Annotated in this window: 45 protein-coding genes and 1 tRNA gene (1 of these 46 running past the window's edge); 26 read left to right on the top strand and 20 right to left on the bottom strand. The window is 36.3% G+C overall.

Features of this window, described 5'->3' with window-relative positions; translation table 11 throughout:
• The 9 genes from Q0W25_RS00230 to hisB all read left to right on the top strand — a co-directional run.
• Positions 1 to 256 carry the 3' end of a MotA/TolQ/ExbB proton channel family protein gene (locus Q0W25_RS00230; RefSeq protein ID WP_298517406.1) on the top strand. It extends 389 nt beyond the left edge of the window, so the window shows 256 of its 645 coding nt (coding positions 390-645); its start codon lies off the left edge, out of view; it ends in the stop codon at positions 254 to 256.
• Between the two features lie 9 nt (positions 257 to 265).
• Positions 266 to 598: a DUF2149 domain-containing protein gene (locus tag Q0W25_RS00225; protein ID WP_298517403.1), complete on the top strand. Its 333-nt coding sequence runs from the start codon at positions 266 to 268 to the stop codon at positions 596 to 598.
• A gap of 238 nt (positions 599 to 836) precedes the next feature.
• Positions 837 to 8,387 carry a DUF3344 domain-containing protein gene (locus Q0W25_RS00220; RefSeq protein ID WP_298517401.1) on the top strand — a complete coding sequence of 2,517 codons (7,551 nt, stop codon included), beginning with the start codon at positions 837 to 839 and terminating at the stop codon, positions 8,385 to 8,387.
• A 94-nt stretch (positions 8,388 to 8,481) separates the two neighbouring features.
• Positions 8,482 to 12,339: a DUF3344 domain-containing protein gene (locus Q0W25_RS00215; RefSeq protein ID WP_298517398.1), complete on the top strand. Its 3,858-nt coding sequence runs from the start codon at positions 8,482 to 8,484 to the stop codon at positions 12,337 to 12,339.
• Between the two features lie 80 nt (positions 12,340 to 12,419).
• On the top strand, positions 12,420 to 13,004 hold the full coding sequence (locus tag Q0W25_RS00210; protein ID WP_298517395.1) for a flavodoxin family protein: 585 nt from the start codon (positions 12,420 to 12,422) through the stop codon (positions 13,002 to 13,004).
• 49 nt (positions 13,005 to 13,053) lie between these two features.
• Positions 13,054 to 14,616: a flippase gene (locus Q0W25_RS00205; protein WP_298517393.1), complete on the top strand. Its 1,563-nt coding sequence runs from the start codon at positions 13,054 to 13,056 to the stop codon at positions 14,614 to 14,616.
• A 62-nt stretch (positions 14,617 to 14,678) separates the two neighbouring features.
• Complete coding sequence (locus Q0W25_RS00200; RefSeq protein WP_297827840.1) at positions 14,679 to 15,371, top strand: TOBE domain-containing protein; 693 nt, start codon at positions 14,679 to 14,681, stop codon at positions 15,369 to 15,371.
• A gap of 15 nt (positions 15,372 to 15,386) precedes the next feature.
• Entirely contained in the window at positions 15,387 to 15,587 is a 201-nt protein-coding gene (locus tag Q0W25_RS00195; protein ID WP_297827838.1) for a 4Fe-4S binding protein, read from the top strand.
• Positions 15,588 to 15,626: 39 nt separating this feature from the next.
• A complete protein-coding gene (gene hisB / locus Q0W25_RS00190; protein ID WP_298517389.1) occupies positions 15,627 to 16,205 on the top strand; it encodes an imidazoleglycerol-phosphate dehydratase HisB in 579 nt (192 codons plus the stop codon).
• Positions 16,206 to 16,323: 118 nt separating this feature from the next.
• Here the strand turns inward: hisB and Q0W25_RS00185 are convergent, their stop codons facing one another.
• Together Q0W25_RS00185 and Q0W25_RS00180 are read right to left on the bottom strand one after the other, a co-directional pair.
• Positions 16,324 to 17,154 carry a F420-dependent methylenetetrahydromethanopterin dehydrogenase gene (locus Q0W25_RS00185; protein ID WP_292821056.1) on the bottom strand — a complete coding sequence of 277 codons (831 nt, stop codon included), beginning with the start codon at positions 17,152 to 17,154 and terminating at the stop codon, positions 16,324 to 16,326.
• Positions 17,155 to 17,422: 268 nt separating this feature from the next.
• A tRNA-Val gene (locus tag Q0W25_RS00180) sits at positions 17,423 to 17,494 on the bottom strand.
• A gap of 121 nt (positions 17,495 to 17,615) precedes the next feature.
• Here Q0W25_RS00180 and Q0W25_RS00175 point away from each other — a divergent pair.
• Both Q0W25_RS00175 and uppP read left to right on the top strand, forming a co-directional pair.
• Positions 17,616 to 18,539 carry a branched-chain amino acid transaminase gene (locus Q0W25_RS00175; protein WP_298517386.1) on the top strand — a complete coding sequence of 308 codons (924 nt, stop codon included), beginning with the start codon at positions 17,616 to 17,618 and terminating at the stop codon, positions 18,537 to 18,539.
• A gap of 11 nt (positions 18,540 to 18,550) precedes the next feature.
• A complete protein-coding gene (gene uppP, locus Q0W25_RS00170; RefSeq protein WP_298517383.1) occupies positions 18,551 to 19,384 on the top strand; it encodes an undecaprenyl-diphosphatase UppP in 834 nt (277 codons plus the stop codon).
• A 28-nt stretch (positions 19,385 to 19,412) separates the two neighbouring features.
• Here uppP and cobT read toward each other — a convergent pair whose 3' ends face one another.
• Positions 19,413 to 20,480, bottom strand: a complete 1,068-nt coding sequence (gene cobT / locus Q0W25_RS00165; protein WP_298517380.1) for a nicotinate mononucleotide-dependent phosphoribosyltransferase CobT — start codon at positions 20,478 to 20,480, stop codon at positions 19,413 to 19,415.
• A gap of 9 nt (positions 20,481 to 20,489) precedes the next feature.
• Positions 20,490 to 20,975, bottom strand: coding sequence for a hypothetical protein (locus Q0W25_RS00160; protein WP_298517376.1), 486 nt, complete (start codon positions 20,973 to 20,975; stop codon positions 20,490 to 20,492).
• An 80-nt stretch (positions 20,976 to 21,055) separates the two neighbouring features.
• On the opposite strand from Q0W25_RS00160, the gene Q0W25_RS00155 reads away from it, so the two are divergent.
• The 8 genes from Q0W25_RS00155 (at position 21,056) to Q0W25_RS00120 (ending at position 31,617) form a co-directional block, all read left to right on the top strand.
• Positions 21,056 to 22,657 (top strand): bifunctional N(6)-L-threonylcarbamoyladenine synthase/serine/threonine protein kinase, encoded by a 1,602-nt coding sequence (locus Q0W25_RS00155; RefSeq protein WP_298517373.1) that lies wholly within the window; start codon positions 21,056 to 21,058, stop codon positions 22,655 to 22,657.
• A 35-nt stretch (positions 22,658 to 22,692) separates the two neighbouring features.
• Positions 22,693 to 23,244 (top strand): XTP/dITP diphosphatase, encoded by a 552-nt coding sequence (locus Q0W25_RS00150; protein ID WP_298517370.1) that lies wholly within the window; start codon positions 22,693 to 22,695, stop codon positions 23,242 to 23,244.
• Between the two features lie 71 nt (positions 23,245 to 23,315).
• Complete coding sequence (locus Q0W25_RS00145; protein WP_298517368.1) at positions 23,316 to 23,714, top strand: 30S ribosomal protein S15; 399 nt, start codon at positions 23,316 to 23,318, stop codon at positions 23,712 to 23,714.
• The gene (locus Q0W25_RS00140) at positions 23,704 to 25,038 is read left to right on the top strand and encodes a DHH family phosphoesterase (RefSeq protein WP_298517482.1); all 1,335 of its coding nucleotides are present in this window, start codon (positions 23,704 to 23,706) and stop codon (positions 25,036 to 25,038) included. Before Q0W25_RS00145 ends, Q0W25_RS00140 begins: the two co-directional genes overlap by 11 nt.
• A 1-nt stretch (position 25,039) precedes the next feature.
• Positions 25,040 to 26,227 (top strand): aconitase X catalytic domain-containing protein, encoded by a 1,188-nt coding sequence (locus Q0W25_RS00135; RefSeq protein ID WP_298517365.1) that lies wholly within the window; start codon positions 25,040 to 25,042, stop codon positions 26,225 to 26,227.
• Between the two features lie 94 nt (positions 26,228 to 26,321).
• The gene (locus tag Q0W25_RS00130) at positions 26,322 to 27,707 is read left to right on the top strand and encodes a Mur ligase family protein (RefSeq protein ID WP_298517362.1); all 1,386 of its coding nucleotides are present in this window, start codon (positions 26,322 to 26,324) and stop codon (positions 27,705 to 27,707) included.
• Positions 27,700 to 29,223, top strand: a complete 1,524-nt coding sequence (locus Q0W25_RS00125) for a Mur ligase family protein (RefSeq protein WP_298517359.1) — start codon at positions 27,700 to 27,702, stop codon at positions 29,221 to 29,223. The genes Q0W25_RS00130 and Q0W25_RS00125 overlap by 8 nt, the downstream gene beginning before the upstream one ends.
• Positions 29,224 to 29,295: 72 nt before the next feature.
• Positions 29,296 to 31,617: a DEAD/DEAH box helicase gene (locus Q0W25_RS00120; protein WP_297827618.1), complete on the top strand. Its 2,322-nt coding sequence runs from the start codon at positions 29,296 to 29,298 to the stop codon at positions 31,615 to 31,617.
• Here the strand turns inward: Q0W25_RS00120 and Q0W25_RS00115 are convergent.
• From Q0W25_RS00115 to hisS, 4 genes are read right to left on the bottom strand one after another with little or no spacing between them, the layout of a single operon-like run.
• Positions 31,614 to 32,360 (bottom strand): sugar phosphate isomerase/epimerase, encoded by a 747-nt coding sequence (locus Q0W25_RS00115; RefSeq protein ID WP_298517356.1) that lies wholly within the window; start codon positions 32,358 to 32,360, stop codon positions 31,614 to 31,616. The genes Q0W25_RS00120 and Q0W25_RS00115 overlap by 4 nt on opposite strands.
• 4 nt (positions 32,361 to 32,364) lie before the next feature.
• Complete coding sequence (locus Q0W25_RS00110) at positions 32,365 to 34,206, bottom strand: PINc/VapC family ATPase (RefSeq protein ID WP_298517353.1); 1,842 nt, start codon at positions 34,204 to 34,206, stop codon at positions 32,365 to 32,367.
• Position 34,207: 1 nt separating this feature from the next.
• Positions 34,208 to 34,612 (bottom strand): phosphoribosyl-AMP cyclohydrolase, encoded by a 405-nt coding sequence (gene hisI, locus Q0W25_RS00105; RefSeq protein ID WP_297827627.1) that lies wholly within the window; start codon positions 34,610 to 34,612, stop codon positions 34,208 to 34,210.
• A 2-nt stretch (positions 34,613 to 34,614) separates the two neighbouring features.
• Positions 34,615 to 35,910: a histidine--tRNA ligase gene (gene hisS / locus Q0W25_RS00100; protein ID WP_298517350.1), complete on the bottom strand. Its 1,296-nt coding sequence runs from the start codon at positions 35,908 to 35,910 to the stop codon at positions 34,615 to 34,617.
• Positions 35,911 to 35,995: 85 nt separating this feature from the next.
• On the opposite strand from hisS, the gene Q0W25_RS00095 reads away from it, so the two are divergent.
• Positions 35,996 to 36,847: a shikimate dehydrogenase gene (locus Q0W25_RS00095; protein WP_298517347.1), complete on the top strand. Its 852-nt coding sequence runs from the start codon at positions 35,996 to 35,998 to the stop codon at positions 36,845 to 36,847.
• Positions 36,848 to 36,860: 13 nt separating this feature from the next.
• Positions 36,861 to 37,541, top strand: a complete 681-nt coding sequence (locus Q0W25_RS00090) for an ATPase (RefSeq protein ID WP_367270512.1) — start codon at positions 36,861 to 36,863, stop codon at positions 37,539 to 37,541.
• On the opposite strand, the gene Q0W25_RS00085 is transcribed toward Q0W25_RS00090, so the two are convergent.
• Positions 37,524 to 39,032: a replication factor C large subunit gene (locus Q0W25_RS00085; protein WP_298517341.1), complete on the bottom strand. Its 1,509-nt coding sequence runs from the start codon at positions 39,030 to 39,032 to the stop codon at positions 37,524 to 37,526. The two genes, Q0W25_RS00090 and Q0W25_RS00085, sit on opposite strands and share 18 nt — an antisense overlap.
• A 9-nt stretch (positions 39,033 to 39,041) precedes the next feature.
• The gene (locus tag Q0W25_RS00080) at positions 39,042 to 39,989 is read right to left on the bottom strand and encodes a replication factor C small subunit (protein WP_298517338.1); all 948 of its coding nucleotides are present in this window, start codon (positions 39,987 to 39,989) and stop codon (positions 39,042 to 39,044) included.
• Positions 39,990 to 40,139: 150 nt separating this feature from the next.
• Between Q0W25_RS00080 and Q0W25_RS00075 the strand changes: the two genes are divergently transcribed.
• Positions 40,140 to 41,099, top strand: coding sequence for a zinc metalloprotease HtpX (locus Q0W25_RS00075; RefSeq protein ID WP_298517479.1), 960 nt, complete (start codon positions 40,140 to 40,142; stop codon positions 41,097 to 41,099).
• A 9-nt stretch (positions 41,100 to 41,108) separates the two neighbouring features.
• Positions 41,109 to 41,840, top strand: a complete 732-nt coding sequence (locus Q0W25_RS00070) for a tRNA (adenine-N1)-methyltransferase (RefSeq protein ID WP_298517336.1) — start codon at positions 41,109 to 41,111, stop codon at positions 41,838 to 41,840.
• Between the two features lie 122 nt (positions 41,841 to 41,962).
• Here Q0W25_RS00070 and Q0W25_RS00065 read toward each other — a convergent pair whose 3' ends face one another.
• Complete coding sequence (locus Q0W25_RS00065; protein WP_297825823.1) at positions 41,963 to 42,394, bottom strand: hypothetical protein; 432 nt, start codon at positions 42,392 to 42,394, stop codon at positions 41,963 to 41,965.
• Positions 42,395 to 42,627: 233 nt separating this feature from the next.
• The gene (locus Q0W25_RS00060; RefSeq protein WP_297825820.1) at positions 42,628 to 43,113 is read right to left on the bottom strand and encodes a hypothetical protein; all 486 of its coding nucleotides are present in this window, start codon (positions 43,111 to 43,113) and stop codon (positions 42,628 to 42,630) included.
• A 437-nt stretch (positions 43,114 to 43,550) separates the two neighbouring features.
• Here Q0W25_RS00060 and Q0W25_RS00055 point away from each other — a divergent pair, with 437 nt between their 5' ends.
• On the top strand, positions 43,551 to 47,159 hold the full coding sequence (locus Q0W25_RS00055) for a C1 family peptidase (RefSeq protein ID WP_298517334.1): 3,609 nt from the start codon (positions 43,551 to 43,553) through the stop codon (positions 47,157 to 47,159).
• A gap of 63 nt (positions 47,160 to 47,222) precedes the next feature.
• Here Q0W25_RS00055 and Q0W25_RS00050 read toward each other — a convergent pair whose 3' ends face one another.
• The 5 genes from Q0W25_RS00050 to Q0W25_RS00030 form a co-directional block, all read right to left on the bottom strand.
• Positions 47,223 to 48,050, bottom strand: coding sequence for a transporter substrate-binding domain-containing protein (locus tag Q0W25_RS00050; protein ID WP_298517331.1), 828 nt, complete (start codon positions 48,048 to 48,050; stop codon positions 47,223 to 47,225).
• A 207-nt stretch (positions 48,051 to 48,257) separates the two neighbouring features.
• Positions 48,258 to 51,113, bottom strand: a complete 2,856-nt coding sequence (leuS, locus tag Q0W25_RS00045; RefSeq protein WP_298517328.1) for a leucine--tRNA ligase — start codon at positions 51,111 to 51,113, stop codon at positions 48,258 to 48,260.
• 10 nt (positions 51,114 to 51,123) lie between these two features.
• Complete coding sequence (locus Q0W25_RS00040) at positions 51,124 to 51,888, bottom strand: NAD+ synthase (protein ID WP_298517475.1); 765 nt, start codon at positions 51,886 to 51,888, stop codon at positions 51,124 to 51,126.
• A gap of 263 nt (positions 51,889 to 52,151) precedes the next feature.
• The gene (locus Q0W25_RS00035; protein WP_298517325.1) at positions 52,152 to 53,750 is read right to left on the bottom strand and encodes an AarF/ABC1/UbiB kinase family protein; all 1,599 of its coding nucleotides are present in this window, start codon (positions 53,748 to 53,750) and stop codon (positions 52,152 to 52,154) included.
• Between the two features lie 16 nt (positions 53,751 to 53,766).
• Entirely contained in the window at positions 53,767 to 54,264 is a 498-nt protein-coding gene (locus tag Q0W25_RS00030) for a DUF308 domain-containing protein (protein ID WP_297825809.1), read from the bottom strand.
• 383 nt (positions 54,265 to 54,647) lie between these two features.
• Here Q0W25_RS00030 and Q0W25_RS00025 point away from each other — a divergent pair, with 383 nt between their 5' ends.
• Positions 54,648 to 55,250 (top strand): DUF389 domain-containing protein, encoded by a 603-nt coding sequence (locus Q0W25_RS00025; RefSeq protein WP_298517321.1) that lies wholly within the window; start codon positions 54,648 to 54,650, stop codon positions 55,248 to 55,250.
• Here the strand turns inward: Q0W25_RS00025 and Q0W25_RS00020 are convergent.
• Genes Q0W25_RS00020 through Q0W25_RS00010 form a run of 3 tightly spaced genes read right to left on the bottom strand, consistent with a single transcriptional unit; the run spans position 55,201 to position 56,499 of the window.
• The gene (locus Q0W25_RS00020) at positions 55,201 to 55,569 is read right to left on the bottom strand and encodes a hypothetical protein (RefSeq protein WP_298517318.1); all 369 of its coding nucleotides are present in this window, start codon (positions 55,567 to 55,569) and stop codon (positions 55,201 to 55,203) included. The genes Q0W25_RS00025 and Q0W25_RS00020 overlap by 50 nt on opposite strands.
• Positions 55,566 to 55,790 carry a hypothetical protein gene (locus tag Q0W25_RS00015; RefSeq protein WP_298517315.1) on the bottom strand — a complete coding sequence of 75 codons (225 nt, stop codon included), beginning with the start codon at positions 55,788 to 55,790 and terminating at the stop codon, positions 55,566 to 55,568. Before Q0W25_RS00015 ends, Q0W25_RS00020 begins: the two co-directional genes overlap by 4 nt.
• A gap of 4 nt (positions 55,791 to 55,794) precedes the next feature.
• Positions 55,795 to 56,499 (bottom strand): ABC transporter ATP-binding protein, encoded by a 705-nt coding sequence (locus tag Q0W25_RS00010; RefSeq protein WP_298517312.1) that lies wholly within the window; start codon positions 56,497 to 56,499, stop codon positions 55,795 to 55,797.
• A 247-nt stretch (positions 56,500 to 56,746) separates the two neighbouring features.
• Here Q0W25_RS00010 and Q0W25_RS00005 point away from each other — a divergent pair.
• The coding region (locus Q0W25_RS00005; protein WP_298517309.1) for a TRC40/GET3/ArsA family transport-energizing ATPase at positions 56,747 to 57,671 on the top strand (925 nt) is incomplete at its 3' end.

Below are 57,671 nucleotides of genomic sequence, written 5' to 3'. Positions count from 1 at the left end.
CGTAACCCGTATCGGTCCGACATTAGGGTTGATGGGAACTTTAATACCGATGGGTCCTGGTCTTGCGGCATTGGGCGCAGGTGATGTCAATACATTGGCAAATGCAATTATAGTGGCATTTGACACCACTGTTGTTGGTATCGGTTCTGGTGCAGTCGCATACTTTGTATCTAAAGTAAGACGCAGATGGTATGAAGAATATTTGTCTGATTTGGACGCATTGACTGATGTCATATTGGATAAATTGAAAAATTAGGGTGTTTAAATGGTTAGAGAGAAAAATAAGAAGAGATTTGCAGAAGGGGAAGAAGACCCGATGGCTGGAACAACAAATCTTGTTGATGCAATGCTTGTTATTGCAGTAGGGCTGTTGATTTTTGTTGTAATCAGTTGGAATATGCAAAGTGTAGTGTTCCAGGATAATTCCCAAAGCCAAAACCAGGCCATTCAAGACTCACAGCAAGTCACTGAAGTTAGTGAAGGGCAAGTCTTAAACGAAACACCTGATACAACTGACAGTTCTGGACAGGGATATATGGAAATGGGAAAAGTCTATAAAGATCCTTCCACGGGAAAATTAATCATGGTTGAAGGATGATTTTGCTTTAAAACCCTTTTATTTTCTTTTTTTTAAATATCTTATTTTTTTTACATTATTTGAGTATTATTATTTCCTTAAATTTCTCCATTTAGTAATAATATGATTAATTATAAATATTGTATTAACGTAAATAATAATTATATGCATATTTTTATTAACATATGTATTATTAGTGAATAATTTTTTATTAATATTTATTAATTCACTTTGTTTATTAATTGAAAGGAGGAATTTTTTGCAAAAAAAGATTAAAGATTCGTTATTATTATTGACCTTAATCTTTGTGTTAGTAATATCTGTTTCTTCGATTTATGCTGAAGATCTGGATAATTCGACTAATGATTTGGCTGTTTATAATGATGATGATTCTATTTCAATTGAAAATCAAGATGACGGATACGGCGATGTATCCGTTATAAGTGATGAGAATGAAAGCAGTTATGCTAATAGGGGTATAGCTGCTGAAAGTAACGATGATACGTTGGGATATGAGACCTCTACTTCTTCAGCTTATATAGACTTTGATCAAGATGATTTTACTATTAATGAGGGAGAAAGTGTAACAATCACCGGTTTTTTAGTAGACAGCAGCGGCAGCGATCCTGGGGGACCGGATTTTCCTTTAACTGTCTATATAAATGGGGGTTTTACTGCATATAAAGATTTAAATAACCATAGATTAACCTATACTGTTGATTCTTCAAAATTATCTGCTAGCGATACACCTTATAAGATTTTATTCAGGGCTGAAGAAGGTCCGGAATATTCAGGTGAATATCTTGATGGGTATGGTGGCCCTGAAGTTGTTGATTCATGGGTTTTCATCACCGTCAATTCCAACACACCGGAACCTCAAACCTTAACTGAAGCATACGTTGATTATGCTAACGGGGACGATGCTAATGATGGTGTCACTGCAGAAACAGCATTCAAAACTATTGGTCATGCGTTAACAGCTGTTGAAGACAATGCTATTATTTACATTGCTGATGGTGTAAATTACTTGGATGATGCTGATGTTAATGGATTAGAAGTTCTTAAAAACGTTACCATTATAGGTATGGGTAACAATGTTGTAATCGATGCCAGAAATGCCGGAAGAATATTCAAAATCCAAGCAGAAAATGTATTATTGTCCAATTTGATATTCATAAATGGTGACGTATCAAACGCTTCCGATAAACGTGGCGCAGCCATATGGGCTAACAAAACTACTTTAACAATTGACAACTGCCAATTCATCAACAACACTGCAGGTTCAACCGGCAGTACATATGGAGCGGCTGTCAACTTGAAAGCAACAACCACAACAATTAAAAATTCATATTTCGAAGGAAATTCCGCAGTATACAGCGGCGCTGTCAATGCTGAAAAAGGAAACATCTTATTAAACGTTTCAAATTCAGTATTCACAAACAACCAAGTTTACAACACCGGTAACTATGCTGTCGGCGGAGGAATCTGCGCATACGGCCAAACAATAGTCGACCGTTCAAAATTCTACGGCAACAAAGTAACCAAAGACAACAACGGCAGATCCATCAAACAATACGACGGCTATCTGACCTTAACCAATTCCATCATTCTAGACGGTCTCGGAGCGGTCAACATTAAAGCACCGGCAAACGCTACCTTAGAAAACAACTGGTGGGGTCAAAACGACACAACAAAAGACCTAACTCCTACAGAATTAAACTTAACAAACGCAGAACAAGCAGGTTCATACGCATACCTTAGCTTATCAACTGCAGCTACAACCTTTGAAACAGGCAAACCTATTACTATTGATGTTAAATTGGTTTCTCAGGATGCTGCTTGTTTAATTGATGTTCCTGCAACAGTTTCATCAGATGACGGAACCTTTGATGAATATACTTTAACACTTGTAAACGGTAAAGGTGATGTTGCATTCACAAGCACAAAAGAAGGTTTAAATTCAATATCCGTAAATGTTTTAGGCATTACAGATAAACTCGAATTAACATTTGAAGAGGCTTACCCTGTAGGCCAACTTGTAGATAAGATGGTTGAAATCGACAGCGGTGTTGTTTCAGGTAATGTGGAATATGTTGCCGTCAATCCATGGGCCGCTACCAGCCAGCTTGTTTATGTTATTCCTGAAAATGTTACAAACATCAAATCTGTAATAGTCATCATTAATGATTATTCCGGAAGCGGCGCTCAGACATATGGTCTTTACTCCAATGTAACCCTTAATACTACAAATGGTTTTGAAGTACTGGCATTCGATACCTTGAGAATGGACGGTTTCCCATCCTTCACTAACGACCCTAATGTATATGGTTTCAATCGCCACACAACCAGACAATATTCAGATTACCAGATGGTGTTTGACATTACCGATAAAGTCAGTAACCTAAACCCTGGAGATACAATAAATATTGGAGTTAAAAATACAAAAATTTCAGATTTACAATTTGACGGAAGAATTAAATTAATCAGTTTATTATTTGCATATGATGACGGTGATGATGATAATTACACCTACTGGTTGAATGCAGGTCAGTTGTGGACACAAGGCAGCGAAAGTTTCAACATAGATACCAGCGGCTATTCAGGTAAAGATAACAATATTACCATAACAAGCGTTGGTCTGTCTTCACAAATCGGTGCATTCAAGATTAACAATGTAAATGCCCAACCTACTTCTGTTGTTGGCGGGGATTACTATTTATTTATGAACTGGGATAATATTGCTCCTTTATTCAATAAAGGACAGGATACCAGTTTCTTCTTCACATGTTCCGATGTAGGATTATATACTCCGTCATATAAAGCCAATGTGGTTTTATTGGTTGCAACCGAGCTTGCCAATGAGCCTGTTTTAACTGAAGTTTATGTTGATTATGCCAAAGGTTCAGACGATTACCTTGGTACTACCGCATCCGCTCCTTTCAAAACCATTGCTCATGCATTAAGTGTAGTTGATGATAATGCCATTATTCACATTGCTGACGGTGTCAATTATTTGGATAATGTTGATGTTGACGGTTTAAACGTTCTTAAAAACGTCACTATCATGGGTATGGGTAACAATGTTGTAATCGATGCCAGAAACGCTGGAAGAATATTCAAAATCCAAGCAGAAAATGTATTATTGTCCAATTTGATATTCATAAATGGTGACGTATCAAACGCTTCCGATAAACGTGGCGCAGCCATATGGGCTAACAAAACTACTTTAACAATTGACAACTGCCAATTCATCAACAACACTGCAGGTTCAACCGGCAGTACATATGGAGCGGCTGTCAACTTGAAAGCAACAACCACAACAATTAAAAATTCATATTTCGAAGGAAATTCCGCAGTATACAGCGGCGCTGTCAATGCTGAAAAAGGAAACATCTTATTAAACGTTTCAAATTCAGTATTCACAAACAACCAAGTTTACAACACCGGTAACTATGCTGTCGGCGGAGGAATCTGCGCATACGGCCAAACAATAGTCGACCGTTCAAAATTCTACGGCAACAAAGTAACCAAAGACAACAACGGCAGATCCATCAAACAATACGACGGCTATCTGACCTTAACCAATTCCATCATTCTAGACGGTCTCGGAGCGGTCAACATTAAAGCACCGGCAAACGCTACCTTAGAAAACAACTGGTGGGGTCAAAACGACACAACAAAAGACCTAACTCCTACAGAATTAAACTTAACAAACGCAGAACAAGCAGGTTCATATCTATACCTCAACCTGACAATGTATGCCAAAGGTCTTGAAGTAGGAGATGTCGCTACAGTTAATATTAACTTATTCACTAATGAAGGCGGAAATACAAATGTAATAGACCTTCCAGTGACTTTTGTTCCAGTAAACGGAACATTAAATAAAGATTCCATAACCCTTGTAAACGGCCGTGACGGTGAAGTCGAATATACAATCACAGGTGTTGGCAACAATTCCGTTACAGTTGACATTTTAGGAATTAAAGAAACAATTTCCCTAACTCCTGAAAGCGTGATTTCAACCGAAGTCGTTTATGTAGATTATGAACACGGTTCAAACAGTAATTCCGGTACTAGCTGGGACAGTGCTGTTAAAACTATTGAAAAAGCAGTTAAAATTGTTGACAATAATGGTATTATCTATGTAGCCAATGGAGTAGTTTATTTGGATGATTCAACACCTGCAACAGGTATTGCCGTCACTAAAAACATCAAAATCATTGGTCAAAGCATAGAGGCTGTTATTTCAGGTAACAATGCAAAAAGAATATTCAATGTAAATAACGGATTCACTTTAACCATTTGCAATTTAACATTAACTGAAGGTTACAGCACAGCTCAGGGTGGAGCTATTTTCGTAGCCAACGGCGGAGCTGTTAACATTTCCGATTCTGTAATTTCAAACTCCCGCGCCAACAGCGCCGGCGGAGCGATAGGTTCAACTCAAGGTTACATTAACAACATCAATAATGTTACCTTCATCAATAACTACGCAGGCAATATGGGTGGAGCTATCGGATTAAGTTCCGGTACAGCTGCCAACTCAGGAATAACCATTGGAAACAACAATAAATTCATCAATAACAGCGCATCCCATGTAGGTTCTGCAATAGGTTCATCAAACCCTCCTATAGTCATTGGTAAGAATAATCTATTTGATTCCAATAGAGGACTCACATCCAATGGTAGAGGTACTGTTGGAAGTAATAAGATCACTCTCGGAACAGGAAATGTATTTATAAATAACTATGCAACCCAAGGTGGAGCATTGTTCGGCAATTTAAACAGCGGATCTGCAACAGGCAGCTACTGTTTCTTCATAAACAATACTGATGCCAACGGATATGCTTTACGCCAGTACGGTAATAAGGCAAATGTATTCACACTGGAAAACTGTTATTGGGGAACAAACACTCCTGATTTCAATACTATTTATAACAAGGCATTTTATCATAATGCTTATCTTGTATTAGATGTCAGCGCCGATAAGGAAGAGGTTCCATTAGGGGATTCAGCAGTAATCACAATTGACATAACCAAAAATCAGAATGGTGCACAAGTTGATGTCGATTCACTTCCGGCAAATGTTCCTTTAACATTCACCGTAATCAACGGTAATGTCACTCCGGAAAGTACTGTGCTCGTAAAAGGAATTGCTTCAACAACATACGCTCCAGAAAGCTTTGGTGACGGTTCAGTTACCGTTAACTTATATTCAGTAGCTGAAACAGTGAACTTCACAGCCCCACGTCCTGATGTGGTAATTAGTAGTGTTACAACACAATGGTCTAATGGTATTTTTGCTGGAGTTAATAATACATTCACTGTTAAATTAACAAACAACGGTGGAAGTGATGTTGAAGATTTAGTTTTAGAAGTGTATTCTAATGAAACTGGTGAATTGTTAGCAAATTACACTATTGATTCATTAGCCACAGGCGCCACTTCAATTGCATTGACTGATCCTACTGTACGTCCAATAACTGAAGAAACCGTATGGCCTGAGGCTCAAAACCACAAGATTAAATTCACCTTCAATTTAAAATACGCTGGCGAAATAATTTCAACAGTATCTGCTGATAAAATACTTGCATATGACGGTTATTTCAACAAAAGCTATGCTTACGGTGGTCATGATAATATTATTAATAGAAATTACACTATTAATGGTGATATTATTGTCGCTACTCACGATGCAAGTTACTATGCAGACCAATTCATAAGATTTAGAAACGAGACTTGGAACATTGAAACACCGGAAGGTGCTGAAATTGTAAAAGTCTTATTATATTTCGCATATAATTGGGATACTTCTTATTATCCAAATGGTTGGAACTTAACATTTAATGATCGTGACATTTTAAATCAAAATATCAGCTATGAAATGGACAGGGGTAATTTAGGATACTACGGCCCATATAATTACGGTCTTGTAGTGTTTGATGTAACTGAACTTTACAATGTCAATGATGTTAACTCTTTTGTTATAAACAAAACAGGCAATTGCGCATTATATCCTTCCACATTATTTGTATTATATAATATGACTGATAGCGATTCAATTACAGATGTATACTTCAGTGACGTATGTGATGTATTCTATCCATATTATAATAAGCTAGGATATGACGAATTGCTCAAAACAGTTATCAACTTCAACGACATTGACTTAACTAATTTAGATAGTGCAACATTATACGCATTCGGTGGATCGGGTGGTTATAATGATGCTGATTTAAGCTTCAACGATTTGTATGTTTCAGATGCATACCCATCTTCTTCAGATAAGGAATGCTGTCCATACATCTTCAATGTAACTAGCGGAATTTCACAAAACAATGTTGCAATGTTTATAACTAGTCCAAGTTCATCAACTGTTGTTGCATATCAACAAGTTTTAGTTGTAAGTAAAAAATTAACACCTACAGCTATTTCAACCGATATTGTTAATGGCAGTGAAATCTTTGTTGGAGATAATTTGGATGTTGCTGTCAGTGTTGATCCTGATGTTAATGGTACTTACAGTCTTTGGATTGATGGTGTTTTAATAACCGATTATGGTGTTTTAACTGTTGTTGATGGTGAAGGTAGTTTCATTATCCTTGCTGAGGATTTAACTATCGGAGACCATAATATTACTGTTCAATTTGATGGTAATGGATATTATAAAGCATCAGAAAATGCAACTTATGCAATCACTGTATCCAAAGTAACCAACTATGAAATGTTGCTTGATGCAGGAAATTCCACACCATTAGGCAGTGCGGTTAATATCACAGTAACTTTACCTACCGATGCCAATGGGGGTATTGTATTTGTAAGTATTGATGGTGTTAATTACACTGCAACTGTTGTTGACGGTAGTGCGGTCATTGTTGGTCCAGACAATTTAGCTAGTGGCAATTACACTTTCACCGTTACTTACACAGGTGATGAAAAATATGCTTCTATCGATAATATTACAACAGTAAGCATTGCAGAATCTGCAGAAGTAGTAATTGGTGCTAATTATACTGTCTGTGCTTTAGATGATGGTTTTGCTGTTCATATTATTATTAATACAGACCCAGCGATTACTGGTAATTTAACTGTTAAATTCAATGGTAATGAATATCCTGTTGAAGTAGTAAATGGTACTGCTAACTTCACATCCATGAAAGTATACTCCAATAACTACACAACAGATATCATATACGCAGGTTCTGAAATCTATAAAAACAGTTCAACCACTATTAATGCTGTAGTTAAAGCTAGCAAAGTAAGCAGAGTCAATGACTTTAATTTCTACTACTACAACAATGATATGGGATCTGATTCCGAAAAAGGAATATCCCTAATCAAAGTTGTTGATACTGATGGTAACCCAATCAAGAAAGCTACTGTAACCATCACTATCATGGACAGGTACAAATTGAAAGTTAAAACCGATGCTAATGGTATTGCTAAATTTACAAAAGCATACAAACCAGGAACATACACTGTAACTGCTACACACGACAATAAAGTAACCAAACTTGGCAACTTAGTGCTTAAGAGTGTTGTCAATGTCCCTAAAGTCACTACAGTCAAAAAATCCGCTAAATCCACTACCCTTAAAATCACATTGAAAGGTACTGGACCAATCAAAGGAAAAACTGTAGTCGTTAACTTCATGAAGAAAAACTACAGGGTCACAACCAACAGCAATGGTGTTGCTTTATTCAAATTCACTCCAGACATGGTTGCAAAACTTGGTGTAGGAAAAACCTACAAAGTCAGAGTAACCTACAGGATGGACAGTGTAGCACAAAGCGTTAAAATAGCAAAATAAACAATATGATGGAGAAAAATGATTAAATGAGTCAAATCATTTTTTCATTTTAAACACTCCATTACTTTTTTATTTTTAAATTGGGAGATGAATTATGAAATATAAAAACATTTTTTTGACATTATTTTTAGTTTTATTAATTTGTCTGACAATTGGTTCAATTTCTGCTGAAAACATTACTGATGATTCCTTTAATAATGAGTTAATGGAAATCAATTCTAGTTCAGATGATTTTGACATGGAATTGGAAACAGCTGACGATGCCGAAGATTTATCTTCATGTGTAAATCAGGAAGTTTTTTCTGCAACAAATAGTGACCCGCTGCCAAATATTGAGACAGGTTCAGTTTCCGGTGGTGTTGATTTTACTAGTGTTCATCCATGGGGAAAAAGCGATTCTGTAAATGGTAATAAGGGGAATATCAGTTATGACATTCCATCTACTGCAAATATCAAATCCGCTTATGTTTATGTAAATATTTACTCAGGAAGTGGTGGAACTAACTATGGATCATATGCAAATACAAGTATAATGACCGCAAATGGAATACAGCTACTTGGCAGCGAATATTTATGGACTTCCACATCTTCAACTGATGGGGTTAACTATATTGTAAATGACCACACTACCAGATGTTATTCTGATTATATGATTTTTTATAATGTCACAGATATTCTTCAGGGATTAAATGGAACTTCCGTATCAATAGATGTTCTTTCATATCCTATTGTCGGAAAAAATTTTGATGGAAGAATTAAGTTAGTTTCATTGTTTGTTGCTTGGGATGACGGTGACGATGATGTGATTAATTACTGGTTTAATGCAGGTCAGGCATGGACAGACGATACTGTCAACGGATTAACTCATTCCTTTAATTTAAGCAATATTGATCTTTCTAATAAAAAGAGTTCTTTAATTAATGTTGCACTATCAAGTGCCGATGCGGTGTATAAAGTTAACAATGCTCCTCTCTTTTCTGAAAGTGAAGACGATGTTTATATTAGTGGTGCTTATTATCAGTATCACTTATGGGATGTAACAAATTATGTTAGTGGTGACGAGTTGAATTTCACATTTAAAGCAGTTGGGGGAGCTTATGGTCCTTCTTTTAAGACAATAGTTTCTATTTTAACAGTTTATGAACCTAAAGCTAATGTATCTATTTGTATGGCAGATAATAATAAAAATATTATTTATCCTAATTTAAATAACACATTAAATGTCGATATTAATACTAATACGGCTGGCAGATATGTTGTTAATTTATTAGCTGATGGGCGCATTGTCAATTCAACTGTTGTAACTTTGAATAATGGTCTTAATTCTTTAAGTTTGATTGACCCAACCATTAGGCCATTAAATGAATCTGCTAAATATATTGGAAGTTCAGGTGTTTATGATAAGGTTAGTTACCAAGTCCAAGTGAAATATGCAAATGAAGTAATAAATACAACTTCTTACGATGCCACTGTTTTGTATAATGGTTATTTGGGCAAGGACACTTACAATGAAAATAGTTTGGAATCATTCTATAATACTACAGTTAGCGGTGACATTGTTGTTTTAACTGATGGTACTTATGCAGGTTCTTCAGCTTCATATGGTTCTGTTAATTTTGATGTTTGTATACCAGTCAATTCTAACATTGTTAAAGCGTTCATATATGTGCCTTACTGTTGGGCTAGCGGAGGCAAGGACAATATTGACATGTTCAATGTTACTTTGAACGATAATGCGTTGACTCCTGTTTTCTTTGCTCGTGACCAAAGCAATCTGAATTCCAACTCAGGCTATGGAGTAGTTGTTTATGATGCTGGAAATTATCTCATCGATGGAAATAATGTCTTTAGTTTGAATAAGGATGCGGTGGCGGTTTATCCGACAACCTTGATTTACATGTACAATACTACCGGCAGCAACATCCTTAAGGACATTTACATTTCCAATGGAGCCGATTTGTTAGGAGTTTTTGGCGGTATTAGCCATCCTATGCATGTGGATTCCATAATAAATGTTGATTCATCAGATAGTATTGATGCCACAGCTTATATTTTTGGAGCTGGAGCTAAAGAAGGCAGGGCAACTATTGTTATTAATGGCGAAAGCGATTATAATGCATGGAATACAAATTTAGACAATCAAATCAATGTTTACACTAAAAACATTAAGGATACAGTTGGAGATAGCAACTCCATTTCTTTGATTCTCAACAATAACATGTTTTTAGCATTACACCAAATCATTGTTGTTTCTAAAGAAGTTGTCAATGTGAATTCGTCTGTTAAAGTCGCAGACTATACTAAAAATATTGTTTATCCTACTTTCGCAAACGCTTTAACTGTTACCGTTAATACTAATCGCGCAGGCAAATACTCTATTAATTTATTGGCTGATGGCATCAGTGTCAACTGCACTGAAATCAACTTAGGCAATGGAGAAAATACTTTAACTATTGTTGATTCGACAATTAGGGAATTTAATGATTCTTCTAAATATTTTGGAAGTTCAGGCAGTTATAACAAGGTTAATTATCAAGTTCAAATAAGTTTTGCCAACGAGCTTGTTGATGAAAGTTCTTGTGAAGCAACTGTTTTGTACAATGGTTATTTGGGCAAGGATACCTATAATGAAACTAGCTTGGAATCATTTTGCAATATCACTGTCAATGGTGACATTGTGATTTTAACCAACGGCACCTATGCAGGCTCATCAGATTCGTATGATTCAATCAATTATTCCGTTGTTTTACCTGATAGCTCCAGTTTCGTTAAGGCGTTCATATATGTATCTTACTGTTGGGCTAGCGGAGGCAAGGACAATATTGACATGTTCAATGTTACTTTGAACGATAATGCGTTGACTCCTGTTTTCTTTGCTCGTGATCAAAGCAATCTGAATTCCAACTCTGGCTATGGAGTAGTTGTTTATGATGTCACAGATTTCATTGTAAATGGTGATAATGTCTTTGATTTGAATAAGGATGCGGTAGCGGTTTATCCGACAACCCTGATTTACATGTACAATACCACAGGAAGCAATATCATTAAAAACATTTACATTTCCAATGGAGCGGATTTATTGGGCGATTCTGGAGGAACCAGGAATACAATTCGCGCAGATTCCGCCATCAATGTAGATGCTTCAGATATTATTGATGCTACTGCTTATATTTTTGCTAACAGTGCTCAGGATGGTGAAGCAATTGTTGTGATCAATGGCGAGAGCGAAACTCATCCATGGAATGGAAGCTCACAATCAACTGATTTGTATACAAAAGATATTACAAGCAGTATTAGGGATAATAATTCCATTTCAATAATGTTGAACTCTGGAGGTTTAACTGTATTGCAGCAAATCATTGTTACAACTAAGAATGCTCCACCTATTTCCACTAAAATCACAGTTCCATCTGTAGCAGTGGTTTATAGCAACAGTAAAAATTTAGTTGTCACATTAAAAGATATTGATGGAAATGTAATTGCAAATGCAAAACTTACTATGGTTTTAAATGGCAAATCAAAAAAAGTGACTACAAATTCCAACGGAAAAGCCACTTTTGCTATTTTAGCCAATTTGGTTCCTAAAACTTATACTGTGAAGGTTACTTATGATGGCAATGGCACTTATCTTAAATCATCTGCAAGCAATAAGGTTGTTGTATCTAAAGCAACTCCAAGATTCACAGCTAAAAATAGTGTTGCATACACTTTAAAGGCAGTTAAAAAATACACAGTCGTTTTAAAAACAAATAAAGGTCAAATAATGAAAAATGCTAAAGTCACAATTAGGGTTAACTGTAAGAATTATATAGTCAAAACCAATTCAAAAGGCCAAGCAATATTTAAATTTACCAATTTGTCCAAAAAACGAACTTACAGTGCAATTGTCAAATATGCTGGAAATACTTACTATAAGCCAATAAGCAAAACAATAAAAGTAATTGTAAAATAAGTGATTTACTCACTTATTATTTTTCTTTTTTTTACAGTTCATGAATAATCTTATTAGTTTCGTTTTCTAAAAATAAATCCATGAAAGTTTTTGGAATTTGTGCAAGTCCTAGAAATAGTACGACTGAATATGCTTTGAAAAATGCTTTGGACAAGCTTTCCAATCATGATTTTGAAACTGAAATGTTTACTTGCCGAGGCAAGGAAATCAAACCCTGCATGCATTGCGACTATTGCTTGGAAAACAAGACATGCATCATCGATGATGACATGAGGCAGGTTTATGAAGGCCTTCAAAGCGCTGACGGGATTATTTTAGCAACACCCGTTCAAAGTGGTGGAATCAGCAGCAACTTGTCTGCCATTATGGATCGTACACGTGCCCTGGAAGCCATTGATTATAACCTTTTAAGGGGAAAAATAGGGATGAGCATTGCTGTGGGCGGCGACAGAACAGGTGGTCAGGATTTTGCTCATTTGAAAAATGTAACATATTTCATGATACATGGTATAATTCCTGTAAGTGGAGGTCCTTTCGGTTCCAATTTGGGAGCTTCTTTCTGGTCTGATGATTCTTTAGATAAGATTAAAGAGGATGATTATGGAATGGAATCATTGGATAGGACTTTAAATGAATTTGAAAATTTTTTAAATAAATATATTTAAATATTAAAATCAAGTTATATTATTAATAATTAATTTTTAAAGGTATATTATGGCAAATAAGTTAGTACGGGGCAGTTTGATTATTTTTATCGGTAACATAATTTTCCGTATTGGAGGTTATGTGTACCGTTTTTTAATGGCTACATTACTGGGTCCTGTTAATAATGGTATTTTAGGGACCACAATGTCCGTTCAAGGTATTTTTCAAACTTTGGCCTCCGGAGGTCTTCCTCCAGCTATATCAAAATATATTGCTGAATATGAGGCAGTTGAAGACCATAATATGGCCAGGCAGACAATTTATACGGCATTAAAAATCATGGTTTTCTTGGGTTTGGCTTTGGGATTTTTAATGATTTTTGTCATTGCTCCACTATTGGCTAACAATTTCATGGGCAAACCTGAAGTTATGGTTCCTTTACAAATTATAGGTCTTATTACTCCATTCAGTGTTGTTTTAGGCGCATTTAGAGGTGCATTTCAAGGAGTATATAAGATGGAATATATTGTCTATACCCGTGCAATTGAGCAGTTGTCAATGATTTTATGTGCAACCGCATTTGTTTTAATAGGATTTTCTGTTATTGGTGCCTTATGGGGTACAGTTATTGGTTATGCCCTTGCTGCAGCCTCTTCAGTCCTGATATTTAAATTTTTCATGCCGAAATATATTCCCCAACCTAGTGAAGGTTTTGTATTTCCATTCCGTGAAGAACTCAAATTGGGTATAATGTTAGTGAAATTCTCTATTCCGGTTATCATTACAGCAATTGCAGAAATGCTTATTTATAATATCTGCACTCTTATTATGGGTAGGTTTTTGACATTGGAAAGCATCGGTTTTTTCACAGCGGCAGACCCTATCGCCAGATTGCCTTTAATGATTTCTATTTCTGTAGCAACTACAATTTTACCGGCTTCCTCTGAGGCATTCAAACTTAAGGATATTTCAGCACTTCAAAAATATGTCAGTGAATCTTACAAACTTTCATTATTGTTTGTGGTTCCAATGTGCATTGGTCTTGCTTTATTCTCAGTACCAATTTTAAGATTGCTTTATTTCCAAATTCCTGCTTATGCAGCTGGTGCTCCTGCTTTGGCAATATTGTCTGTTGGAATGACATTTTATTCCATTTTTGCAATATCAACCAGTATTATTCAAGGTATTGGAAATCCTAGAATTCCTATGTACATTTTAATATTTGGTTCTATTACTACTGCAGCTCTCTGCTGGGTATTTGCTCCGATTTTGGGAATTGCAGGTGGTGCAGCTGCTACAACTATCGCCTGTTTCTTAATGATGATTCCTTGCATTTACTTTGTATTCAAACTCACTAAAACAAAAGCGCCGACCAAATCTGTTTTTAAAATATTGTCTGCAACCCTAATCATGGGTATTGCAGGACTTTTAATCCCTAAAACAACCTGGTGGTTATTCCCGGGAATTTTCATTTGTATGGTTGTTTATTTCTTTGCATTAATCTTAGTTAGATTTTTCACACAAGAGGATATAGAAACCTTAAGGAATTATTCATCTAAATTAGGTCCTTTATCTTCCATAATAAATAAGGTATTAAATTTCGTTGAAAGAATAGAATTTAGAAATAAATAATGAGAAACTTATTTAATATATGATTGATATAAAACTAATCATTATAATTGGGGGATTATAATATGACTGATGTAAAAGCGGGAGTTGAATACAAAATTAATGTTGATGGCAATTCTTTCTTATTGGACAGTAAGAAGTTTCAACTGTTGGAGTCTATTTTAGACACAGGATCTCTTACTGATGCTGCAAAATCTGTAAAGGTTTCTTATAGGACAGCATTGAACTATATTGAAAAAATTGAATCATCCTTAAATGTTAAGATTGTAAACACCACCAAAGGTGGAAAAGGTGGTGGAGGAGGAACAACCCTTACTGAAGAGGGATACTCCATTTTAAAAGAATGTAAAAAAATCAACGCCATTATGGAACTTCATAAGGATGTTAATGAAATAGAATCCGAAATCATCAATATCGATGATGCTAAAGGTGTCATGACTATTAAGATGCAAGAATTTGAGATTAATGCACCATTAAACAGAAACTATGAAGTTGGAGATAAACTATTGGCGTTAATTAGTTATGATAATATCTTCCTAATGTTGGAACCCCAAACTTCTAGCATTCGTAACATTTTAAAAGGCCAAATTGTCGAGATGAAACTTAAAAACGAAGTTATTCGTGTTAAAATCGATGTGGGTGGCGTTAATTTATGTTGCGATATCACTCTCTCCGCTGAAAAAGAATTGAATCTTAACATTGGCAAGGAAGTCTATGTAGGATTCAAGGCAATGTCTGTAGCTACTTTGAAATTGTAAGTTTATGGTGATTTTATGTTAAGAATTTTAGTTGATGAAGATGAATGCATTGGTTGTGGAAATTGTTATGATATTTGTCCTAAAGCAGCTAAAATTTGGAAGATTGATACCGTTGCACATATATTGGATTTAAGATATTGTCATGTTTGCACATTATGTGCAATGGAATGCCCCGCAGACTGCATTAAAATTATACGTCCCGGCGAAGATGAGTGAATAATTAAAGCTAAAATTGATTATTTTGTAGGTTAGATTATGAGTAGAAATGCGAATGTTTCAAGAAAAACTTCAGAAACAGATATTACTATAAATATGGACCTTGACGGTACAGGTGTATACGAAATCGATACAGGCGTAAATTTCTTCAATCACATGTTGGAATCATTTTCAAAACACAGTATGATTGATTTGGAGCTTAGAGCATCTGGAGATTTGGAAATCGATGATCACCATACCATCGAAGATGTGGGAATTCTGTTAGGCGAGGCTTTCTTGCAGGCTATCGGTGACAAAAAAGGAATTAAGAGAATGGCCCATGCTATTGTTCCTATGGACGATTCAGTTGCAACTGTCGCAATCGATATCAGTGGCCGCAGCTACTGTAATATGAAGCTTGATTTCAGAAATGAAAAAATTGGGGACATGTCATCAGATGTCGTAATCCATTTCTTCGAATCATTCTCTAGTTCTGCTAAATTGAATATTTACGGAACCGTTGAAGGAGTAAATGACCACCATAAGGCTGAAGCCGTATTCAAGGCATTTGCCAAATCCTTAAAAGAAGCTATTAAAGTGGAACATGATCAGATTCCTTCTACAAAAGGTGTATTGTAGATAAATTCACCTATCTTTTTTATTTTAATTTAAAATTAGTATTTTTAATAAAAAGTAGACTGTTTTTTGAAAATTTTTGTTAAAAAAAGAAAAAAAAGAAAAGTAGTAATTAAACTACTTATTGTGGTTTTGAGATTAATTCTGTTTTACAACCTGGGTTTCCTTCTTTCATGTGAGGGGTTCTTAAAACAGTATCATTTGCTTTTTCGATTTCTCTTGCTTCTTGTGCTAATTTAGCAGCACATGCAGCAATTTCGTGAGCAGCAGCTACTAATGGGATGAAGTTTTCGAAACCTTTGGTCATGAAACAACCTTTCATGTCTAAGTTTGCGACTGATCCAGCCATTTCGTATGCAGCAATAGCTTTTGCTTTTGCGTATGGGTTTGCGAATCCACCAGCTTCTGCAGCTTTTTCAGCAGTAATGATGAGTTTTGGTAATTCGATTTCTTCACCTGCGTCTGCTTGTGCAATTACAGCATCAATGGTTTTTTGAACTAATCTTAATGCTCCGGTTTCAGCTAATACTTTTAAGATGTCGGAGTTGAAGATAGCCATTTCAGTTGGGTCTAACCATTCTCTTTTTGCACCAATCATTGGGTCAGACATAACGATGATGTAACCGAGACCTTGTTCATCCATTTCATCTTTTTTACCTTTACCAGGTGCGTCACCAATGATAATAGCAGGAACGTCCTTTTCGGATAATAATTCTCTTGCTTTAGCTGGTCCAGGTGCTCCTGGGTTTGGGCTAATGAAGATTGCGAAGTCAGGTTCGAAAGCGTCTATTTTAGGTACAACGTCTTCTACTTGTTCTGGGTTCATTTTAGCTCCAGATCCAAAGGTTCTTACATCGATGTTTGGTCTGTCTGCTCTTTCGTCTAACAATAGGTCAATTACTGGTGAAGTACCAATATTACCACTTTTAATAATAGCAATTTTAACTACCATAATTAAGTCTCCTTTTTCGATAGTTATAGATTTAATTCAAAAACTATTTAAATTTTATTATTTAATAATTTTAATCATTGTTTTAATTCTTTCTATGAATAGTATTCATTACATTAATAACTTTTATAAAAGATATACGATGTTCTAATTTTTTGAAATTTCAATGATAAAGTAAATGGTATAAAATGTTGGATTTTACATAAAAATTGCCATTTCGAAACGGAGCAAATTGTCAAATTTTGATAAAAATTTTAAAAAAAGATAGGAGTGGTTCCGACGAGATTCGAACTCGTGATCCCCTCCTTGTAAGGGAGGTATCATACCACTAGACCACGGAACCAACAAGTATTGTTATGATTTTATTTATATATAAATCTTTCTATTAAACATAATTTAGTTAAGTAAATTTTATTACTTAATAAATATAAAACAAATATCATAAAAAATTTAGAAGTGATAAAATGGCTTGGGATGACACAGCTAGTAAAATATGGTTTGATGGAAACATGGTTGAATGGAAAGATGCAAGTATTCATGTACTTTCTCATGTTGTCCATTATGGTACAAGTGTTTTTGAAGGAATTCGTGCATATAAAAACGACAACGGTGTAGCCGTATTTCGTTTAAAAGAGCATGTACAACGTTTATTCGATTCCGCAAAAATTTATAAGATTGATATTCCATACACACAAGAGGAAATTGAAGAAGCGATTTTAGAAACTGTCCGTGTAAATGATTTGGACGGTTGCTACATACGCCCTATCGTATTTAGAGGATACGGCGAACTCGGAGTTAACCCTTTAAACTGTCCTGTAAATGTAGTTATCGCAGCTTGGGAATGGGGATCTTATTTAGGAGAGGAAGGAATGGCTAACGGTGTAGATATTGGTGTATCTTCATGGAGAAAACCAGCACCTGACACTTTCCCTGCTCTCGCTAAATGTGGTGCAAATTACATGAACTCACAATTGGCTAAACTTGAAGCTATCGACAATGGATTTGATGAAGCAATCATGCTCGATTACGAAGGACACGTTTCCGAAGGTAGTGGAGAGAACATTTTCCTTGTTGAAGGCGAAAAATTGTTCACTCCTGCAATGTCTTCCTCCAACCTCAAAGGTATTACAAGAGACTCAGTCATGACCATTGCTCGTGATTTAGGCTATGAAGTGGTAGAAGAAGTTATTTCAAGGGAAAGATTATATTCCGCAAATGAAGTGTTCTTCACCGGAACTGCAGCTGAAGTTACTCCAATCCGTTCAATCGACCACAGGCAAATAGGAATTGGTAAAAGAGGACCAATTTCCGAAAAAATACAAAGTGCTTTCTTTGACATAGTTGAAGCCAAAGTCGAAGACAAGTACAACTGGATGTCTTACATTTAGATGGTGGACTTATGGATATAATTCAGGGAATTATTATTGGTATTGTTCAGGGATTAACTGAATTTTTGCCAGTAAGTAGTTCAGCTCATTTAGTTTTTATCCAAAATATTTTAGGGGTTAAAGGCTCTCTTGCTTTTGACACCTTTCTCCATTTGGGCTCCCTGCTTGCAGTTTTATGGTTTTTCCGCGCGGACATTATACAAATGCTTAGATCCTGGTGGTTGAGCATTGGCGATATTCTTCAAGGCAGATTCAAGGAAGGATTTGATGAAGATCCTTATAAGAGGCTTGCATGGTATGTTATTTTGGGCACTGTTCCTGTAGCTATTGTAGGCGTGCTATTTGAAGATTCAGTAGATGCATTGTTTGCCGGAGCGCTTTATGTTCCTGCATTTTTCCTGTTTGTAACCGGTACAATTCTTTATTTATCTCAAAGAATGGCCAGTGGTGAAGTTAATTTCAGAACCATTACAAAAAAAGAAGCCTTGTTCATGGGATTAGGTCAAGCATGTGCAATATTGCCGGGTCTTTCACGTTCAGGTACCACAATCGCATCAGGTCTTGTGATAGGCCTTGATAAGGAATTTGCTGCTAAATTCAGTTTTATATTGTCCATTCCAGCTATTTTAGGAGCATTTTTATTGCAACTTAAAGACATTGGCTCTTCACTTGACGCTAATTTCTTGCCGGTAATTTTGGGTTTTCTAGCAGCATTTGTTTCAGGTTATATAGCAATTCGCTGGATGCTGGAATTAATTCAAAAAAAGAATTTGGATATTTTTGCTTACTACTGTTGGGCAGTAGGCATAATTGTATTTATGGGTTCAATAGCCCACATATTCTAAAAATGAGATGATAGAGATTACTAAATCTCTATTCACATACTTTTTCTATTTTTTTTCTAAGTTTTTCTACAGATTTTCCTAAAACAAGTGCTGTAAACATTGCTCCACCTGCTCCGGCACCCTCTTTTACGAATCCTTTCAGGTAATTTTTCAATCCTTCATGTTCTGATTCTTCGAATTTAGGGTCAACAATGTTCACTGTTATGTTGTCGTCAATCTGTTTTAGTATACCGAACAAATCTGCAGTTTCATCGCCCGCCACATAAACTGTTGTGGCCAGGTTGATTCTTGAAAAATCAAAGTTAGGCTGCACGGATTTGATGATGGCGCAAGCCGCTGCCATTTGTGTTCCTCCAGCCAGGATGATTGGAATGTCTGAACCTAAAACAATTCCAGCAATTGCAGGCAATGTAGGATCTCCTACTGCACCAATGGCTTGCATTGCATCAATGTCGTCCTTTTCAGGGTCAAGACCCGCATTTTTCAGTCCTTCATCCACCACTTTTGTCTTCATGTCATGAGGATTGTGGGGCATGCTTCCGCTTACCTTTTCATTTGCATCATATCCAAGCGCCCTCAACACTCCTAAAGCGGTTGTGGTTCCTGCTGCTATGCTTTCACCGATAATGAGCATTTCGTGTCTTCTTGACAGTTCAGCACCTAAATCCTTAGCATTTTCAAATATTTCAAGCGGATTTAAAACTCCTTTTCCGGTTCTGATGTCTCTTCCATAATCCTTGCCTAAACTCACATACTCTATGTCAGGTTTGATTTTAGATCCTGCATCAACAACGACAAATGGTATTTCTGCAAGTTGTAGTGATGCTTTGGTAAGCCTGGCAGGTGTCGGTGCAGCTGCATTGCCCACTACAGTTTCAGCTGGAGCTTCACAGCATCTTACTTCACCCAAAACCATGAATTCAACATCTGAAGCGGGAGTATATTCTGTCAAGTCCGCTGAAGGTCCAGCACCTGAAATTCCATCAATCAATGAGGTTTCAGTTGTTCCGATTGTAATCAAGAATACGGGATCATCACATTCCTGCAATGTTTCTATCAAGTCGTTTGATCCGTATGTTGTAATTCCATCAATCATCTTTTTCACCTATTTTTTCAATTGTTCTATGATAATCTTGTTCTGATTAATAATCTTTTTATTTTGAAGCATGATTTTCTTGAGCATTTCTATTTCTGGGAGTTCATCGTCTCTGAAAAATTCCTTTCCGTCTCTGGCTCTTGGTGGAATCTTGATTTGGTCTTTTGGGGGGAGTGTTGTTTTTTCATCTGGCCTTGGAGGCACAACTCCTCTTGAAGCGCTGTCCTCATTTGAAACGAAATCAACGTACCTGTGTGTTACCTTGTTTTTGCTTCTTTCCTCAAGCAATTCCATCAGCCTGTCATCAACTTCCTTAACGCCGCGGAGTTCTTCCTGTTCCACTTCATGCAATAAACGTTTTTGAATATTATAAGCATTGTAAATTGCAATTCCCCTTGTTTCACATTCGTTTTTGAACATTTCACTTATATTTATGTCTCCAGTCAATTTTTTTACCCTTTTCTGTTCTGGAGTGTTAGCACTATAAAATCCCATACTCTCACTTATGTCTTTTGAAATTAAAAAATATTTTTATATTTTTAAATAGTAATATACTAATTAATTAATTTTTTCAGTTGATTATTTTGATATGTTTAGGAATTGAAGGAACTGCAGAAAAAACCGGTGTAGGCATCGTGGACAGTGAAGGGAATATTCTGGCTATGGCTGGAAAACAGCTATATCCTGAGGAAGGTGGAATACATCCCAGATTGGCTGCCGAACACCATGCCAAATGGATTCCTGAATTGATTCCTCAAGCTATCGATGAATCAGGCCTTTCCTATTCTGATATTGATTTGATTTCATTTTCACAGGGTCCGGGTCTGGGTCCTGCATTAAGGATTGTTGCAACTTCTGCAAGAAGCCTGGCATTGTCTTTAAATAAGCCGATTATCGGTGTCAATCACTGCATTGGTCATGTCGAAGTTGGAAAATTGGATACTGGTGCGGTAAATCCTGTTTCACTTTATGTAAGTGGCGGAAACAGTCAGGTAATTGCATATGAAAGCGGAAGATATAGGATTTTTGGAGAGACTTTAGACATAGCCATCGGAAATTGTCTTGACCATTTTGGCCGTGAAACCGGATTGGGCCATCCAGGGGGACCAGTAATCGAAAAACTGGCAAAGCAAGGCTCATATATCGACCTTCCCTATGTCGTAAAGGGAATGGACTTTTCATTTTCAGGATTGCTCTCAGCCGCATTAAGGGAAGCGGAAAAGGGAACACCTATGGAAGACATTTGTTTCTCACTTCAGGAAACCGCTTTTGCAATGCTTGTTGAAGTTACAGAACGCGCATTGTCCCACACCCAAAAGGATGAGGTGATGCTGTGCGGTGGAGTTTCAGCAAATTCAAGGCTGCGTGAAATGCTTAGGACAATGTCAGAGGAACACGGTGCCAAATTTTACATGCCTGAAATGAAACTGTGCGGCGACAACGGAGTCATGATTGCATGGCTGGGCTTGCTCATGTGCAAGCAATTCGGTCCTATGGACTTGTCCCAAACTGGAATAATACAAAAGTTCAGAACAGATGAGGTTGACATCCCATGGATTGACAATACCAAATCCTACTTGAAGTTAAGTGATGATTTAATAGCCAAGGGTGCCGAATCGAATATTGTAAAATCCAGCTATTTTGGCGAAAAAGCGGTTTTGAAAGACAGGATCGTGAAAAATTATAGGATTCCTGAAATCGATAATAAAATCAGAAAGGCAAGGACCAAGGAAGAAGCTAAGCTATTGTCTGACGCTAAAAGGGCAGGTGTCAGAACCCCTGTCTTATATGACATAGATTTGGAAAACAAATCCATTTTGATGGAAGAGATTGAAGGCACTATGGTCAAGGATGTAATTGATGAGGACCTGTCCTTTAGAATAGGCCAGGAGATTTCAAAGCTTCACGATTCAAACATCATTCACGGCGACATAACCTCTTCAAACATCATGATTAATGGTAAGGGTCAGTTGGTGTTCATAGATTTTGGATTGGGAAGATATTCCGATTTGGATGAGGATAAGGCAGTTGACTTACTAGTATTGAAGAAATCACTTCAAAGCATTGACTATAAGTTAGCATTAAAATATTTCGCTGCCGTTTTGAAAGGCTACGGCAATGATAGGGTTGCCAATAAGATATCCGACATCGAATCACGTGGAAGATATACCCATTAGTTAACTATATAAAAAATCTAAAATATACTATTTTTATGATAACATTTATAACTGGTAACGAACATAAAGTTATAGAAGCAGAGAATATTTTCAAAAATTATGACATTAAATTAGAGCATATTGATTTGGGTTACACAGAACCTCAGGGAACTCTTGAGGAAGTGGCCATATCAGGCGCAAAATATGCTTGTCGTAAACTTGAAAGACCTGTGATTGTTGAAGATGCTGGTTTATTCATTAGAGCTTTGAATGATTTTCCAGGAACCTATTCACACTTTGTACAAGATACAATAGGGAATCAGGGAATTTTGAAGTTACTAGATGATGCTGATGACCGATATGCCGAATTCAGGTCAGTTATTGGGTACTGTGCCCCCAATTCTGAGCCCAAGATCTTTTTAGGCAAGGTGTCAGGTGAAATCGCAGTTGAAGAGAAAGGAGATTTAGGATTTGCTTTCGATCCAATTTTTTATATTCCTAGTGAAGGTAAGACATTTGGAGAACTGACAACTGAAGAAAAAAACCAATTTTCACATAGAAAAAATTCTTTAGAAAAATTTATCAAATGGTATTCTAGCCAAGAGTAGATTTGTTTTTCTGAAAATTTTATAATTTTATACTTATTGGGCTTATTAAAAAATTTAAAAGAGGTTATATTATGGCAAGACCAGAATGGGTAACTTACACTGATGAAGAAATTGAAGAAATGATTTTAAAATTAAACAAAGAAGGTAAAAGTACTTCCGTAATCGGTATTATCTTAAGAGACCAATACGGAATTCCATCTGTAAAAGATGTTACCGGTGAAAGAATCACCGAAATCTTAAAAAGAAACGGTCAAGCTGGAGACTACCCAGAAGACTTATTAAACTTAATCAAAAGAGCAGTTAACATCAGAGACCACTTAGAAGAAAATCCTAAAGACTTACATTCCAGAAGAGGTTTAACTATCATTGAATCAAGAATCAGAAAATTAGCTTCTTACTATGTAAGTGAAGGAGAATTACCAGAAGGTTGGAGATACAATCCAAAAGAAGCAGCACTCCTTGTTAAATAGGGCTAAGGAAGCTACTGATGTGCTTAAGGAGCACATTGAAAAGGATAGTGTTATAAGAATAATTTCTCATAACGATGCTGATGGAATCTCATCAGCGGCAGTGATAGCGAATGCTCTCGCTGAAGAAAACGTTCAATTCCACACTACCATAATCCCTCGCCTAAAAGAGGATGTTGTAAACCAACTAAGACATGAAAAATATGACCTTTTCATATTTTCAGACATGGGCAGTGCTTTTGTTGACGAGTTCAATACTTACAAGCATGATGTGATTATTGCAGATCACCACCAAGTCAATGACACCGAAGCGGAAAGCAATGTTGTCCACATTAATCCCCATCTGTTTGGAATCGATGGAAGCAAAGACTTAAGCGGTGCGGGTTCCAGTTATTTGGTTGTTCGTGAGCTTGGAAAGGAACATTTGGCTTATTATGCTTTAATTGGTGCATTTGGTGATATGCAAGGTCAAAGCGGATTTACAGGTGTCAATGAGTTAATACTTAATGATGCAATTGAAAGCGGAACTCTTGAGATTCATGAAGATTTGAAGATTGTTTCCAAATCTTCCGAACCTATTTACAAATCCCTTGCTTATACATTTTCACCGCCGCTTCCAGGTATCAGCGGAGATTTTGAAGGTGCGCAGGAGTTTTTAGAGAGAATGAATTTGTCTTATGGAATCAAGTTCACAGATTTGGAAGATGAAGAAAAAGATCTCTTGAAGGATGCTCTTATTAATGTTAATCCGGATATTTTTGGCGACTGCTACACAGTTCAAAAAGAAGTGCCGTTGCTTCGCGACTTGGAGGAATATTCATATATTCTTGACGCTTGCGGCAAAAACAAAAAGCATGGTTTGGGTTTAAGCATAGCTTTAGGTGAAAAGGATAAGGCGCTTGATGCGGCTTTAAGATTGCAAAGGCAATACCGTGACCAAATCGTCAAAGGCCTTGAATGGATTAAACGTGAAGGTGCTGTTCAGCTTTCAGATATTCAATATCTCTACAGTGAAGATAAGGTATTGAAATCTGTAATGGGAACAATAGCAAGTATCGCATTATCTGTGGAGTTATTGGACGATTCAAAACCAGTCATTGGTTTATCTAGATTACATAATGATATTAAAATTTCTGGTAGAACAACTAGAGAAATGGTTGCTCGAGGTGTTAATTTGGGCAAGGCTTTACAGGATTCTTCAAATAATTTTGGAGGTACCGGCGGAGGACATGATATTGCGGCCGGTGCAATGATACCTTTTGAAAGTAAAGACAATTTCCTGCACCTTGTCAATGAAATGGTTGAATATCAATTAAATGCTGATTAATATGTTTTTAACTAAAAAAGAAGAACAAATGTGTGACGGTGAATTTGGAGAGACCATCAGAAAAAGTATGGATATCCTTGTTGCTTTAGGAGATATCTATGGGGCTCCTGAATTAGTTGACATCACTTCCGCACAGGTATCCGGTGTTTCCTATAAGACTATTGGGGAAGCAGGTTTGGAATATCTTGAGGATTTGGCAAAGGACGGTTCAGGCAAGGCAACTATCAATGCTTCATTAAATCCTCCTGGAACTGATTTGGATAACTGGAAGGAATTAGGTTTTCCCGAAGAGTTTGCAATCAAGCAAAATCAAATCGTAGATGCCTATGCCAATCTCGGCATTTCTAAAACTTGTACCTGTACTCCTTATCTGGTAGGGAACGTTCCAAGATTTGGCGACCATGTTTCCTGGTCCGAATCATCTGCTGTGGCTTATGTCAATTCTGTAATTGGTGCTAGAACCAATCGTGAAGGCGGACCAGCTGCTCTTGCGGCAGCTATTGTGGGTAAAACTCCATTATATGGATTTCACTTGGACCACAAAAGAAAAGCCAATCTTGTTGTAAACGTCAGCGATGAACTCAGTGGAGCCGATTTCGGTGCATTAGGTTATATCATCGGTAAGGTCGTTGGTAGTGGAGTTCCTTATTTTAAACTTCAAAACACTCCTGACAACAATGACTTGAAGACTTTGGGTGCAGCACTCGCTTCATCCGGTTCAGTGGCCCTTTACCATATGGAAAACGTCACTCCGGAATATAAGCAGGCCGGTGTTGAGGAAGTTGAAGACCACATGTTCATTTCCCAAAAGGAAATTTTAGAAACCCGTGAAAAATTAACCACCACTGACAGGCAGCCTGATTTAATTTGTTTAGGATGCCCTCATGCATCTTTGGAAGAGATTAAGAAAGTTGCTAATATCGTTCAAGGTAAAACTATCAAAAATAAATTATGGATTTGCACATCAGTGAGCGTAAAAGCGACTGCTGATAGAATGGGCTATACTGAAGCTATTGAACGTGCAGGTGGAAATGTGGTATGTGACACCTGTATGGTTGTAGCTCCTATTGAAGATATGGGCTTTGAAGTTATTGGTGTAAATTCAGCAAAAGCGGCAAATTATGTTCCATCAATGTGTGGGCTTGATGTTGTCTATAATGATGTAGAAAATCTTATTCAATTTGAATAGTTTTTCTTCTAATTCTTTTTTTTTAAAATTTTTAAAACTTTAAATTAAATAAAGTCCAAATATATTTCTAATGAAATAATGAGGAAGACTTTTTATGAATTATTTAGTTGTTGGTGCCGGAAATGCTAGTAGACCTGTTGCAAGACTGCTTAATTATTTAAATCATGATGTTGTCATAACTGATTTAAAGGACATTTCTGAGTTTAAAATAGAATTTCAAAGAAGTTTAATAGAAATGGAAAAAGAAGGTGTAAAGTTAGACCTGGCTAATAAGGATCCTTCCGTTGAAGGTTTCGATGCCGTGTATATGCCACCTACTTTGCCGGACACTGCTCCAATAGCTAAAAAAGTCGCCGATTCAGATTTAAAAGTATTGACTAATGAAGAGTTTTCAAAGATTGTAAATGATTTGATTCCTGTTGACATTATTGGAATTACCGGTACAATGGGAAAAACCACCACAACCTTCATCACAACAAGCCTGTTTAAACAGGCCGGATATAAGGTATGGTCCTGCTCATCTTTGGTTAATAATCTAGTTTCAGAAGCCATCATTGACGGTATTGTCAAAGGCAAAGCCAAAGAATGTGATATAGCTATTTTTGAACTTCCTCATGGTACAATTGGTCTTTTAAACAAATTGGATGTTAAAATAGGCCTTTTGACAAATATTGCCGAAGACCATTTGTCTGAGTTTGGAGGATCACTTGAAAAGTATCAGCAACGCAAATTGGTGTTGCAGGCTATGAGCGAAACTTTCATTGCAAACAATTCCTGCAGGGACATTATTGAAACTGTAAGGGATGACTGCATCTACTATGCGCTTGATGAAGATGTGGACTTCAAGGGAACCGTTGGGGACAAATCATTAACAATAAAATATGATAAGGGTGAGTTTACAACCCCATTTAACATGATGAGCTATTTCTTTGAAAACTCAGTTGCAGCTTCTTCAGTTGCCCTGACATATGGGGTAAGTGAAGATGATATCATAGATGCTTTAACAGTATTCAAGGGTTTGCCGGCACATATGGAGGATGTTGGCGATTATAACGGCAGAAAAGTAATTTTAGATTCTGCATTCTTATATGATGGTATGAAAATCACCCTCGACTACTTTAAGGATGAAAGCGTTGTATTATTCTTGGATCATTTTGATACCCTGTCTGTAAGGGACAAGGCAGAAGTTGGTCAGCTGGTAAGCCAGTATGATATTAAGGTTGTAATAGCAAGCGGATTCAATGAGGTTACACAGGCAGTTGAAATGGAAGCTGCTCAGGAGATTTTGGATGCCATTACTAATCCTAATATCGAAAAGGTGGCTGTTGAAACAATAGAAATAGCAGCAGAGCTCACATTCAAATATTCCGAGCCGGGAGACATAATCCTGCACATGGGGCCGCTTATAGCTTATGACAGGTTGACCACAGTTGATAAGATTATGAAAGGACTGGAAAAAGGAAGTAAAAAGTATGAATGAATCTGACTTTAAAAAAGACACCACATTTGGTGTAATTGGTGTTTGCGGAGCTAATGGTAATTTGATAGCCAGATTACTTAAATATAGAGGATTTAATGTTATAGGGACCGACATATCACAAAAACGCGACTGTAGATTTGCAAACGCTTTGGAAGACTATGACATTGATGTTTTCTATGGAAGAACACCAGACGCATTTTTCAATAGGTCAGATTATATTATACCTCCTGCCAGTTTATCAAAGGATTCAGAAATGTATAAAAGAATCAACAAGCCTATTTTGGAATTGAATGATGTAATTGATATTTTCAAGGCTGATAAGCCTGTATTTGGAATAACTGGTACAAACGGCAAGACCACAACAACAACCCTGCTCAAGAAAGTAGCCAAGGACAATGGAATCAATCCATGTGAGCATAATCTGGAAGGGATGCAGGGGAATGCCGAATTCATTCCTATTTTGCAGTCAAGACTGAATGGGGACGTTGGAATTTTAGAGGTAGGTACCTTCGGAGTTCCGGGGACTATCGGAAGAATTGTTGAAAATACTGGAATGTCTGCAGGCCTAATCACAAACATCACCCCTGATCACCTCAATGATTTGGGAAGCTTTATGGATTACGCTAAGGTCAAATCAGAATTCATAAAGGGATTAGACGGTAAAAAATTAATCGTCAATGCCCATGACCCTACAATCATAGGGCTTTTGAGGGATTTAAAGTATGAGGGGGAAGTGATTACTTTTGGTGTTGACGAAACACCTGATTCAATAGGAATTAAGGAATGCGTTTGCGGAAATGAGATTACAGTTAAGGAAATCATTTCCGGATGCGGATACTACTTCTGTAAATGCGGAATCACCACTCCACAAGTAGATTATGTCGCAGCGAATGTTGATTTGAAAAACAGGACATTTGATTTGTTTACTCCTGATGGAAAAATATCCGTTAAAATGGGAATTGATGGAATTCATAATGTTTACAATGTCACAGGCGTCATAATTGCAGCTCATGAATTCCTGAATTTGCCGTATGACAAGATTTTAAAGTCCATTGCCACTTTCACTGGTGTTGGGGGAAGAATGGAACAGGTTGATACAATAAACGGAAAAACTATTTTTGTAGACTATGCACATAATCCCGCCGGTGTTCAAACTGTTCTAAAAGAATTCCAAAAGCTATTTGGAGACTTTACAACAGTGATAACCGTTTCCTCTGAATCAGGTTATGTTGGGGATTTGGGAATTTTCAACAGTGTACTTAAATTTTCCAAATTCGTTGTTCCCGCATCAACAGCTTCACAGAAAATAGCCACAGAAAAGCTGAGGGATAATCCAAAATTGAATGATAGGATATTCTTCAATTATGTGGGCAACTTTGAAAAGACTTCCACATTGGGAGCATCTGAGGAAGAAGTAAAAGAGGGAATTAAAAAGGCTTTGAACTTGGATTGTGAAATGATTGTAGCTATTGGCGAGGCCGCTACTAAATTTAAGGATATTATCCACGATTTATAATTTATATGATGGCATTACTTTTCATACGCTCTCGTCAAACATTTATTAATACATAAAAACAAAATTTTGATTATGGCTAGTTATGTAAATCATCCGTTGCTTAAAAAAGATGCAATTGAATCCAGACTTTATCAACAAGTTCTGGCAGGGGATGTTTTAAAGAAAGGAAATACGATGGTTGTCGCACCTACTGCATTAGGTAAGACAATCGTAGCCATATTGGTAGCTGCCGACAGATTATATAAAGTTAAAAACTCTAAAGTACTTGTTTTAGCTCCGAGCAAACCATTGGCAATCCAGCATGAATCTAGCTTTAAGGAATTCATAAACCTTCCATGCACATCCATTACCGGCGCAGTCAAAACTGATGAGCGTGTCAAAAGGTGGGAGGAATCAAGAATTGTTTGTGCAACACCGCAAACAGTAGAATCAGACTTGTTAAATGGCCGTTACGATTTAAGCAACGTGTCTTTAATTGTTTTTGATGAATGCCATCATGGTGTTGGATCTTATTCTTATGTATATCTGGCATCCAGATATGTTCAGGAATCCAAATTTAATCTAATATTGGGTTTGACTGCATCTCCGGGTTCAGACAAATTCAAAATCAAGGAAGTTTGTGAAAATTTATATATCCAAAACATCGTTGTCAAAACTGAAGACGATGCCGATGTAAAGCCTTATTTTAATCCTGTTGAAATCGATTGGGTTCGGATTAAAATGAGTGAAGAGCTTGAAAAAATTAAGGGATATGTTGATAAAGCACTTAAAGTAAGATTGAAAGCCCTAAAAAATATGGGAGTTATCAAAACCGTTGCAGTCAATAAGGTAGATATATTGAAGGCAAGGTCAAGAATCCAAGGTGAAATTGCAAGGTCCGCCAATCCGGATAAGGACCTGTTCCAAGCGATTTCCATATTGAGTGCTGTCATTAATGTTCAGCATGCACAGGAACTGATTGAAACCCAAGGCGTTTCCACATTCAATAGATATGTTGCCAGGTTACGTAAAAAACAGACCAAGGCTGCCAAGTCTTTGATGTGGGATGACAATTTTTCCCGTGCTGTAAAGCTTGCAAAAGACGCTGAAAAGCATGGATGGGAACATCCTAAATTAAGGGAACTCACTAAAATCCTTAAGAAGGAACTTGGTTCCGGAGACGGTCAGACCAAGCTCCAATCAACAAGATTTGCAGACAGGGAAGATGAAAGTTCATCCAAGATTATTGTTTTCACACAGTACCGTGATACCCTTGAAATGATTCATCAAAAGCTTGAAAAGGAAGGAATCAAATCTGTCAAGTTCTTTGGACAGGCAACTAAAGATGGTGAAAAGGGTTTGACTCAAAAAGAACAGAAGGCAATTATCAAATCGTTTAGGATGGGTGAATATGATGTGCTTTTATCCACAAGCGTTGCGGAAGAGGGCATTGACATTCCAGCAGTGGATTTGGTTATCCTGTATGAGCCTGTTCCTTCTGAAGTAAGGATGATTCAGAGAAGGGGTAGGACAGGCCGTAAAAGAACCGGTCGCGTAAAGGTTCTGATAACTAATGGAACCCGTGATGAAGGTTACTATTGGTCAAGCATCAATAAGGAAAACAGAATGAAAAACCAGTTGATTGACCCTGAAGTCTTGGAGGAGCTAAACATTTCAGCAGTTCAGAGAATGGAAAATCAGAAGAAAGTTAAAATCATAGAAAGACCTAAAAAGGAAAACGATTTCCCGGTTGTTTATGCTGATTCCCGCGAAGGCAACTCTAAGGTAATCAGGCATCTGACCGAAATGGAAATTGATGTTAAAGTTCAGCCAATGGCGGTTGCAGATTATCAGGTCAGTGATGAAGTTGCCATTGAGAGAAAAACAGCCAAGGATTTCGTTGATTCAATAATAGATAAAAGACTGTTTAAACAGGCTCGTGAATTATCAGAGGAATTTAAAAAGCCGCTGCTTATTCTTGAAGGCGATGACCTATACGCGGGAATGGTTAATGCAAATGCAATCAGAGGATCTATCGCTTCAATAGCAATTGATTTTGGAATAAGCATTATTCCTACTAGGAATGCACAGGATACTGCTGCAATGATAAAAAGAATTGCTGTTAGAGAACAAAATGGTGAAAGAACTCCAGTTCAGGTTAGAACCGATAAAAAACCAGTTAGCTTGCTTGAACAGCAACTGTTTATCGTAGAATCTTTGCCGAATATAGGTCCGGTAAATGCAAAAAATTTATTGGAGCATTTCGGAACAGTCGGCAACATCATAAATGCATCTGAAAAAGAGCTTCAGGAAGTAGAGGGGATAGGTAAAAAAACAGCAGAAAACATTAGGAAAGTAATAGATTCCAAATACCTATATTTCCAAAAAGAAATTAAGGAGAAAAGACTTCTCTAGAAGTTTTCCTTCATATATTCAAAACTTTTTTTGATAGAATCATTGTCATTTACTTCAATGATGTAGATGCCATCATAATTTTTTGACTCGAATTTTTTGATGATATGTTTTAAATCAATAGAGCCTTCACCTAAAGCAAGGTGTGAGTCATCATCACCAAAATTATCATGCGCATGTATGTGTTTAATTGAATCAAAATACATTTCATCTGCGGAATATCCGACATGATTTGCATGGCCGATGTCCAGGGTCATTGACATTTCATTTTCTGTGAGGAATTGGTCTAATTTTTTCAAATCTTTGTAAATCATGCCTTCAAAGGTCGGCATATTTTCGATGGCAGCATTGACGCCTAAATCTTTTGCATAATTTCCCAGTTCCAGAATTGATTTGTTTGCGGTTTCATATACCTTATCTTCAAAGGGTCTTGCCAAAAACGGCATGAATCCGGGATGGACAACAACGGTTTCAGCATCGATTTCACTTGCAAGGTCAATTGAGGATTTGATTTGCTCTATTGAATTAAGCCTGCTTCTTTCCTGTAGGGATGCAATGTTCACGTCCATGAACGGTGAATGGATGGAATATTTCAAATTGAAACTTTCCAAAAGTTCTATTTCTATAAATTCGCTTGGAAACTGATGAACAAGTTCAGCATATTCAATTCCAAGGCCTTCAATAAATTCCAAACAGTTTTCTAATGTGTCATGTAATCCTGCTAGTGTGGATGCGCCAATTTTCATATAATCACTTTCTTATTGCGGTAATTTCCAATCCCATCTCAATGGCTTCCAGTATGAGATCGGACAGTTCAATTCCTTTTTTAATTTTTATTTCTCCTTTTTTGGATGTGGTTGCGGTAAGCAAATACTCGCCGCTTATATAAACGTCAAAGTTTTGTCTTCCGTTATCTCTTCCAAGGTCTAAAATAAGCTGTTTATTGGTGTGGATTATATCAATTTCAAATGGAGTTCTATCGACTGGTTTTTGTTCTATTATTTCCACTCCAAGACTTATTCCTACTTTTTCTTCAATTTCAGCTATTCTTTTGCCGTTTTTTCCAATGATTTTTGGCACATATTCTTCTGGAAGGTATATGTTTGCCCTTTCAGGTGAAATCACTTCAACATCAACCTTGGCCTTTTTAGGAAGAATTTTTTTGATTTTTCTTAAGATTTCTGCTTCTGCAATCTTGTCAACTGATGATTTGTAGCTGGAATCGGAATTGGTTCCGTTCACCAAATCCATATCCATTACTATTGTCTGTTCACCGTAGGTGTAGATTTCATTTTTCAGCTCGCCGGTTTCAAAATCACGAACTTCAATGACCGGTCTTGCAAGGTCCGCTTCCTTCATGCCTGTTGGAACTTTAACGGTCATTTTTGTTTCGTATACACTTGTAACCTTTCCATCTTCGATGTAAATGCTTGTATCGACAATTGAAGGGATTACTCCAAGCTCCACTCTTGAAGCTATTCTCTGGATTGCATCAATTGGTCTTGTTGCATGCACAACCCCAATCATTCCAACGCCTGCAAGCCTCATGTCTGCAAATATGCTGAAGTCTGTATTTTTTCTGAGTTCGTCATAGATTGTATAATCTGGCCTTACAAGCAACAGCACATCGGCGGTATTTTCCATACTCCCTTCCAATGGACTGTATTGTGTGATTTCATCAGGCAATTGCAAATCTCTTGGAGATTCCATTGTCTTTACAATCTTGTTTAATTTTGATGAGTAGTATTTTGCTATGGCCTGTACAAATGTACTTTTTCCAGCACCTGGTGACCCTGAAATCAGGATTCCTTCTGCATTGGTTCTGATTCTGTTTAAAAGCTTATCTGATAGGTGATATTCATCCAAACTAATGTTTGCAACAGGCCTTACGATAGTTATTTCAAGACCTTCTGAAAATGGAGGATAAGCTATTGAAATCCTGTATTCCCTTGACTGAACAACGAATGACCCTTCTTTGGCAGATTCCAGATATGTCTTTGAATCGCTATGGGCCTTGTCAAGGATTTCATCAACGATTTCATGAAGCTGAGCGTAAGTATAAGGCTTATTTTCAAGTTTTACAAAATCAATGTGTCCAGGAGTTCCTTTTTTAGCCATGGGGCACACGTTTTCCTTCAAATGCAGAGACATTGTATTTTCATCAAAGAACCTTTCAATTGAGAGTGCCTTTTCGACATATCTTTGCTCATAATAATAGACAGGAATTCCTTGTGCCTTGGCGGTTTCGGCCTGAACCTTGTCGTTTGTAAGCAATGTTCCCATTTCACTTCTAGCCAAATCCCTGATAATGCCATCTATTTCGCCACTTTTTGCATATTTGATATCATAGTTGGTTGGGCGTCTTCCTTTAAAGCTAACTGCCAATTCTCCTTCATATTGCAGTTTCTGTAATTTCTGAAGTTCTTTCAATCCTTTATGTCCTTCAGATCTATTGGCATTGGCTTGATGTTCAAGTTCACAAACTACTGCCTCTGGCACTATTATTTCAGGATAATCCAAGTCTTCCTTTTCAATAATGTCTGAAATCGCACCTATTATAACAGCGCTTGTGTCGGGAATTATACGTTTCATTTTAATACACATCTTCTGGGTTTACAAGTCTTTCTAGGATAATTTCCAAATCTTCATCTTTCAAATCTTCAATATCCACATTTTCTGTGTTTAATTTTCTGAAAAAGCATGAAAGGTAGCCCTCATGGCATGCGGCTCCCTGTTGTTTAATTTTTAAAACGATTGCATCCATATCGCAGTCAACGAGAATTTCCTTAACTTCTTGGAAATGGCCTGAACTTTCTCCTTTCAGCCAAATCTTATTCCTTGATGTGCTCCAATAATGCGCTTTACCGGTTTCAATTGTTTTTTGGAGAGCTTCCTTGTTCATATTTGCCAACATCAATATTTGATTGGTATCCGCATCCTGAGCAACTGCTGTAATAACCTTTTGGCCATTGATTTCATGTCTGAAGTTAATTTCCATATTCATTCCCCTTTAACATACTCTACGATATTTTCAATATCAATTAATTCCTGATTGCCGCTGACCATATCCTTAATGGTGATTTTTCCATCTTCCAACTCCTTAGGGCCCATAAGGGCTATTTTTTCCACTTTGATTTTATCAGCGTAATTCATCAGTTTCCTGAACTTTTTATTGTTCAAATCAACATCGGCTTTGATTCCGTTTCTTCTTAAAAGCTGTGTAATTTTGTAAGCTTCACTTCTTACATCTTCAGTAATAGGAATAACATAAATGTCCAAGTGGGAACCGAGCTCTTCCACTTCAGTCAATTCTTCGATTGCATTCATCAGCCTGTCGAATCCAAGTGCAAAACCGGTTGATTCAACTTCTTGACCACCGAACACTTTAACGAGGCTGTAGGACCCTCCACCGCAGATTTGCTTTTGAGCGCCGAGTTCAGGTACATAAATTTCAAATACGATTCCTGTATAGTAGTCAAGTCCTCTTGCAACACCCAGGTTCAAGGTATAGTTTTCAACATCGAAATCTTCCAGAAGGTCAATCAATTCTTTCAGCTCTTCTAAAGCAGCTTTTGATTCGTCATATGGTGCAATTAACTCTTCGACATCATTTAAGATTGATTTGTCTCCTACTAAGTCAATCAATTTTAAAAGAATTTGGTTCAGTTCATCATTGTCAATAACAGGGTTGTCTCCGCTTAAGGATTCGATGAGCAAATCCTTGTCTCCCTTGTCAATGACAACCATAATCTCCCTTTGGGTTTCATCTGAAATGTTGAAGTGACTGAACAGTCCTCTGATTATTCCCAAGTGGTTGATGTTGACATCAGCGGTTGTGATTCCCAATGCATTGATTGAATCTGTACATAGTGCAATGACTTCAGCTTCCCCTTGAGGAGTTTTGGCACCGATTAATTCGCATCCGAATTGCCAGAATTGTCTGAATCTTCCTTTTTGTGGCCTTTCATATCTGAAACAGCTTCCGTAGTAATAGAGTTTGATTGGCTTTACTGCTGTCTTTTCAAGTTCATTCAAGTATAATCTTGCAACGGGTGCAGTAATCTCTGGTCTTAAGGTCAATTCACGGTCAGATTTATCTTTAAAGTTGTATAATTGATCTACAATTTCCTCTCCAGATTTTGTAGTAAATAGCTTTAATTCTTCAAATAATGGAGTTTTTATTTCTTGATAACCATAACTTTCAAATATTTTTCTTAAGGTACTTTCCGCTTTTTTTCTTTGTCTCATTTCGTCAAATAAGAAATCTCTTGTACCTCTAGGTCTTGCAAATTCCATTTTAGCTCTCCTATGATTAAATTTATTATAATTAGAATATGTTTATACAAAGTTATATAATCTTTGTTAATTAATTAAATATTATATGAATATTAAAGGTAGTACAAATATTGTTGGCTTAATAGGCCATCCTGTGGAACACAGTTTTTCACCGCCAATGCACAATGCCGCATTTGATGCATTGGGTTTAAATTATGCTTATGTCGCTTTTGATGTCAATCCCAATGATTTGCAATCAGCCATTGAAGGTGCCGCATCATTGAACATTAAGGGATTTAATGTTACCATTCCTCATAAGATTGAAGTAATCAGGCATTTGGATGAGCTGGATGAGGTTGCGGGATTAATTGGTGCCGTAAATACAATAGACTTTAAAAATCTTAAGGGATATAACACTGATGGAATCGGCGCTATCAAAGCCATTGAAGAGGTTACCAAAGTCAAAGATAAGAATGTTGTTGTTGCAGGAGCGGGAGGTGCTTCAAGGGCAATATCCTTTTACCTTGCAAAATTTGGTGCAGCTTCAATAACAATACTTAATAGAAATGTCGAAAAGGCTCAAATGTTAGCTGGAGACGTTTCAGCATCAGATTTAATAGATGAGGTTAAATCAGATTCAATTTCTCAAATCACCAGTCATTTGTCAGATGCCGACATTTTGGTTGATACTACTCCTTTGGGAATGGACCCCCACATTGACGATGAGCCAATCGCCAAAGCAGATGCGATGCATGAAGATTTGGTTGTCTTTGATGCTGTCTATAATCCAAATGAAACAGTACTGATAAAAGAAGCCATTAAGGCAGGTGCCAAACCTGTTTATGGAATAAAAATGCTGCTTTATCAGGGTGCCGAAAGTTTTGAGATATGGACAGGCAAAAAAGCCCCAATTGACGTGATGGAAAAAGCCCTTAGGGAAACACTGAATATAGAATGATAATATGGATTTGATGTTTGATATTGCAGGCCTGGCCTCAAAAGAAGAGAAATTTTCCGATTCCAAGAAGGATGTTTTGAAATTCCTAAAGATAATCGGAGTGGACACTCGTTTTATTTCATACACTCCTCAAAAGATTTATATCAACAATTTAAGGTTTTCAAAATTCTCAAGAAAAAGGCAGGCAACATTTGAAAATCAGTATCCGGAAATCAGTGTCGTAAGGAGTTCGCTTTTTCAAAAGATTTGCTCAAAATCATCAAAGGTGCTGGCTTTGGAAATCGAACCGAATTCACGTATTCTAATGCCTGAGGATAATTTCATCGTTGAAGTGTTGATGGAGCCTTACACTAGAAAATATGGTGTGAAATTGGTTTATGATGGAGATTATGACTTGATAGTCAATCCGGTCATCCTTGATGAGAAGGTAAATCAGATCTTTTCAGAAATATTCAACGGCGAGGGTTTGACTTTCAGCAAAAAATCCAATGAAATCTATCCGCTAATCAATGTTCCAATCAACTGGATCAATTCATTTTTGGAAATGGATGGAAAAAAAATCATTGAAAACGAAAACGATGATGAGCTAGCCACTTCATTTGCAGAATTTTTAGAGGATGTGGCTCCCCAATATAGGGAGAACGTTTTGAAGGCATCAGATTTTATTGAAAAAAAATTAGAAGTTGAAAAGTGACACCTGTTTATCTGTTTTCTTTTTAGGCTTTTCTTCTTTTTCAGGTTCTTCAGCTACAGGCTCTTCTATTGGTTCTTCAACTATTTCTTCAACTTTGGGTTCTTCATTTTCAATGCCCGGAATTTCAAATGGAAGGGGGTCTTCAACGGGAATTTCCTCTTCTGTTATTTCAATATCTTGAGGAATATCCATCATTTGATTTTGAAGTTCTTCAAATCTCCTGTCACGTTCCTCAACCCTCATTTGAGCTTTTCTCTTTTCCATTTTTTCAACGGTCTTTTTAGGTATTCCTCTTGACCTGAAACGCTTGATTTCAGATTCTTCGAGTTCTAAAAAGTCGGAAATTTTCCAAGCAAGCTCAGGGTCTTTGAACATTATTTCAAGGTAAGGAAACATTGATATTGCAATGGAATTGGAAATGTGCATTTTCTTGGACATCTTTTCTGCAATTCCGTCTCTCAAGTTTCTTTTTCCCCTATTTTTTCCCATTGTTGTAAATATGGTCGGGCTTTGGATTTTTGTGAATTTCCTATATTTTTCATGCTTTGAAGCACTCACTCCAATACCCATGAAGTCTGTGGCATATTTCCAGTAACCGTAATATCTGCTGCTTTGCGCCCTTCCAAAGTATAAATCTGCCTTTGCTATGTTTTCATAAGCTTTTTTGATTTCATCTTTTTTTGTGTACTCTCTTGGAATATTCTCGGCAATGTATTCCATAACCAATGTAGGGTCCTCTTCAACCATCAGTCCCCTTTTAACTTTTGCAGGAGTTTGGCTTTTTAAAACTATTGTAACTCCATCTATAATGGTTGAACGGTCATCCTTGGTAATGATATCTTTAACGTCGGACACTTCTAAAACGGAATCCTTGTCAGACAGCGCCTGAAGCGTATTTATTGCAGACCTCACATCACCTTTTGACTTAACTGCAATTTCCTTAATCGCTGCGGGATTTGCCTTAATATCCTCTTCTTTGGCAATCTTCTTAAGAAGAGCATTGATACTGTTCCATTTTGTTTTTTGCATTTTGATTACAATGCACTTTGGCTTTATGGATTGTAAACGTTTTGAATAAAAGTCATTGGCCATTAGAATCATTGGATGCTTGGAGTTTTTGATAATTTCTCCTATGGCTCTCACTCCACCACGGTCGTTAGTTCCGTGGATTCCATCCACTTCATCCATAATGATTAGTTTGTATTCTTCGCCAAAAAGAGACCTGGATGAGGATGATTCGCCAACTGTGCTTTTGATTGCATCCTGGGAACGCTTGTCACTTGCATTGAGCTCAATATATTCGGAAAATTCCTTTGCGATTATCAATGCGAATGTTGTTTTTCCAATTCCTGGAGGTCCGATTAAAAGCAATGGCTTTTGAGGATTACCTGCTTTCCAATCTGCAATCCATTTTTGGATTATCTGCTTTTCTTTGTTATAACCAACTACTTGAGCGAAGCTTTGCGGTCGGTATTTATCAGTCCATAACATTTCTATACCTTAAATGAATTTGGTCAGGAGAGCTTCAAGTTGTATTCTTGGGTTTGCTCCTTCTCTTATTCTAAAATCACAATCAGCTATCGCTTCAATCAAATCAATATAAAAGTCAGCTTCCATTTTTCCTTCGACAACTCTTTTGGAAACCTCTGCATAAATTTGGCCAACCATGTCTTCTCCGCTAGTTCCCTGTAAAACCATGGTTTCTCTTAAAATATTTCTAGCGCCTAAAAAGTCACCCATCAATGCTTTATTGATCATGTTTCCAATGTCTTGAGGTTTAGCTTTTGAAATTACTTCATACACGGCATCTTCGTTGATAACTTCTCCTTCACTTGCAGCTGCCTGTAGGACATTAACAGCTTTACGCATATCTCCTTCAGCAAAGTAAACTATTGTCTCAAGACCTTTTTCATCCGCTTCAAATCCTTCGTTTTCACAGATGAATTTTAGTCTTTCAGCTATTTCCTCTCCTTTAATCGGAGCAAATCTGAAAATTGCACATCTTGATTGGATTGGATCTATGATTTTTGATGAATAATTACATGAAAGTATGAATGAAGCGGTTTTTGTATACATTTCCATTTCACGACGGAGAGCGTGTTGAGCGTCTTTTGTCATGTTGTCCACTTCATCTAGGAATATTATTCTAAATGGGGCTCCGACAGGTTTTAATCTACAGAAATTCTTAATGTCATTCCTTACTGTGTCAATTCCTCTGGCATCGGAAGCGTTTAATTCTAAAAAATTTTGCCTCCAGTATTCCCCAAGAATTGATTTAACAAGTGCAAGTGCAGTAGTTGTCTTTCCAACACCTGCAGGTCCTGTAAACATTAAGTTAGGCATGCTGCCTTCGCCTACATATTTTTCAAGTCTGGTAATGATTTGTTTTTGTCCTACAATATCTTCTAACTTTTGTGGTCTATATTTTTCTACCCATGGTCCGGTCATTAAATCACCATTTTTTCACTAGTAACATTTATGTATGATGTAATTAAATTATTTTTTGGATTAACTTTTTTAATATATGAAATCCAATTAATATATAATTAAAGCGAGTATTTGATTAGTAATATTTACATGGATATGGTGTTTATTATGATGAGAAAGACATGGAGACTTAAATTAAGAATGTTAATGACAACTGTTTTGATGTTTTCAATTGTTTATTTCCTTATAATGCTTGTAGGCTGGCATTTTGGAATTACCCGCTGGAGATTCTATGCGGTTATAAGTATAGCAATTGTATTTTTACAGTATTGGTATGGACCATCCTTAGTAAAAAGTTCAATGAAGGTAAGGCCCTTATCCGAAGCGGAAGCACCTCATATCCATCAAATGGTTCAGGAACTCGCTGATGCAGCAGAAATTCCAAAACCTGAAATTGGTTTGTCTGAAATTAACATTCCAAATGCATTTGCATATGGAAGATCAAGTAAAAGTGGACACATTGCTATTACCCGTCCAATATTGGGTTTGCTTGATAGGGATGAGCTAAAAGCAGTAATAGGTCACGAAATGGGCCATATCAAACATAATGACATGGCTGTAACTGCTGCTGTAAGTGTCGTTCCGATGATTTGTTATTACATTGCCCTGTCCTTCATGTTTTCAGGCGACAGCAGAAACGGAGGAGGTCTCATAATTGGAATTTTAGGTTATGTATTTTACTTAATCGGCCAGTTATTGGTTTTATTCATCTCAAGAACTCGTGAATACTATGCAGACCAGGCTAGTGTAGAGTTTGGAAACAAGCCTGCAGCATTGGTATCCGCCCTTTATAAGTTGTCATATGGTGCTGCAAGGTGCAGCAAGGAAACAATCGATGAACTAAATACAAACAGGGCATTTTTTGTCAATGATGTAAATAATGCAGAACATGACGTCACAGACTTCCAGCAAATAGATTTTGATGGTGACGGAAAAATTTCAGATGAAGAGCTAAGAAGACTTGTAAATTCAGAAGTTAAAATTTCAAAAAAGAATGGAATCATGGAATTGTTATCCACTCACCCGGATTCCCTTAAAAGAGTAAAAAGATTAGCAGAATTGGAAAATTAGGTGTAGACTATGAAGATGATTTTAGATGAACGCGGCAAGAAGTATGTTTTGAAACCAGGAGCTGAATTTCAAAGCGATTTGGGAATCGTTTCTGCTGAAGTCTTGGACAATGCAGATATTGGCGATGAGGTTAAAAGCCACTTGGACCACACATTTAAGATTGTCAAACCTAACATCAATGATTTCATAGATGTAATGGACAGGAGATGTTCAATACTTCTTAAAAAGGACATAGGTTTAGTATTGGCTCATACAGGTTTGGGAGCAGGTTCACGAGTAGTTGATGCGGGAACCGGTGCGGGAGCCATTGCGCTTAATTTCGGAAATGTCGTCGGATCTGAAGGTGAAGTGTTTACCTATGAAATCCGTGAAGACTTTGCTGAAGTTGCCCAAAAAAACATCGAGAAATTTGGAATTGAAAATATCCATGTCAAAAATCAGAACATCAAGGATGGAATCGATGAGGACAACCTTGATTTAATCTTTTTGGACCTGCCAAAGCCATTTGAAATATTTGAAGAGGTGCAGGAATCCTTAAATGTTGGAGGATGGCTTGCCGTTTATGCACCATACATTGATCAGGCCGAAATTTCCTATCGCATTGCTAAGAAATTAGGATTTTACGATATAGAAATAATTGAAATTCTAGAGCGTGGTTTGGAAGTTAGAACTCAGGGTGTCAGGCCAAAAACACGAATGGTTGGCCATAGTGGATATTTGGTATTTGCAAGAAAATTGTAGATATTAACTTTTTTTTTTAAATAGGATTCATTGAAAAATAAAAAGAAAAAATCAGGAGAAGTATTTTCTCCTTTATTCATTGAATTAATTGCTTTGATAACTAGTTTATAGCATATTAAATGCTATTCTGAAGATTTATCTATCTTTATTGGTTTAAATTTGTTTACGTCGTTGAATTCTTTTAGGTACTTGAGGCAATCTTTGGTTTTGCTTTTATCCAAATCATCAAAAGAACAATCAACAATATATTGATCCCCATCAATTTTAAGGAGTTCCAATGCACCCACTTTTTCCTTAGTTGAATCTGTGTATTCTGCATAAGTGTCATTGATTATTGTAACATTTCGAGTGTCGCTATTGTTGAAATTGTCCTCATAATCTACAAATGCACTATATGAGTTCAAATCCATTTCGAAGTCACCATGGATAAAAGTTACTGCTTGTCTTTCAAAGCCTACAGGGGCATTATAGTCAGTTATGCTGGCTGCTGAAACAACACAAATTGAAAAGGCCAACAATATCAAAGATATCATGATTATTTTAAGTTTACTCATATTTTCACCTGCTAATTCACGATATTTAAAGAAGTTATTTGGCCAGTTTATATGCATCATATGCTGCAACTAGACAAATTATGTCCACAGCAACAATTGGATTTGCCATTTTTTTCTTCAAATTTATAATACTACTTATGTTAAGAACATGTTATATATTTTTCACAGAGGGGCAATGCTAAATATCCAACTGTCCAATTAAAGTAATCATATGAAAAGAGCAACATTAATTTTTATGCAATCACTTTGGGGACAATGTCTTTATTTCCTGTAATCTGAACACTTTTTCCATCCTGAACATACCTGAATGTTGCGATACCATCAGTTTCGGAATAGAATCCTTCTGTTCCGTTAATGGTTTTTTTAACTTCTCCACCCTCAGGTTTTAAACTGTTCATAGTGTAGTTTTTGCCGTTAATGAAAATCACCTGGAGATTAAGCATGTCTCCCTTTTCGTTCAGGTACTGATAATTACTTAAAGTAACCTTATTGATTCCTAAATTATAGGTTTCATTATCTTTTCTAATATCCTTCTGTTCCCCATAACCTTTAGGCACATTAAAGTTTACTCCATCAATGTTTACATGTGTATCTTCATTAAATGGGGTAATGTCCAATGCACTCAACATGCTCACGTCATCATCATCTGCAGCATACAACGGGCTTGTTGCGATAATTGCAATAGCTAAAAAAATTATTAAAAAATGTTTTACTTTCATAATACCCCTTTTAATTTGCATAGATTTATGCATGTTTTTTTTTAATCTTAAAGATTAGGCTGTAACATTTTATCTTTAATGTAAAAAATGATATATATTATCATAAATAAATAGTATTTATTCCACTTTAGATAATGAATTATTTAATGAAATGGAGCAGAAAAATTCAATGAATGCATTGATAACGATTTTTATCACCGTAATTGTTTAGTTTGAAGGTCTGCGAGAATAATTTATTGTTGGCCTGCATGTTCGCAAAATTATCCGACAATCTCTGCTGAAAATATTTTTAAACAAGTTAGAGGTATTAAAAATCACTAATTCTATGCATTTGTTGTTTTTTCCAAGTGATTAAATACAGATTTACAAAAGAATTTCATACTTTAAGAATAATCAACGGATTATTTTCCTGTTAAATAGATAAGGGAGGAAAAATTTTGAATAAGAAAATATTTCTAATAACTGCATTGGTATTTTTAATAATGGGTATCAGTGCAGTTAGTGCTGAAGATATTAATCAAACAGATGTTAATTTGGAAATAACCGATTCTGACGTAATGTCTGTTGATGAACCTATATCTTTCACTGATTTATCAAATGATATTTCCGATAACCCTTTTGTTTTTGATGTCAACTCAGATTATGCATTCAATAATCAGACAGATAAAAATTTCACTAAAGGCGTAAAGGTAATATCTCAACCGGATGGTCAGTATACCATTAATGGAAATAACCATGTAATAGATGCCAAAAATCAAGCAGGCATCTTTAATTTTATTAATGGTACAGTATACATCAATAATCTTAAATTAGTTAATGGAAATATGAGTGCTATAGTATTAGGTAATTGTAAACTGCATACCTATAATGTTACCTTTGAAAACAATCATGATTCTTCTGAGGGCGGCGCAATATTTGCCTATGGAAGTGAATATTACAGCAGTCATGATAAATTCATAAATAATTATGGAAATAGAGGTGCGGCAATTTTTTCCAGTTCAAGCCCAAAAATCGAAATAGATAATTCAACTTTTAGTTGCAATAAGACACTCGTTTGGGGCTTAATTTATGGTGAAGAGTCCGATATTACAGTTAAAAATACTATTTTCACCAATATGAGTTCAAGATATGCCACTGCAATTTACTCTGATAAATCCAGGCTCACAGTTTTAAATTCCAAATTCATTAATTTATTTGCAAATGCTACTGCAGGAGCCATTGGGGGTAAAGAAGCCGATTCAATAGTTATTGATGGATGCAGTTTTATTAATGTCACATCAAGTAAAAATGCAGGGGCAATTTATTTAGATATGATTAGTGACAATAAATATTCAGGGAATCCTGTAACTGTGTCAAACTCTCTTTTTGAAAACTGTTCTTCAGACTTTGGTGGAGCGGTTCTGCAATTGGGAGGTGCTCTTAGTATTGTCAAAACTAACTTTATTAATAATGCCGCTACTTATATGGGAGGGGCAGTATATGTATCATCTGCCTCTGTTTTGATGTCCCATAGCAAATTTAATGGAAATGCTGCTAAAGATTTAGTTTATTCTTTTGGCGGAGCATTATACCTGGACAACAGCAGTAATATAATAGCCTCATGTGAATTCACAAACAATAATGCTACAACTGGCAATTCAATTTATTTATATGATAGTAAATACAATATCCGAAATTCATATTTTTCAAAAGGCAATAATGAAGCTATTGTAAGCTTTTTCGATGCGGGTGCTTCAACTTTAAAAGATAATGAATTTAACGGCGGAAGAGTATTGTTGAATCAGTCATTTTCCAGTACAATCGTGGAATACGAAGGCAAACAATTCACTTTAAATCCACTCATTATCACAAATGCAACTGCAAGCAGCGCCAGATTTGATTTACGTGATTATTACAATAACGGATATTGTTTGGCAGGGGTTGTTAAAGACCAAGGAAACAATGGGGCATGTTGGGCGTTCGGTGCTACCGGTGCATTTGAATCTGCATTTTTAAAAGCAACTGGAATATTGCTCGACTTGTCTGAAAATAACATTCAAGATGTCGCAACACGATATAATGAATATGGTACAGTGAGCATATCAGAAGCAGGATATGGTTATTCTGGAATGGGCCTCTTCTTATCTTGGATAGGAATCCTCTCAAAAGACCTTGACAGTTATGATGAACTCGGTAAAATAGGCATTGCAACATTTTCTGATGATTCATATCACATTCAAAATTCAGTCATAATACCACCTCGTGAATCCCCATTGGATAATTCCAAATTAAAAGAAGCTTTAATTAATTACGGAGGATTAACAGTTCATCTTTATGGTGCATCAGCAAACAATAAATATTATAATCCAGTAACACATGCACAATATTATAATGGACTTGGATTTGGAAATCACTTTGTGACATTAGTTGGATGGGATGACAATTACTCAAAGGATAATTTTAAAATAAAACCAAAAGGTGATGGTGCTTGGATTTGTAAAAACAGTTGGGGAACTGACTGGGGTGAAAATGGATTCTTCTATGTATCTTACTACGACACCACCATGGCAATGTCCGCTCAATCTTATGGATATGTTATAAACAGTGTAGAAAACTACACTAAACTGTACCAGTATGATATTGGAGCATATGGCAGATATTTGTATGACGAAGGTAAAATTATCACATGCGTCAATACTTACGATGCTACTGGTAATGATTTGATAAGTGCTGTTGGAACTTACTTTGAAAAAGCGAATGACGCATACACAATAAAAGTATACGTTGACGGCAATGAAGTTTACACACAAACCGGAAAATCCACTCATGGCGGATTTGAAACAATCAAATTAAATAAGAAAATTGCAGTCAATGCTGGCCATCAGTTTTCCATTGAAATACAAGCAAAAAGAATACCAATACTCGAAGACACAAGACTTCATTTTAATAGCGGAAAATCCATCGTGTACTTCGATGATGAAACAGATGATTTAGGAAATTTTGGAAAAACCGCATGTATTAAAGCATATGCTGTTCCAAATCCTAATCCAGAAAAAAGCAATTCAAGGTACTATACAAAAGACAGCAATTTAACAATTTATTCAACTGCCAATGGTAAAACAATCCTCATCATGAAGGATAACGATATATTGGGCAGTGCAATTGTTAATGATGGTAAAGCAACATTTGATCTCACTTTAGATTCTGGAACCTATGTTATTGTCACTCCATATGGTGATGAAGAAGTCTTAAATGGGTTTGAGATAATGAAGAGTATTGATATTCCAAAAAGCGTCAAAATAGGATATAAATACAAATTAATCCTTGATTCTACCTTTTATGATGGAGAAGGTATCGAATTATTCTTCAGGGACATACCTGTCGAATTAGATGGTAAAGCCTACAATTTCACTATAGAAAATAATGAAGGAGTACTTTCTTTGTCCCTTTCTAATTTAGCTATTGGAACACATACATTGATTTTAAAGAATCCCGAAACTTTAGAGCAAAGTGTTACAACAATCAAAGTTGTTTCAAGATTCAGCGGTAATTCAAACGTAAAAATGTATTATGGTGATGGATCTACCTATAAAGTGAGGGTGTACGGTAACAATGGAGCTCCTGTAGGTGCAAATAAAATTGTAACCATTAAATTCAATAAAGTAACCTATAAGGTTAAAACAAACAGCAAGGGTTATGCAATTTTCAAAATACCATATACTGCCAAACCAGGTATTTATACATTATTTGCGACCTATGGCCAAACAATTAAAAACACAATAAACATAAAACAGGTTTTAACTCTTCAAAAAGTGAACGTTAAGAAATCTGCTAAGCAATTGGTTATTAAGGCTACTTTGAAAAATGGAAAAACCCCTATCAAAAACAAAGTTGTAAGATTCAACTTTAACGGCAAGGCGTATTCAGTTAAATCAGATAAATATGGTGTTGCAAAAATAACCGTTACAAAAGCTCTACTGAATAAGCTCAAGGTCGGTAAAGTAGTAACATACCAAGCTACTTACATCAAGAATACCGTTAAACAAAGCGTGAAAGTTACTGCATAATTTTAACTTTCACTATTCTTTTTTTTTTAAAAATGAAAATGTGGAGAAAAAGTGTTTCTCCGGTTATGGGTGGATTACACCATTTGGAATGTCATATTTGCTGTAATTTTTAGCAATCTTATCGACTGTTCCATCTTTAAACATTTCATCTAATGTTTTTTGAACTTGATCTCTTAGTTCAGTGTTTCCTTTTTTAAATCCAACACCATATTTCTCATGTGTAATGCTTTCGTTTAGGACTTTGCAGTCAGGGTATTTTTCGACTACAATATATTGTGCCATTCCGCTGTCTGCAATTACTCCGTCACAAACTCCTGATTCCAAATCCATCATCGCAGTATCATATATGTCCACTTCAGTTATTTTACCGAGGGTGTCATTTAGAGTGGTGTTGTTTCTGATGCTTTGCAAAGCTGAAGTTCCTTGCTGGATTTCCAGTGATTTTCCTTTTAAATCATTAAAATTAGTTATATTGGAATTAGATTTGACTATAACGACAGGAGTATTGTTGAAGTATGGTTCAGACCAGGTATAGTCATTTTCTCTTCCGTCAATACTGAATTCACTCCAGATACAATCGATTTCATTGCTGTTTAGTTCCAGCTGTTTTGTATTCCAGTCTATAATTGGTTGAGCCCTAAATGTCCAGTTGTTTCTTTTACATACCTCTTTAGCTAGTTCAAGATCAAAACCTGTGAATTCTCCGCTTTCATTTTTATAGCCAAATGGTGGGAATTGCCCATTAAACCCAACTATAAAGTTGTCATCGGCGTTTTCGGAGTTTGCTTCATCGCTATTGAAAAAATCAAACATATTTCCTGCACTTACCGCACTAATCATCAGGAATATTGTCAGGGTCAATGTTAAAATAAAAACTATTTTTTTATTCATTTTCTTCCTCTTTTTAGATTTTATCATAATTTTTGTTTTATACTTTTTTTTTAACTTATTGTTAAAATTTTTCAATATTTTATGAATTTTTCAAATCTTTGTAAATTTATAGGAAAAAAATAACCAATAATGTATCATTTAATTTACATTATTTCTATTGAGGCATGTTTTTTTAAATTCAAATAAAAAAAAGTTGGAATAATTAGATTATTCCATAAATAATGCAGGTTTGTAAGGCATTGCATTTTTGGCCTTGTTTTGTGGGTCGTATGAGTCATCGGTATGAATAATAACCTCATTACCACATTCTTGTTTAATGTAGTCAAGGGCATCGGTTAGAATTTCTTCTTCGTTGATTTTACCGATGTATTTTGTTTTGGTAATTTCCTTACCTATTTTTTTGGCCACCATAGCTATTTCTTTTTTATCGTCATAGATGTTAGCTCCGATAGCTCTTCCCATAATTTGACCGATATCAGGTTTTCCGACCTCATCAGCTATTTTATATAACTCCCATTTCCAGTCAGGAGCAAGATAAATGTGGATTTTTTCAACTTCATCTCCGACCATTTGCTTGATGTGTGCAATGTCTTTGATGATGTTTTCCACAAGTTCTTCTGATTTTTCTATTTCAGGACTTACTGATTCTGGGTCGTATTTCGGCCAATCAGCTTCACTTACAAAGCCTTTTCCACCATATGTGCTCCATAATTCTTCTGAAGTATGTGGAGTAAATGGTGCCAAGAGCCTAATCCAGTTTTCCAGTACGGTAGATAAAACATAGATTACTGCCGGGTCTTGTGAGTCAAGCAGATGTTTAACTCTGTACAGGTAGTGGTCCACATCTTTTTTAAGTAAGAATAATGCATTTTGCAATGCTTGTCTTGTTTGGAAGACTTCGAGTGCTTCAGTTGATTTTTTGATGTGTTGGTTGAGCTGGCTGATCATCCACAAGTCAATGGTACGGCTCAATTCAACTTTTTCGATGTTGCTTAAGTTCAATGGGGAACCTTTGATTTCTTCAACTTTTGCTGCGAATTCCCTAAACCATTCAAGTCTTCTTTTAGTTCCAAGAACTTCTTTTTCTCTCCAATCGAAATCTTGCCATGGTTCGGCGGATGCCATCAGGAAGAGCCTTACGACATCTGCGGTGTAATCGCGAATCGCATCTTTTAAAAGAATAACATTTCCTTTTGAGGATGACATCTTGTTTCCTTCTAAAAGACCCATTCCGAACACGACAGTTCCTTTTGGCCATTTTTCTTCAGGATAAATGGCACTGTGGGCAAACATTAAAAAGCTCAAGTGGTTTCCAACTAAGTCCTTTGCAGATAATCTCCAGTCAAGAGGATACCAGTAGTTGAATTCATCTTGGATTTCTTGAACTTTTTCTGCAGGAACATTTATTTCTCCTGAATCTTTGTTCAAAAGAACCTTATCGAAGAATGCAAGGTTCAAATCATCAGGGTTCATATCCCTTAAGTATTTGGCTATTGCATAGTATGACATGTAAATTGTAGAGTCTGTTAAAGGTTCAATTAACCATTGGTTGTCCCAGGGGAGCCTTGTTCCAAGACCCACTTTTCTAGAGCATGCCCAATCATCTAGCCAGTTGATGTAATATTCAAAGTTGCTTTTGAGTTCTTTTGGAATGATTGTTTCGCCTTCAAGAACTTTCAAGGTTTTTTCAGTCCATTCTTCATTTCCATATTTCATGAACCATTGGTTGTCCATGATTTTAACGACACAATTGTTTCCGCATCTGCATACTACAGGCCTTTCTGCAAAGTCATACATTATTGTAGCCATGTTGTCAGCTATTAGTTTTTCCTTTAGCTCTTCACGGGCAAATCTGACTTTCATTCCACCAAAATCAGGTATTGATTCAAGAATTGTACCTTTGCTGTGTTGCTGTTTGTACAATTCGTTTGTAGCTTCATGCAGTTTTTCATCGTTTTGATCGGTAATTCCTAATCGTTCAATGATGTCTGCTGCAGGGATTTCACCATATCCCTTAAGTGCACATACAGGAATAGGATGGACATTTTCAATGATTCCTTCCAGATTATATTTGGCTATCATTTCATCATTTTTCTTCAAGTCCTGAAGTGCAATGTAGTCCGCTGGAGCATCAGCAGGTTCGGAAAATACGACTCCACTTCCGTAGGATGCACTAACGAAGCTAGCTGGGAAAATTGGGATTTCATTTCCTAAAAATGGATTTGTAGCCATTTTTCCAATCAAATCATTAGGATCAATTTCTGAAATAATTTCTAAATCTTTAATTTGGTGTTTTAAATTGTAGTGAGCTTCTTTTGTAATTACCCAGTTTTCTCCTTCAGCATTAACTAGGACATATTCGACATCAGGGTTTAACCAGATGTTTGTTGCACCGACAATGGTTTCGGGCCTGAGTGTTGCGGTTACTAAAACATTATCATCGATTTTGAATTTTAAAAGGGTTAGTTCATTTACGCCAACGCCTTCACCTTCAAGCAAATCGTGGTCTCCAACAGGATTGTCACAGTTTGGACAGTATTTGACAGGGTGTTCTCCTTTTGCAACCAATCCTTTGTCATGCAATGTTGTAATTTGCCATTCGATGAATTTTCTGTAAGTCGGATCGATTGTTCTGAATTCTCTTCTCCAGTCTATTGAATATCCCATTTCGTCCATAACTTCATGGTATTCGGTTGAGAAGTATTTTACAATGAATTCAGGGTCTTCCAATTTTGGCAAGGTTTCTTTTGGAACTCCATGCACTCTGTGATACAGGTCAAGTGTCCATGGGTCTTTCCTTTTAATCCTGTCAGCTATTCCAATAACAGGAGCACCGGTAACGTGCCATGCCATAGGGAACAGTACGTTGTATCCTTCCATTCTTTTAAATCTAGCATATACATCAGGCACGGTGTAAGTACGGCCGTGTCCTATGTGCATTGCACCACTAGGGTATGGAAAAGCAACGGTAATGTATAATTTTTCTCTTTCATCAGGGTTTGATTCAAATAACTTTGCATCAGCCCATTTTTTCTGCCATTTCTTTTCTATATTTTCGCTCACTAAATCACCATTAAAAAATTTTTTTAGGAATCTCGGGAACTTTAAATTTATGTTCACTCCTAACAATCTTTGTAATAATCATATTAACATCATCAACTGAAATATCTAATCTATCAGCTATTTCAGTATTTTTTACATCTTCACAATAAAGATAAAGAATCTGGTCGAGCAAGTCATAATTCATTCCAATTTCCGCTTCGTCAGTTTGATTGTCCCATAAACCGGCACGCGGAGGTTTGTCGATAATTTCTGTTGGAACATCCAGGAGTCTGCTTAACTCGAATACTTCTGTTTTATATAAGTCTCCTATCGGTTCAAAGTCGCATGCGCCATCACCATGTTTTGTAAAGTAACCGATAAGGATTTCGCTTTTGTTGCCTGTTCCGGTAACAAGGTAATTCTTTTGATTTGCATAATAATAAATGAGTGACATTCTAATTCTGGCTTTAAGATTGCCGATAGCCAAATCATTGTCTTCAAGTTGGCTAACAGATAAGAATTCATTCAATATGCTGTCGATAGGTATTTCTTTGTAGTCTATGCCTAACTTTTGAGCTATATCAATTCCATGAATACTGTCTTCTGCCGGTGTAGTTGCAGATGGCATTACAATTCCAAAAACGTTTTCTTTTCCTAATGCTTCACAGGAAAGATGCGCTACCAGAGTAGAGTCAATTCCCCCACTTAAACCGACAACAACACCATCAGTTTTGGATTCATTGACTTTGGATTTAATGAAATCAACAATTGTCTGTTTTGTTTTTTCAAAATCAATTTTTGGAATTTCACTAATGTTTTCACCAACTTCATCATTTATACATCATATAGTATGTAATTATTAACTTATATATTGTATGCAAATGTGAATTCTCGAATGTTTAGTTAAAGATTTGTCAGTTTCATGCAGATTATATTGTATAAAAACTAGATGCAATGTGATGGAAAATCGAGTCCACTAACTGAAAATAATGCCTTTTCAAAGCATTGAATTATAAAAAAAAGAATAATGGAGGAAATTAATTCCTCATAATTTCATGTTCATTTTAAAACGAAATTTTTAATGCCGATTATGCTTAAGATTATGGCTAGTATATAACCAATTAAAGAGATCAATGGCATGTCAAATACCACAGGTCCAAATGACACTACTGAAGAACCGATTATAAGTGCTGAGACTAGTGCGATTATTGAAACCTTGTCGGTAATGTCTACTTCAAGCTTAAATTTCAATTCTTCATTATCGATTTTGTGAATTGTCCTTGTGAGGAGTTTTGGCATGTTCCTGAGCATGTGTTCATACAGGATTATGTTGCTTTTCTTGCCTTTTAAAAACTGTTTAGGACTGACTCTTTCTCTGGCTATTTGTGCAGCAATAGGTTTAACTGATGCGAAAACATCGATTTCGGGGTCTAAGTTGTGTGCAATGGATTCAATCAGAGTTAGACCTCTTGCCATTGTAACAATCTCATTTGGAAGAATAACCCCATATTCCTGCATAAGGCTGAGCAATGCCTCTAAGACGCCATCGAAACGGTTAAGTTCAACACCGAAATACCTTGCGAACAAATCATTCAAGTCCCTTCTTAACGTTTTTGTGTCGGTGTCGTAATCAAGGATGTCCATGTACATTAATTGATTTATCAATCCGTCAACGTCTTGGTCTACAAGCAATACCATCGCTTCGGAAAGGTTTCGTTTGAATTCATCGTCAAAGAAGCCCATCATACCTAAATCAAGGTAACACACGACATTGTCCTCTAAAATCATCACGTTTCCAGGATGAGGATCCCCATGGAAGAATCCATCAATGAACAGTTGTTGGAGATATGAATCAAGAACGTATTTCGCTAAAAGTTTTTTATCGAATTCTTCGCTGTCGCTTTCATACACGTCATTCAATTTGGTACCATCAATGAATTCCATTGTTAAAACTTTTGAGGTACAATATTTGGTGTAAGTGGCAGGAATGTGTATATGTGGATTTTCAACGAAATTCATTTCAATGCGTTGCATATTCATAAATTCGTTATAATAATCTATTTCCTTGTGGATTGAACGGTCGAATTCGTCCATGATTCCGGGCAGGTTCAATTTTCTAAGGTTGGCGTTCCATTTGTCTGCACGAGTAGCGATATATTTCATTATTTTTATATCAAGGTCAATCTTGTCTGTGATGCCCTCTTTTTGGATTTTAACTGCAACTCTCTCACCGGTATTTAAGGTGGCTTCATGAACCTGGCCGATTGATGCGGTTGCCAAGTGGTCATGTTTGAACTCAGAGAACAGATCGTCAATATTTCCTTCGAGTTCCCTTTCAACTATTGCCTTGACTTGCTCGTAAGATATGGCGGGATTGTCATCTTGCAGGTTAGTCAATTCAGTTGCAATTTTTTCACCGACAATATCCTGCCTTGTACTTAATAGCTGACCTAATTTGATGAAAGTAGTTCCTAATTCCTGAAGCATTAGCCTTAATTTGATAGGAATATCCTCATCCAATAGGACATTCTCTGCATCATCTTCATCTTCGCTTTTGCGTATTTTGCTTTTTGCGGTTTGGCCTAAAACTTTATCGAAGCCATATTTTTTTATGACTTCTCTAATTTCCTTTAAACGTTCTTTTGTTTCTTTATCCATTATATCGCCTTTGTTATTAGCTATCAACAATGCCAGATACTAAAAAGGTCACACCTTCTAAAATTAGACATATTCCAACGAGAATCGCAGTATATAATGGTTGTGCGATTGAATAGAATGCGCAGAATACTGCTATTATACCTAAAATCAAAATCAATACTGATGCGAGTCTTGATATGGTGCCGAATCCAAAAGCAATGCCGACAATACCAACGAATATCATTACAAATGCAATTAAATAAAATTGGTATGCAACTATGAAGGATAATGCGTCTATTTTATAAATAAATAATAATCCTAGTATTATTGCACAAATTCCGAGTAGTATGTCCAGAAGTGAAACATGAGTCAGCATGCTCCATACAGAAAATCCGTCAATGATGGAAGCAAATCCGAATGCTATTAAACATATTCCTGCAATCCAAGATACTGCTTCTGTACTGTATACTGGGTAAATTACAAAAATTAAGCCTAATATTATAAACAAAATTCCAAGTATTTTCCTAAAATCCATATTTATTCTCCTTTGATTTTTTATAAAAATATTGTTATGTTTGAGTCTGTAAAGCTAAACTACCTACTCTCATAACAAATATATGCATATAAAATATTTGTAGTCAGTACTAATAATTTTAATTATTATTTGTCTAATTTGTTTAACAATTGTTCAGTTTGTTCAATTACATAATATCAATTACTTTATTAAATATCAACATCACATTATTTTGTAAGAAATAATCCTTATTGAAATGTATAGATTAGTAGGGATATTAGTTTTAAGGGAATGACAATATGAGTGGGAACAAACATCAAAAAGAAACGGTAAAGGAAAAAATAAAAAAGGCATTTTCATTATCAGAGGATTCTGCATCACATGACTAGATTCGAACACGTCTTTTGGATGGAGGCCAGGTAACCGGAACAAATATATGTGTTCTGGTATGTGCAATGGTAATCGCATCTGTCGGCCTAAACATGAGTTCAACAGCAGTGATTATCGGTGCAATGCTGATTTCACCAATAATGGGGAGCATTCTTGCTTCCGCATATGGAAGTGTGTCTGCAGATTATCCATTGCTTCGAAATCATATGATCGGTTTCGGTTTGCAGATTGCAATCAGTGTTGCTGCAGCCAGTATTTATTTCCTTCTTTCTCCGGTTAAGGAGCCAACTGCGGAATTGATGGCAAGAACAGCGCCTACTTTTTACGATGTTCTCATCGCATTCTTCGGCGGGCTTGCTGGAATCATAGGACAGACCAGACTGGACAAAACAAACACGGTTATTCCGGGTGTTGCAATTGCAACCGCACTAATGCCTCCGTTATGTACCTGTGGATATTCCATTGCAAACGGAAGATTGGATATGCTCCTTGGAGCAGGTTATCTGTTCATAATCAACGCATACTTTATTTTCCTGGCTGCCAGCGCCATATTAACCGTTTTAAAAATCAAAGTGGGTATGCCTTATCGGACAAATATCCGAATCCCTGATATTTGAAATCTGATATCAAACCGTTTTCCGGTTCTTCATAGACGTAATCCGGTGAATATCCCAGTCCGCGGATTGTTTTGTTCATTGTAATTCCATTAAAGGTTAAGGAGATATTGTCTCCAACTGTCACATTTTTCGCTTCAGCAAATCTTGCATCTAACCAAATTCCGTCTTCATCACTGAAATTTATATTTCCTCCTTTAACAGGATAATATTTGGAGATGTTGTTTTTCTCTAAGAAATGCAGCGTTACTACCGGTTCGTCATCCAAATCGGCCGTTGACTTTACAACGAATTGGCTTTCAATGCCGGTTGTCGAATTCATATTCTTAAAATCATTAACAACACTTCATTGAAATCAGTTCCAAGCGCATATGCATCGGCCATGTTTGTTTCATTGTAATAATTATTGAGGTTGTCTTGAAGGCCTTGAACTTCAGATCCGATTCCTGCAAAGGCAAGCAATGTAATAAAGGACATTAAAAAAATAGCAATGAATTGCATTTTATTTTCCTTAATATCACGTAACATCTTCTTGAATAACATTAAATCACCAATTTATAGCATCCACAGGTTCGGGATTTTCATTTGTTTCAATGAATTCAACTTCACCATTTTTGATGTGAATAACTTTGTTTGCAACTTTTGCAAATTCACTGTTGTGTGTTACTATAATGACTGTCGTATTTTCACTTTCACATAGGTTAACTAGCAATTCAACAATGATTTTTCCGGTGTGGGAATCCAATGCGCCTGTGGGCTCATCACACAAAAGCATTTTTGGTTTTTTTGCTATTGCTCTTGCAATGGATACTCTTTGCTGTTCTCCTCCGGATAGTTCTGAAGGAAATTTATTCACGTGCTGTGACAGCCCCACCTGATTTAAAATCTCTTTTCCATCTATATTTTCATCAACAACATCATTTAAAATCTCAATATTTTCACATGCAGTTAAATTTGGGATTAGATTATAAAATTGAAAGATGAAACCTATTTCTTTGGCACGATAACGTGTAAGTTCTTTATCTGAAAAAGCGCTGATGTTTTCATCATCAATAATTATTTCGCCGCTTGTGGGCTTGTCCAGGCCTCCTAAAAGGTTAAGAAGTGTTGATTTACCGCTTCCGGATGGACCAAGTATCACAACAAGTTCTCCTTGGTCAATTGTTAAATTAAGATTGTTTGCTGCTTTAACTATCTGATTTCCCATTTTATATTCTTTTGAAACACTATTAACTTTTATCAATGTTTTCATTTTTCAAACCCATTCTTGTTTATTTATTATAATATATTTTTTACATTATCTCAATGTTATTTCACGGAATCATGCTAAAATAATGAAAAAGAATTCCTTATTGTATGGTGATATAATTCAATTTCAATGACTCAAAAAGATATTAATTTAAAAATTAAAATTGCTATAATAACTAAATTTATATACTATAAGGAATTAAAATAACATTTAGTAACTAAAAGTAATTTTATTAAGGAGGTTTATTAACTTGGCATTTAAAGATTATTTCAATTTCAATAAAGATAAAACCACATTTATTTTTGTAGGAGGTAAAGGGGGAGTTGGAAAAACTTCCGTTTCATCTGCCACTGCACTTTGGTTGGCTGAACAAGGTAAAAAGACTTTAATCGTTTCAACAGACCCTGCACATTCTCTGTCTGATTCACTTGAAGTACCAATTGGAAGCTACCCTCGTGAAATTAAGGCTAATTTGTTTGCGGTCGAAATAGATCCTGATGTAGCTATGGCTCAAAAGCAAGCTCAATTGGAAGCCCAAAAGGCCGCAAACCCTGACGATGCAGGGGGCTTGTTGGGTATGGATTTCCTATCTGACCAATTGGACATGGCTTCAGCATCTCCCGGTGCTGATGAAGCGGCAGCATTTGAAATGTTTATGGGCGTGATGAATTCCGATGAATTTGATGTGGTTGTATTTGATACCGCACCGACTGGACACACTTTAAGGTTATTGTCCTTCCCTGAAGTAATGGATTCATGGGTTGGTAAAATGATGGTGCTTAAAGCTAAATTAGGTACTGCAACCAATGCACTAAAGAAAATCATGCCATTTATGGATGCAGTTGATGATCCTCAGACTTCTGAAGATTTAAAAAGAACTAAAGAAGAGCTTGACAAGGCCAAAGCGGTTTTATCTGATCCGGAAAGAACCACATTCAAGATGGTTGTAATTCCTGAAGAGATGTCAATCTATGAATCAGAAAGGGCACTTGAAGCACTTGGAAAATACGACATTACCGTAGACAGCGTTATTGTAAACCAGGTAATGCCTGATATTTGTGACTGTGATTTCTGCCATTCAAGACATAAATTGCAACAAAAACGCTTAGCATTAATCGATCAGAAATTCCCTGACCAGCACATTGCCGAAATTCCTCTGTTCAAGGATGAGGTCA

Origin of the sequence: uncultured Methanobrevibacter sp. (assembly GCF_947166415.1) — an archaeon.
In the GTDB taxonomy this organism is placed as follows: domain Archaea; phylum Methanobacteriota; class Methanobacteria; order Methanobacteriales; family Methanobacteriaceae; genus Methanocatella.
This window is presented reverse-complemented; position numbering and strand designations above follow the sequence as displayed.

Excerpts from the sequence above, each read along its gene's own strand:
- Q0W25_RS00225 (WP_298517403.1), top strand. The coding sequence starts at position 266 with ATGGTTAGAGAGAAAAATAAGAAGAGATTTGCAGAAGGGGAAGAAGAC.
- Q0W25_RS00215 (WP_298517398.1), top strand. The coding sequence starts at position 8,482 with ATGAAATATAAAAACATTTTTTTGACATTATTTTTAGTTTTATTAATT.
- Q0W25_RS00210 (WP_298517395.1), top strand. The coding sequence starts at position 12,420 with ATGAAAGTTTTTGGAATTTGTGCAAGTCCTAGAAATAGTACGACTGAA.
- Q0W25_RS00205 (WP_298517393.1), top strand. The coding sequence starts at position 13,054 with ATGGCAAATAAGTTAGTACGGGGCAGTTTGATTATTTTTATCGGTAAC.
- Q0W25_RS00200 (WP_297827840.1), top strand. The coding sequence starts at position 14,679 with ATGACTGATGTAAAAGCGGGAGTTGAATACAAAATTAATGTTGATGGC.
- Q0W25_RS00195 (WP_297827838.1), top strand. The coding sequence starts at position 15,387 with ATGTTAAGAATTTTAGTTGATGAAGATGAATGCATTGGTTGTGGAAAT.
- hisB (WP_298517389.1), top strand. The coding sequence starts at position 15,627 with ATGAGTAGAAATGCGAATGTTTCAAGAAAAACTTCAGAAACAGATATT.
- Q0W25_RS00185 (WP_292821056.1), bottom strand. The coding sequence starts at position 17,154 with ATGGTAGTTAAAATTGCTATTATTAAAAGTGGTAATATTGGTACTTCA.
- Q0W25_RS00175 (WP_298517386.1), top strand. The coding sequence starts at position 17,616 with ATGGCTTGGGATGACACAGCTAGTAAAATATGGTTTGATGGAAACATG.
- uppP (WP_298517383.1), top strand. The coding sequence starts at position 18,551 with ATGGATATAATTCAGGGAATTATTATTGGTATTGTTCAGGGATTAACT.
- cobT (WP_298517380.1), bottom strand. The coding sequence starts at position 20,480 with ATGATTGATGGAATTACAACATACGGATCAAACGACTTGATAGAAACA.
- Q0W25_RS00160 (WP_298517376.1), bottom strand. The coding sequence starts at position 20,975 with ATGGGATTTTATAGTGCTAACACTCCAGAACAGAAAAGGGTAAAAAAA.
- Q0W25_RS00150 (WP_298517370.1), top strand. The coding sequence starts at position 22,693 with ATGATAACATTTATAACTGGTAACGAACATAAAGTTATAGAAGCAGAG.
- Q0W25_RS00145 (WP_298517368.1), top strand. The coding sequence starts at position 23,316 with ATGGCAAGACCAGAATGGGTAACTTACACTGATGAAGAAATTGAAGAA.
- Q0W25_RS00135 (WP_298517365.1), top strand. The coding sequence starts at position 25,040 with ATGTTTTTAACTAAAAAAGAAGAACAAATGTGTGACGGTGAATTTGGA.
- Q0W25_RS00130 (WP_298517362.1), top strand. The coding sequence starts at position 26,322 with ATGAATTATTTAGTTGTTGGTGCCGGAAATGCTAGTAGACCTGTTGCA.
- Q0W25_RS00125 (WP_298517359.1), top strand. The coding sequence starts at position 27,700 with ATGAATGAATCTGACTTTAAAAAAGACACCACATTTGGTGTAATTGGT.
- Q0W25_RS00120 (WP_297827618.1), top strand. The coding sequence starts at position 29,296 with ATGGCTAGTTATGTAAATCATCCGTTGCTTAAAAAAGATGCAATTGAA.
- Q0W25_RS00115 (WP_298517356.1), bottom strand. The coding sequence starts at position 32,360 with ATGAAAATTGGCGCATCCACACTAGCAGGATTACATGACACATTAGAA.
- Q0W25_RS00110 (WP_298517353.1), bottom strand. The coding sequence starts at position 34,206 with ATGAAACGTATAATTCCCGACACAAGCGCTGTTATAATAGGTGCGATT.
- hisI (WP_297827627.1), bottom strand. The coding sequence starts at position 34,612 with ATGGAAATTAACTTCAGACATGAAATCAATGGCCAAAAGGTTATTACA.
- hisS (WP_298517350.1), bottom strand. The coding sequence starts at position 35,910 with ATGGAATTTGCAAGACCTAGAGGTACAAGAGATTTCTTATTTGACGAA.
- Q0W25_RS00095 (WP_298517347.1), top strand. The coding sequence starts at position 35,996 with ATGAATATTAAAGGTAGTACAAATATTGTTGGCTTAATAGGCCATCCT.
- Q0W25_RS00090 (WP_367270512.1), top strand. The coding sequence starts at position 36,861 with ATGTTTGATATTGCAGGCCTGGCCTCAAAAGAAGAGAAATTTTCCGAT.
- Q0W25_RS00085 (WP_298517341.1), bottom strand. The coding sequence starts at position 39,032 with ATGTTATGGACTGATAAATACCGACCGCAAAGCTTCGCTCAAGTAGTT.
- Q0W25_RS00080 (WP_298517338.1), bottom strand. The coding sequence starts at position 39,989 with ATGACCGGACCATGGGTAGAAAAATATAGACCACAAAAGTTAGAAGAT.
- Q0W25_RS00075 (WP_298517479.1), top strand. The coding sequence starts at position 40,140 with ATGAGAAAGACATGGAGACTTAAATTAAGAATGTTAATGACAACTGTT.
- Q0W25_RS00070 (WP_298517336.1), top strand. The coding sequence starts at position 41,109 with ATGAAGATGATTTTAGATGAACGCGGCAAGAAGTATGTTTTGAAACCA.
- Q0W25_RS00065 (WP_297825823.1), bottom strand. The coding sequence starts at position 42,394 with ATGAGTAAACTTAAAATAATCATGATATCTTTGATATTGTTGGCCTTT.
- Q0W25_RS00060 (WP_297825820.1), bottom strand. The coding sequence starts at position 43,113 with ATGAAAGTAAAACATTTTTTAATAATTTTTTTAGCTATTGCAATTATC.
- Q0W25_RS00050 (WP_298517331.1), bottom strand. The coding sequence starts at position 48,050 with ATGAATAAAAAAATAGTTTTTATTTTAACATTGACCCTGACAATATTC.
- Q0W25_RS00035 (WP_298517325.1), bottom strand. The coding sequence starts at position 53,750 with ATGGATAAAGAAACAAAAGAACGTTTAAAGGAAATTAGAGAAGTCATA.
- Q0W25_RS00030 (WP_297825809.1), bottom strand. The coding sequence starts at position 54,264 with ATGGATTTTAGGAAAATACTTGGAATTTTGTTTATAATATTAGGCTTA.
- Q0W25_RS00020 (WP_298517318.1), bottom strand. The coding sequence starts at position 55,569 with ATGAATTCGACAACCGGCATTGAAAGCCAATTCGTTGTAAAGTCAACG.
- Q0W25_RS00015 (WP_298517315.1), bottom strand. The coding sequence starts at position 55,790 with ATGTTATTCAAGAAGATGTTACGTGATATTAAGGAAAATAAAATGCAA.
- Q0W25_RS00010 (WP_298517312.1), bottom strand. The coding sequence starts at position 56,499 with ATGAAAACATTGATAAAAGTTAATAGTGTTTCAAAAGAATATAAAATG.